Source organism: Pseudomonas sp. B20, from assembly GCF_020515755.1.
Classification (GTDB): domain Bacteria; phylum Pseudomonadota; class Gammaproteobacteria; order Pseudomonadales; family Pseudomonadaceae; genus Aquipseudomonas; species Aquipseudomonas syringae.
Map to the genome: position 1 here is coordinate 1 of NZ_JAHPJG010000019.1, position 57671 is coordinate 57671.

General features: G+C 57.6%; 49 protein-coding genes and 2 pseudogenes. 18 read left to right on the forward strand and 33 right to left on the reverse strand.

The window, feature by feature from the left end; all coding sequences use genetic code 11:
- From LIX91_RS18225 to tssI, 6 genes and pseudogenes are all read right to left on the reverse strand, one after another.
- A pseudogene (locus LIX91_RS18225) lies at positions 1 to 426 on the reverse strand (type IV secretion protein Rhs); the annotation flags it as partial.
- A gap of 199 nt (positions 427 to 625) precedes the next feature.
- Positions 626 to 976 carry a hypothetical protein gene (locus LIX91_RS18230; protein ID WP_096124908.1) on the reverse strand — a complete coding sequence of 117 codons (351 nt, stop codon included), beginning with the start codon at positions 974 to 976 and terminating at the stop codon, positions 626 to 628.
- Positions 977 to 987: 11 nt separating this feature from the next.
- A complete protein-coding gene (locus LIX91_RS18235) occupies positions 988 to 5193 on the reverse strand; it encodes an RHS repeat-associated core domain-containing protein (RefSeq protein ID WP_226488904.1) in 4206 nt (1401 codons plus the stop codon).
- Positions 5194 to 5197: 4 nt separating this feature from the next.
- Positions 5198 to 5662: a DcrB-related protein gene (locus LIX91_RS18240; protein ID WP_003424283.1), complete on the reverse strand. Its 465-nt coding sequence runs from the start codon at positions 5660 to 5662 to the stop codon at positions 5198 to 5200.
- 30 nt (positions 5663 to 5692) lie between these two features.
- Complete coding sequence (locus tag LIX91_RS18245) at positions 5693 to 6274, reverse strand: hypothetical protein (protein ID WP_226488905.1); 582 nt, start codon at positions 6272 to 6274, stop codon at positions 5693 to 5695.
- 1 nt (position 6275) lies between these two features.
- A complete protein-coding gene (gene tssI / locus LIX91_RS18250; RefSeq protein WP_003424275.1) occupies positions 6276 to 8135 on the reverse strand; it encodes a type VI secretion system tip protein VgrG in 1860 nt (619 codons plus the stop codon).
- A gap of 660 nt (positions 8136 to 8795) precedes the next feature.
- Between tssI and LIX91_RS18255 the strand changes: the two genes are divergently transcribed.
- From LIX91_RS18255 to LIX91_RS18310, 12 genes and pseudogenes are all read left to right on the forward strand, one after another.
- A complete protein-coding gene (locus tag LIX91_RS18255; RefSeq protein WP_226488906.1) occupies positions 8796 to 10256 on the forward strand; it encodes a DUF6861 domain-containing protein in 1461 nt (486 codons plus the stop codon).
- A gap of 2 nt (positions 10257 to 10258) precedes the next feature.
- Positions 10259 to 10564, forward strand: a complete 306-nt coding sequence (locus LIX91_RS18260; protein WP_074955802.1) for a hypothetical protein — start codon at positions 10259 to 10261, stop codon at positions 10562 to 10564.
- A 790-nt stretch (positions 10565 to 11354) separates the two neighbouring features.
- Positions 11355 to 11678: a hypothetical protein gene (locus LIX91_RS18265; RefSeq protein ID WP_226488907.1), complete on the forward strand. Its 324-nt coding sequence runs from the start codon at positions 11355 to 11357 to the stop codon at positions 11676 to 11678.
- A gap of 147 nt (positions 11679 to 11825) precedes the next feature.
- Positions 11826 to 12136 (forward strand): annotated as a pseudogene (locus LIX91_RS18270) (immunity protein Tsi6 family protein).
- 123 nt (positions 12137 to 12259) lie between these two features.
- Positions 12260 to 12565 carry a hypothetical protein gene (locus LIX91_RS18275; RefSeq protein ID WP_226488962.1) on the forward strand — a complete coding sequence of 102 codons (306 nt, stop codon included), beginning with the start codon at positions 12260 to 12262 and terminating at the stop codon, positions 12563 to 12565.
- Positions 12566 to 12724: 159 nt separating this feature from the next.
- Complete coding sequence (locus LIX91_RS18280) at positions 12725 to 13033, forward strand: hypothetical protein (protein WP_226488908.1); 309 nt, start codon at positions 12725 to 12727, stop codon at positions 13031 to 13033.
- Between the two features lie 354 nt (positions 13034 to 13387).
- Positions 13388 to 13717: an immunity protein Tsi6 family protein gene (locus tag LIX91_RS18285; protein WP_226488909.1), complete on the forward strand. Its 330-nt coding sequence runs from the start codon at positions 13388 to 13390 to the stop codon at positions 13715 to 13717.
- A gap of 20 nt (positions 13718 to 13737) precedes the next feature.
- Positions 13738 to 14262: a hypothetical protein gene (locus LIX91_RS18290; protein WP_226488910.1), complete on the forward strand. Its 525-nt coding sequence runs from the start codon at positions 13738 to 13740 to the stop codon at positions 14260 to 14262.
- 217 nt (positions 14263 to 14479) lie between these two features.
- Positions 14480 to 14779, forward strand: a complete 300-nt coding sequence (locus LIX91_RS18295; RefSeq protein ID WP_003424240.1) for a hypothetical protein — start codon at positions 14480 to 14482, stop codon at positions 14777 to 14779.
- A gap of 48 nt (positions 14780 to 14827) precedes the next feature.
- Entirely contained in the window at positions 14828 to 14983 is a 156-nt protein-coding gene (locus tag LIX91_RS18300) for a hypothetical protein (protein WP_003394217.1), read from the forward strand.
- Positions 14984 to 14988: 5 nt separating this feature from the next.
- Positions 14989 to 15543, forward strand: coding sequence for an HD domain-containing protein (locus tag LIX91_RS18305; protein WP_226488911.1), 555 nt, complete (start codon positions 14989 to 14991; stop codon positions 15541 to 15543).
- Positions 15544 to 15546: 3 nt separating this feature from the next.
- On the forward strand, positions 15547 to 15894 hold the full coding sequence (locus tag LIX91_RS18310; RefSeq protein ID WP_226488912.1) for a hypothetical protein: 348 nt from the start codon (positions 15547 to 15549) through the stop codon (positions 15892 to 15894).
- A 42-nt stretch (positions 15895 to 15936) separates the two neighbouring features.
- Here the strand turns inward: LIX91_RS18310 and LIX91_RS18315 are convergent, their stop codons facing one another.
- The 16 genes from LIX91_RS18315 to LIX91_RS18390 form a co-directional block, all read right to left on the reverse strand.
- The gene (locus LIX91_RS18315; RefSeq protein ID WP_226488913.1) at positions 15937 to 16362 is read right to left on the reverse strand and encodes a DUF2628 domain-containing protein; all 426 of its coding nucleotides are present in this window, start codon (positions 16360 to 16362) and stop codon (positions 15937 to 15939) included.
- 177 nt (positions 16363 to 16539) lie between these two features.
- On the reverse strand, positions 16540 to 17634 hold the full coding sequence (gene tssA / locus LIX91_RS18320) for a type VI secretion system protein TssA (RefSeq protein ID WP_226488914.1): 1095 nt from the start codon (positions 17632 to 17634) through the stop codon (positions 16540 to 16542).
- Between the two features lie 92 nt (positions 17635 to 17726).
- Positions 17727 to 18245, reverse strand: coding sequence for an Hcp family type VI secretion system effector (locus LIX91_RS18325; protein ID WP_003318810.1), 519 nt, complete (start codon positions 18243 to 18245; stop codon positions 17727 to 17729).
- A gap of 155 nt (positions 18246 to 18400) precedes the next feature.
- Complete coding sequence (tssM, locus tag LIX91_RS18330; protein WP_003318809.1) at positions 18401 to 20893, reverse strand: type VI secretion system membrane subunit TssM; 2493 nt, start codon at positions 20891 to 20893, stop codon at positions 18401 to 18403.
- Positions 20890 to 21813 carry a type VI secretion system-associated protein TagF gene (gene tagF, locus LIX91_RS18335; RefSeq protein ID WP_003318808.1) on the reverse strand — a complete coding sequence of 308 codons (924 nt, stop codon included), beginning with the start codon at positions 21811 to 21813 and terminating at the stop codon, positions 20890 to 20892. The genes tssM and tagF overlap by 4 nt, the downstream gene beginning before the upstream one ends.
- Positions 21814 to 21844: 31 nt before the next feature.
- On the reverse strand, positions 21845 to 25771 hold the full coding sequence (locus tag LIX91_RS18340; protein WP_003420344.1) for a type VI secretion protein IcmF/TssM N-terminal domain-containing protein: 3927 nt from the start codon (positions 25769 to 25771) through the stop codon (positions 21845 to 21847).
- A 30-nt stretch (positions 25772 to 25801) separates the two neighbouring features.
- A complete protein-coding gene (gene icmH, locus LIX91_RS18345; protein WP_003318805.1) occupies positions 25802 to 26515 on the reverse strand; it encodes a type IVB secretion system protein IcmH/DotU in 714 nt (237 codons plus the stop codon).
- Complete coding sequence (tssK, locus tag LIX91_RS18350) at positions 26512 to 27855, reverse strand: type VI secretion system baseplate subunit TssK (protein WP_003343637.1); 1344 nt, start codon at positions 27853 to 27855, stop codon at positions 26512 to 26514. Before tssK ends, icmH begins: the two co-directional genes overlap by 4 nt.
- Positions 27852 to 28607, reverse strand: coding sequence for a type VI secretion system lipoprotein TssJ (gene tssJ, locus LIX91_RS18355; protein WP_003420341.1), 756 nt, complete (start codon positions 28605 to 28607; stop codon positions 27852 to 27854). The genes tssK and tssJ overlap by 4 nt, the downstream gene beginning before the upstream one ends.
- Positions 28608 to 28632: 25 nt before the next feature.
- Positions 28633 to 31236 (reverse strand): type VI secretion system ATPase TssH, encoded by a 2604-nt coding sequence (gene tssH / locus LIX91_RS18360; RefSeq protein WP_024649543.1) that lies wholly within the window; start codon positions 31234 to 31236, stop codon positions 28633 to 28635.
- Entirely contained in the window at positions 31233 to 32303 is a 1071-nt protein-coding gene (gene tssG / locus LIX91_RS18365) for a type VI secretion system baseplate subunit TssG (protein WP_003318236.1), read from the reverse strand. The genes tssH and tssG overlap by 4 nt, the downstream gene beginning before the upstream one ends.
- A complete protein-coding gene (gene tssF, locus LIX91_RS18370; RefSeq protein WP_003343627.1) occupies positions 32267 to 34099 on the reverse strand; it encodes a type VI secretion system baseplate subunit TssF in 1833 nt (610 codons plus the stop codon). Before tssF ends, tssG begins: the two co-directional genes overlap by 37 nt.
- A complete protein-coding gene (gene tssE, locus LIX91_RS18375; RefSeq protein WP_003420335.1) occupies positions 34099 to 34581 on the reverse strand; it encodes a type VI secretion system baseplate subunit TssE in 483 nt (160 codons plus the stop codon). Before tssE ends, tssF begins: the two co-directional genes overlap by 1 nt.
- Before the next feature lie 25 nt (positions 34582 to 34606).
- Positions 34607 to 36109, reverse strand: coding sequence for a type VI secretion system contractile sheath large subunit (tssC, locus tag LIX91_RS18380; RefSeq protein WP_003343625.1), 1503 nt, complete (start codon positions 36107 to 36109; stop codon positions 34607 to 34609).
- A 14-nt stretch (positions 36110 to 36123) separates the two neighbouring features.
- A complete protein-coding gene (gene tssB, locus LIX91_RS18385; RefSeq protein WP_003343623.1) occupies positions 36124 to 36657 on the reverse strand; it encodes a type VI secretion system contractile sheath small subunit in 534 nt (177 codons plus the stop codon).
- 69 nt (positions 36658 to 36726) lie between these two features.
- Positions 36727 to 37476, reverse strand: a complete 750-nt coding sequence (locus LIX91_RS18390) for a hypothetical protein (RefSeq protein ID WP_002551426.1) — start codon at positions 37474 to 37476, stop codon at positions 36727 to 36729.
- A 698-nt stretch (positions 37477 to 38174) separates the two neighbouring features.
- On the opposite strand from LIX91_RS18390, the gene LIX91_RS18395 reads away from it, so the two are divergent.
- Together LIX91_RS18395 and LIX91_RS18400 are read left to right on the forward strand one after the other, a co-directional pair.
- Complete coding sequence (locus LIX91_RS18395) at positions 38175 to 40346, forward strand: M48 family metallopeptidase (RefSeq protein WP_226488915.1); 2172 nt, start codon at positions 38175 to 38177, stop codon at positions 40344 to 40346.
- 268 nt (positions 40347 to 40614) lie between these two features.
- Positions 40615 to 40773, forward strand: coding sequence for a hypothetical protein (locus LIX91_RS18400; protein WP_226488916.1), 159 nt, complete (start codon positions 40615 to 40617; stop codon positions 40771 to 40773).
- Between the two features lie 202 nt (positions 40774 to 40975).
- Here LIX91_RS18400 and LIX91_RS18405 read toward each other — a convergent pair whose 3' ends face one another.
- Positions 40976 to 41797, reverse strand: a complete 822-nt coding sequence (locus LIX91_RS18405) for a hypothetical protein (RefSeq protein WP_226488917.1) — start codon at positions 41795 to 41797, stop codon at positions 40976 to 40978.
- A 146-nt stretch (positions 41798 to 41943) separates the two neighbouring features.
- Here LIX91_RS18405 and LIX91_RS18410 point away from each other — a divergent pair, with 146 nt between their 5' ends.
- Entirely contained in the window at positions 41944 to 43878 is a 1935-nt protein-coding gene (locus tag LIX91_RS18410; protein WP_181016475.1) for an ATP-dependent DNA helicase RecQ, read from the forward strand.
- Between the two features lie 132 nt (positions 43879 to 44010).
- On the opposite strand, the gene LIX91_RS18415 is transcribed toward LIX91_RS18410, so the two are convergent.
- The 4 genes from LIX91_RS18415 to LIX91_RS18430 all read right to left on the reverse strand — a co-directional run bounded on the left by LIX91_RS18415 (position 44011) and on the right by LIX91_RS18430 (position 48815).
- Positions 44011 to 44451, reverse strand: coding sequence for a glycine zipper domain-containing protein (locus LIX91_RS18415; RefSeq protein ID WP_003318246.1), 441 nt, complete (start codon positions 44449 to 44451; stop codon positions 44011 to 44013).
- A 209-nt stretch (positions 44452 to 44660) separates the two neighbouring features.
- A complete protein-coding gene (locus LIX91_RS18420) occupies positions 44661 to 46997 on the reverse strand; it encodes an FdhF/YdeP family oxidoreductase (RefSeq protein ID WP_003413652.1) in 2337 nt (778 codons plus the stop codon).
- Positions 46994 to 47830 carry a formate dehydrogenase accessory sulfurtransferase FdhD gene (gene fdhD, locus LIX91_RS18425; RefSeq protein WP_226488918.1) on the reverse strand — a complete coding sequence of 279 codons (837 nt, stop codon included), beginning with the start codon at positions 47828 to 47830 and terminating at the stop codon, positions 46994 to 46996. The genes LIX91_RS18420 and fdhD overlap by 4 nt, the downstream gene beginning before the upstream one ends.
- Before the next feature lie 103 nt (positions 47831 to 47933).
- Complete coding sequence (locus LIX91_RS18430) at positions 47934 to 48815, reverse strand: LysR family transcriptional regulator (protein WP_003394270.1); 882 nt, start codon at positions 48813 to 48815, stop codon at positions 47934 to 47936.
- A gap of 151 nt (positions 48816 to 48966) precedes the next feature.
- Between LIX91_RS18430 and lysM the strand changes: the two genes are divergently transcribed.
- On the forward strand, positions 48967 to 49407 hold the full coding sequence (gene lysM, locus LIX91_RS18435) for a peptidoglycan-binding protein LysM (RefSeq protein WP_100073478.1): 441 nt from the start codon (positions 48967 to 48969) through the stop codon (positions 49405 to 49407).
- Between the two features lie 44 nt (positions 49408 to 49451).
- Here lysM and yrfG read toward each other — a convergent pair whose 3' ends face one another.
- The gene (gene yrfG / locus LIX91_RS18440) at positions 49452 to 50114 is read right to left on the reverse strand and encodes a GMP/IMP nucleotidase (RefSeq protein WP_003420314.1); all 663 of its coding nucleotides are present in this window, start codon (positions 50112 to 50114) and stop codon (positions 49452 to 49454) included.
- A 97-nt stretch (positions 50115 to 50211) separates the two neighbouring features.
- Between yrfG and nudE the strand changes: the two genes are divergently transcribed.
- Positions 50212 to 50778, forward strand: coding sequence for an ADP compounds hydrolase NudE (nudE, locus tag LIX91_RS18445; RefSeq protein ID WP_003372295.1), 567 nt, complete (start codon positions 50212 to 50214; stop codon positions 50776 to 50778).
- Positions 50775 to 51617: a 3'(2'),5'-bisphosphate nucleotidase CysQ gene (cysQ, locus tag LIX91_RS18450; RefSeq protein WP_103751315.1), complete on the forward strand. Its 843-nt coding sequence runs from the start codon at positions 50775 to 50777 to the stop codon at positions 51615 to 51617. The genes nudE and cysQ overlap by 4 nt, the downstream gene beginning before the upstream one ends.
- A gap of 297 nt (positions 51618 to 51914) precedes the next feature.
- Here the strand turns inward: cysQ and LIX91_RS18455 are convergent, their stop codons facing one another.
- The 5 genes from LIX91_RS18455 to rfbB all read right to left on the reverse strand — a co-directional run bounded on the left by LIX91_RS18455 (position 51915) and on the right by rfbB (position 57444).
- A complete protein-coding gene (locus LIX91_RS18455) occupies positions 51915 to 52388 on the reverse strand; it encodes a YiiD C-terminal domain-containing protein (protein WP_226488919.1) in 474 nt (157 codons plus the stop codon).
- Positions 52375 to 53760 (reverse strand): sigma-54-dependent transcriptional regulator, encoded by a 1386-nt coding sequence (locus LIX91_RS18460; RefSeq protein WP_003394281.1) that lies wholly within the window; start codon positions 53758 to 53760, stop codon positions 52375 to 52377. The genes LIX91_RS18455 and LIX91_RS18460 overlap by 14 nt, the downstream gene beginning before the upstream one ends.
- On the reverse strand, positions 53757 to 55565 hold the full coding sequence (locus tag LIX91_RS18465; protein ID WP_032609702.1) for an ATP-binding protein: 1809 nt from the start codon (positions 55563 to 55565) through the stop codon (positions 53757 to 53759). The genes LIX91_RS18460 and LIX91_RS18465 overlap by 4 nt, the downstream gene beginning before the upstream one ends.
- Positions 55566 to 55735: 170 nt before the next feature.
- Positions 55736 to 56281 carry a dTDP-4-dehydrorhamnose 3,5-epimerase gene (gene rfbC, locus LIX91_RS18470; protein WP_226488920.1) on the reverse strand — a complete coding sequence of 182 codons (546 nt, stop codon included), beginning with the start codon at positions 56279 to 56281 and terminating at the stop codon, positions 55736 to 55738.
- An 80-nt stretch (positions 56282 to 56361) separates the two neighbouring features.
- Complete coding sequence (gene rfbB, locus LIX91_RS18475) at positions 56362 to 57444, reverse strand: dTDP-glucose 4,6-dehydratase (RefSeq protein WP_226488921.1); 1083 nt, start codon at positions 57442 to 57444, stop codon at positions 56362 to 56364.
- Between the last annotated feature and the right edge of the window lie 227 nt (positions 57445 to 57671).

Genomic DNA, 57671 nt, shown 5'->3' on the forward strand with positions numbered 1-57671 from the left:
CAGCGTCGTCAGGTGGTGATACTGGTAGCGAATACTGCGGCCCAGCGGATCGGTCTCCTTGAGCAACCGGGCGAACTCGTCGTACTCGAACGCTAACTGGTTGCCATCGGGCAGGGTCAGCCCGGTCATGTTGCCGGTGTCGTCGATCTCGATAATGTAGTGATCGCCACTGTAGTCGCGGCTCGAGGTGACGCGATGATCCTTGTTGTAATGAATCTCCAGCTCGCGGCCCAGTACGTCGGTGACCCAGGTGGTGCGGGCTTCGCGGTCGTAGCGGAAGTGGAAATGCTCACCATCGCTGGTCTGGTGTTCGACGACACGCGGCTGGCCGTCGATGGTTTCCCAGCGGTACTCGCAGGTCAGGCCCAGTGCGTTGCTGTGGTGGGTCGTCACGTCGTCGGTTTAGGAGAGGCTGCGAATGGAGTCTACATTTTGATGATGCGATAGGAAGGAGGCTGAAGTGATCTCAACACTCTATCGTCCAACTTAATTTTTAAAGAACGCTAGCTAATACCTAAATACTGTAATTTAAAAGCTTATCGCCTAGCTAAAAGCTCTACGCAGACTTATTTTAGATAAGGGGCAGGTAGAGCTTTTATTGTTTCTGTCTCTTGCAGTCAACGAGCTACTCGTAAACCCCGGCATCTTGTGCTTTCTCAATGAAAATATCCATGAGATCACCTTGGATATTCTTACCCTCACAAGAAAGTTGGAAGTCTCCTTCTAGATTGTCGGGAAAATGTACGCCGTCCAAAGTGCCTAAAATTACAGATGCACTATCTGCAATTACTACCCTAAAAAAGTTTATAACATCGGACCTTTCAGTTTCACTCAAAGATGCTAGAGCATTTCTAGCCCTTGCATAGGGGTCTTTACCATTATCAATTGGTTTGTTTAAGGCTGTTTTGTATTGATCGAAATTCTTTTCAAAAAGCTCGTCACATATAGCGCAAATAAAATCATTATCTGAAGACATAAATACTCCGATTAGCGCATCTCAGGATACATGGATTTGTTTAGTTTTATGAGCTCTTGAAGCTTTGTATTAGGTATGTCTGGGTAAACTCGCCTAAGTTCTTTAATGTCACGCGCCACAACGTCCCTTGCGCTTGTGAATGGTAGCCCGGTATTAGGGTTTATCCGGCTACGAGAAACTATTCCGACACCTTCTTTTGATACAGTATGTCCGACACGAGGCACCAACATTGCTGGCGCAGTTGCAGGGTCGTAGCCTTCCACCAAATCCTTCATCAAGTTCTTCTGCCCCACATGATGAGAATGAAAGTCGAGACTTTTGCCTTTCACAGCGCTTTTATTTGCTTTATGCGAATTGACGGTCCATTTATCACACGCTAGCCCTAGAGCATCGATCCAAGATTGTGTATTAGGCGCATACTCATAAAGATTCTCCCCGCCCAACAACCCAATCGGATCCTGCGTAATAAACCGCCCAATCTCCGGGTCATAATACCTAAACGTGTTGTAATGCAGCCCCGTCTCGGCATCAAAATACTGCCCCTGAAACCTCAGGTTCTGTTCAACCTCGTTCACGACCAGCTTTTCCACTGCACCCCACGCCCGGTACTTGGCCTGCCAGACGATCTGCCCTTCGGCGTTGGTCATCTCCAGCGGTGTACCAATCTGGTCGGTATGAAAGTAGTAAACCTTGTTCTCTACCTCGCCTTCTTTTTCATCCACGCGTGCCAGCGGCGCATAGCTGCCGGGCTCGTAAAGATACAGGCTGTTCTGGCCGGGACTTTCTTCGCGCAGCATGCGCAGGCCTTGCCAGAGAAAGCGTTTGTGGTCGGTTTGGCCTTTGATCTCGGACTGTTTGGCAACTCTTCGGCCCAGACTGTCGTATTGATAGCTGCTGGTACTTTCCACCTGCGTGTCTTCCATGGTCTCGGTTTTGACCAGGCGGTTTTCGCAGTCGTAGGTGAAGGTCTGCCAGCGCACGATGCCGACAACTTTTTCAATCAGGTTGCCCCAGGCGTCGTATTTGTATTCGTGGTTCGCCCACTGTTTGAGGCGGTTGTCTTTGACGTGATCGAAGCGGCTGGTGTTGAAGTTGAGGCGGTTGGCCGCAGCGTCGTAGCGGAACTCTTCGCCATCGACCACTCGGCCGGTGTTGCGCGCCAGCAACTGGCCGTTGGCTTCGTATTCGTACTGGGTTTCGCCGCGCAGCTTGTCGAGGGTGCGGCTCAGTTCGCCGGCCGGGTCGTATTCGTAGCGGCGGTGAATCGGGTTGTAAGCGTGTTCGACGTAGCGCTCCGGCTTTATGAGCGGGTTCTGGATCTGCGATAGCTTTTCCGCGGGCAGGGTGGTCGCGTACTGCCACGCTTTGCGGCCCATGCTGTCGTAGCCGAAGCAACTGGTGAGCTTGCCTTGGGTGCGGTAGATCTCGCGATGGAGGTCGTCGCGTTCCATGTCGCTGATCAACTGGCCATCGAGGTTCAACTGGTGCAGGTGACCGCTGCCGTAGTACAGGTGATTCAGATGCTGGCCTGTCGGAAGGGTCAGCGTGGTCAGGTTGCTGAGTGGATCGTAGTCGTAGGCCAGTGCGCCTTGCGGCGTGGTCTCTGTGGTCAGTCGCCCCAGCAGGTCGTAAGCAAATTCCAGTTTCTCGGCGGTGACGCCCAGTTTTCTGCCGGTGTCCGTCGGCTTGCGTTCGATTGACAGCAGTCGGTCGCCGTCATCGTAGGCGTAGTCCTGGCGCGCATCGTCGTTTAGCTTGGCCAGCAGGCGACCAATCGGGTCGCGCTCCAGATGAGTGCTGCGCCGTGGCTGTTCGCCTTTCTCGCCGTAGCCGATTTCCTCGACCTGTGTCAGGTGTCCGCCGAGGTTGTAGCTAAAGCGGCGGGTGAGGTTGTCGATGCGCTTTTCTTCGATCAGACGGTCTGCGTTGTCGTACACGAAGTTGTAAGTGGCGTTGTTTTCGTTGACCAGTGCCGTTAGGCGAATGGCCTTGTCGTACTGGTAGGCAACGGCTTTGCCCTTGGCGTCCTCGCGTCGGGTTGGCAGGCCGCGGGCGTTGCGGGACAACCGCGTTATCTGGCCTTTGCCATCGGTGTGCGAAAGCACCTGGCCGAGCGCGTTATAGGTGAAGGACTCAACGCTGCCATCGGGATGGTTGATGCACAGCACTTCGCCGTCGGGTTTGCGTTCCAGCGTGGTGGTGTTGTTCAGGGCATCGGTGACGGCGGTCAGATGACCGCGATCGTCATAGCGGTAGTAAGTGTCTTTGCCTGAACAGTCCTGAAAGTGCACAACCTGAGCGAGGCTGTTCCACCACAGGTATTTGGATTTGTAGGTCGCATCAATGATGGTGTGTGGCAGGCCATCTTCACTGTTGAGGTATTCGGTCTTGTTCCCAAGTGCGTCGGTTTCGACCAGAAGATTGCCTCTGGAATCGTAACGGGCCTTCCACGTGCTGCCATCAGGGAAAGTCGTCTGGGTCACCAGCGTGGTCGCCAGATGATGCTTGTAGGTAATCGTGCGCCCTAGCGGGTCGGTTTCTTCAACCAGGCGCGAGAGGTGGTCGTATTTGAAGGCCAGCGTGTTGTCATCGGGCAATACCAGCCCCGTCATATTGCCGCTTTCGTCTATCTCGATGGTGTAGCGCTCTCCGCCGTAATCACGGCCGGACGTGACGCGCCGGTCTTCGTTGTAATGAATTTCCAGTTCACGCCCGAGCACATCGACGGCCCACGACGTACGCTGTTTAAAGTCATAACGGTAATCGAAATGTTCACCATCGCTGGTCCAGTGCTCGACCACGCGAGGCTGGTCATCAATGGTTTCCCAGCGGTAGTAACAGTTCAGGCCCAAGGCGTTGCTGTGGCGGGTCATCACGCCGTTGGTATAGGAAAAGCTGCGAGTGGAATCACCATTACGGTTATAAACGTCACAGAGCTGGCCGTTGTCGTCGTAGTGGTAACGAACGAGGGTTTCAACAGCTTCCTTATTGACGATCCGCTTCACCGACGTCAGCCGTCCCAGCGGGTGCTCGTACTGCAAATGCACATGTACGTTGCCGGGTGCGCTGATGTCGGTGAGAGTGCCTTCATCGGTACGGCTGAAATGCAGGTAATGGCCGAGCGCGTTTTCGATACGCTGCAGTGGAACGGGTTTGTTGTTATTCGGTACTTCGCCGAAGTAGAAGAATATGTTGTCTTGGGTCTGCAGCATGTAATGGCCGCCTTGCGTGCGGACCAGATGCATCTGCTCGTAAGGATTGTAAATGCTTTCGCCGGGCTCGACGTTGACGAAGGGTACGCTACGCCCCTGATTGTCGATGAGGTAAACGAAGCTGCCATTTCGGCGCAGATTCTGCTCCCACGGCAGAACCCAGCCCTTGCCCAGAACGCTGTCGACGTTGAGGTCGCTGGCGTAAAAGCGCGACCACTCGATAGGCATCAGTCCTGGCAGCGCAAAGTCTGTTTCGCCCTCTTCAAGCAGTAATTTGCGTCCGCTGGTGAGGTCAACGGGGTTGCCGCTTAAGCCGCCTATCACCCCGCTTATTGCAGGCCCCGCAACAAAACGTCCAAATAAATAGGACGCACCCACCGTGGCCGCGAATTTCAGGGCGCAAGGTGCGACAGCCTTCAGGCCGCCACTGAGTCCCTTGGCTAACATGGGCAGTCCACCGCGCCCCATCGAGGCAATGATGATCGCGATATCAATACCGACACGAAGCGATTCAGATATCTCTTCGTTTACTTTCAGATAGCGCTTTGTCCCGCCGCCAATAAAGACGTTATTGGAGCCTGTAGCGATTTTTGAGTCACAGGTAAGCTTGTCGCCCTTGCGGGCGGCCGGGTAGCCATTGATGAAAACGCTTGCAGAGCCATCTGCAATCTGAACCGGTGCGGGGTGATTTTCGCACTTGGCGATACTTTGTGTGGTGAGAGCAGCATTGCGGCCATTGATAAAAACGTTGGGCGAACACCCTGTTTGCGTAATGTCTCCTGCGGGAGAACTTCGTGCTGCGCCCCAGCTTTCACCCACAGCGGGGGCTGCGCCTGCGCCTACTGACAAAACTACACCCAGAAGAATAGCCCCCAGCCCGGCGGTGCAGACAATCAGAGCCGCGCCAGCAACGGCCATCGCGATGCCGATGACAGCCCCCGCCAGAAGCCCGACCAGTGCGCTATTGTGCTCAATTCCATCGTGCAAACGCGCTGCTTCGAACATGGTTTTATTCCTGTTCGGTGTTTATGGGCTCAGCGTTATCCGGGTGTGGCTGAAAACTGGCCAGCAATTGCAACCACTCCTCGTCCTGCGTGGAGCTAAAGTCAGTCTGACTGGTTGCCGAAAATACCAGAATACGACCCGGTACGACTTCAAAGGCCGCTTGGCGCTGGTAAATCGGTCTGCCCTCATGCATATAGTAGGCATCTACTTGCATGCCGGGAAGGGTGTGCCCAGTAGACAATAAGGCAGACTTCTTACCGAGCAGGGTATAGCCCCGAAGCTTATTGGCGATGAGCTTTATCTGCCGGCTTATGTAGGTGCTCATGTCTTCTGCGGGCAGCATGTCATCACGTGAAATCGTGATATTGAGGGGGGCTGGAATGCTATCGCCGAGGGTGAACATGTTTACCGTCCGGTCCTTGAACCCATCTGGCAATGCGATTGATCCTTCGTGAAGCTGATAGTCCATTGTGAATGTCCTGAGCGCGAAAATAAAAAATCAGTGAGCGACAATTGCTTCGAGCACTGCGTCGAAATCGATCAGCCAGTCTGCCAGCGCAGCGGTGTCAGGATCAATCATCGTGGAGATGCAAAGCCATTGCTTATCTCCATTTTCGGCAGTGGTGATCGCGTTGATAGCTCTGCCGTGAGTAAGCCCCTGCCTGGAGGTGAGTAGATAGTCGAGAGCCACAGCCGCATTGCCCGCCAGCAAGCAATCTCGCTGCCGCACAGTATCGATATCAGGGTGTCTCTCACGCAGGTTTGCCAAATAGAGGCCCGTATAGCGGTTCAGCGTAAGATCATCCCGCACTGGTCGCCGCGTGATGGTGAGCGTGATGGGGTGACCATCCTTTTCAAGGGTGATGCTGATCTCCTGAAAGTTCACCCGCTGCGGCATTACCAGTTTCAGCCCGGCAACCGTAATCTCATTGCGTGTCAATTCGAGCGGTAAAACCGGCACTGGCTCAGGCTCGGGAACGATCGGCGGAGCACTTGCTGCGTGTAATTCTTTTTCACGCGCCAAAGCCTCATCGGCTAGACGCTTTTCTGAAATACGGTCATAAAGGCTGGTTCTGACCATCTCAGGATTTCTCGATATTGATATCGACACGGTCACCTTCGACAAAGGTGTTTTTGCCGAGAACCTTTATTTCGTCGCCCTTGATTTCGATGCTGCTCGGCTTGAGGGTAATGCTGCTGGTACCTACAGTGAGGGTGATCTCCGTCATGGCCGTAATGTCGATAGACTGCTTGTCGACGGTAATCGTCAATGAGCCTTGCTCTACCTTGAGCAAAGCGTCGTTCTGAATAATTTCCGTATTCTTACCGCCGACAGTCACACTGCGGTTATTACCCACGTCATGCGTCTCATCCAGCTCGATCTCGGTGTCCATGTTGCGCTCGGCATGCATGATCACCTGTTCGGCACCGGCCTTGTCTTCAAAGCGGAAGAAGTTGGCCGTACCGCCATCCCCCTTGGCCGAACGCGTCAGGAAACCACTCTGGGTCTTGTTGGCAGGCAGCGACCACGGCGGCGTGTTCTGGCTGTTGTACAGACTGCCCATGACGAGCGGACGGTCAGGGTTGCCATCAAGGAAAACGACCACCACCTCGTCACCAACGCGCGGGATCTGGATGCTACCAAAACCGCCACTTGCGCCGGATTGAGCGACGCGGACCCAGCAGGAGCTTTTGTCGTTGTGCTCGCCTTTGCGGTCCCAGTGGAACTGAATCTTCACGCGACCCAGTTCGTCTGTGAAGATTTCTTCTCCGGGCGGGCCCACAACGATAGCGGTATGCGGACCGGAAATGACGGAGCGGTTGGTGGTGAGCTGTGGGCGGAAAACTATCTTCTTGCGTACGCAGGAGAAGGTGTTCCGGTAACTGGCTTGCTGGCCGTTCAGGTAATTGTTGTGGCCTTCGCTATCAATAAGAACGAGCAGAAATTGACGATCTTCAGGCGAGCCCTGATCGTGGTCGTAATGCTGCAGCAGTTCGAAGGTATAGCCAGGCTTCATGGCGCGACAATTACTGGCCCCTCGAAAGCTCTTGCCCCTCAACTCAAGCGCTTCAACGCGCAAGCGCAACAACGCCTCACCTTCATCATAAGTGCCATGGGTGTACTGGCCGGGGAAGTCGTACACCTCGAAGTTCTCAACGTCACCCTGCTGGTTCAGACTGTTCATGGTCACTGGCAGCCTGTTGTTAGGCTGACGATAGTCGAACGTCTGAACCGCCATTTTTCCTGATTGCAGCCTGCGGTCGCCGTTCCAATCGGTGATGGAGTCGGCTGTCTCGGTAACAGATGCCGAATGGAAGCGTATCTGAGGCTGTTCCGGCAACGGCACCAGCGTGGTGGAGTCGTCGCAGATGATCATGGTGTGGCCTTCGGCGGTATGCTCGAAGTAATAGAACATCCCTTCTTCTTCCAGCAGGCGCTGGACGAAGTTGAAGTCGGATTCGCGGTATTGGGTGATGTAGGTATAGCGCTTGAGAGGCTTGCTCAGGCGAAACTCATGCTTGGAGAACGCGGTACACATCGCGAACACTTGGGTAACGACTTCCTCAACCGTATTCCCCTGGAAGATACGCGTGTCGAAGCGGTTCTTCAGCATCGAGAACCAAGGGTTGAGCGTTGCCGTGTATTTGGCCATGCCGCCGTCGCTGCCGCCGCTAGCAAAGCGCGTGAGATAGCCAGCGATGTAGCGTGGCGAGCCATCGGCTAGCTCGATCTCGATGACCACATGTTGGCCCATCATCGACTTCAGCTCGACCCCGGAGTCCTGGCACACCAATAGCAGATCAAATTGGTACGCACGCGAAAGACCTTCAGTCCCTCGGAAGGACTCCAGCAGCAGTTCCTGCTCAGGATTGGCGAGGTTCTTGAATTTGAAAAGGCGCCGGTTCTGCGGCGAAAGCATCGCGGCAAGGTCCATCAACATGTATATCTCCTTGAGGGCAGGGAGGCCAGCACCGCCGGGTTTAGCGGCTAACGATTACGAACTGACAAGTCACGGCTTAGGTCTGGTGCTTAAGTATCAATCATTTAGGGCATTGGATTGACATTAACCACGGATGTGGATCGCGCCCTAAACCTCCGAAAATCTCGTAGGACCAGGGCTACAGACGCATTCCACATCTCGCAAATACTGCAGCGTGCGACCATAAATTAGTGTGAAAGTGCCACTAGCTCAGTAAAAATACCCTACATCTCTCACAAAACCGTTACAGTTCTTATCTTAAAGTATGAAAGGAAACACCGTGGTGCTGCGCCGTGTCAACCACAACCATGCGGCTCAGGCGTTGGCTATGGTTCTGATGAAGACACGCTATCTATGGGTGTTTTGATTGCCCCGAGCCCAGATACTTGTTAATGGGTAAATACTCAGTATTCACAATGGTTTAAGTGAAGACTCGACTGATTGATGGCTTAACGGCATCATTGCAGTCTGTTTCGCAGATGAGAAAAATAAGCTCGTCTTGAAATTCAGCTCAAACATTCAGGTCTGACAGGCGACATACGCACTGCTCAGCCCAAGCTGATTCGTGGTCACGCAAGGCACCGGTGCTAGCTTCCTTCAACCCAGGACTGTGACGTGTAAATGGACCTATTAGCCAATGTTCCTAGCTGGGATGACATCGAGCGAAACCTCGATGATAAATTCAATACGCTAAACCAAGGCTACAGCGATGGGCTGCAGAGCGCTCATGACAGCTGGAATGGCTTCACTCGGCGCGTCAGTACCGCCGCGACTCAAGCATTCGGCTACATGGGCAGCAATCGCATCGATTCGGTGAAAGCAGCCATGAGGCTCTCCCGCGATATTGTCGAGTCAGACCTCAAGCGCAAGTGGGCGTCTATCGAGATCGAACAGATCCTCCCGGTACTGCTGCAACTGGTCAAAGAAGTGGCGATGATTCTGGGCGGCAGCGTTGCGGTCGGCACCATTGCTGGCGGCGTTGCCGGGTCGTTTTTCTTTGGTGTAGGCGCCGTGCCGGTAGCAGCAGCGGGGGCGGGTATCGGGCTACAGGTTGGCAATCTGATCCTGTTGACGCTTGGCCTTGCATCTATCGCTGAGTATTTCTACCAAGGCCTACCCGCTTGCCTTGCAACCCTGCAGGAAGGCTTTGCTACCGCCTGGCATGCTGACGAAGGCCTGAAACCCGAGGGCCTCGACCCTACCGGGGGTTCGGCATACGTAATGCAGGAGCGCATTGATCGTGCCGCTCAGCAACTGGCCAAAGGTCAGGAGCAACTCGTACTGCTGCTCTTCACCGCCATCGTGACGTACTGGACACGTGGGCAGGTCAAGGCAGGCCTTATGGGCAGTATGGATAGCATCGCAGCGCGCAGTACCAAGCTTCAGGCGGAGATTTCAAACAAGCAGTTCGCGAATTGGTTGGCGCGTAATGAGCGCAGGCTATTGGCCGAGCCTGAGTTGCGGGTAGATGAGCCGGCGCCGTTGTCTAAGGCTGAATCCGAGACAATGCGTGAGTATTACGCTAAGCAAGATCCAGAGTTTGTATCGGTAGAACAGCAGATTAAAGAATTTAGTACATTTGAAACACACGGTGTTCAAACAAGTGAGATAGATGCGTATCTCGGTACGGCAGAAGGAAGGGCTTATTATGATGCTCTTGCACGGTCAGCCCCTGATGCTTCTGAAGAGCTTCTATACGCCAGAGCAGCAGGACAGCTTGCTTCCGGAAAAACTCTTCCTTCTGTGAAGTTCATAGAGGAGCCATTGGTAAAAATAGTTGCCGAAGGCGGGGATTCTCCAAAATACTCGCCTTATTTTACAACACGTAAGGAGTTAATGAAGGCATCAGCCTCCGATAAGACGTTGGCTGATTATTTTGGGCTTCCCTTGGGGAGTGAAGGTGTTACATATGGCATATACGAAATAAAACCGCTAAATATTACTAAGGTTTACGTCAGTGAGGTCGCTCCTACAAGCGAGTTAGGAGGTCTAGTTAAACGCTCTGCCGGAGCAATACAATATGTGGTGCCTGATCGTGGGGGCTGGGCTCCAGCCGTAAGAATTGGGACAATAGGAAACTAGAAATGAATATAGATAAAATCGAATTTTCAGCGAAAGTTTTAGAGGGAAAATTAAAGGAATATGCTTTAAAGGATGATGAGGCTTCGCGTCTCTATGATGATTTAAGACCATTGCTGGAACTGGCAAAATCAAGGCGCATTATATCGCCCATACAATGGGGTAAAATTCCGGGGCGTTATCGTTTTACTGAAAACGGACTTCAGGAGTACAGAGAATTGGAAGAGGCATATGCTGTATTTTCAATTGAGATTACGGGTGGGGAACCTCCACTTCTAAAGATACTTCGTGCAGAGAGAAATCAAAAATAGTAATTGAACAAAGTGGCAGTGAAATTAAATGCGTGCTGTACATTGGTGGCGATATACCAAGTTGATCGGCATGAGCTGTTTAATAGGTTCGAGGCCGCCGGAGCATTTATAGGTTAAGATGTTCTCTAAGCCAGAGGGGGTAAGTAATAATCCGGCTGTTTCTTAGAAGAAATCTGAAGAAGACTGTCCAATTTGGCGGAGTATCTAATCCCAACCGCCGAGGCGCCTGATGACGCAGATGACTTCCGCCGATGCCGTGCACACAGTAAAGATTCCTGCCGGAGCTGTTGTATAAGGGGGGGCATTAGAAAATCAAGGTGGATTTTACATGGATGGCGCAGATATAAAGCAGATTTTGGTCAAGATCCTTGGATGAGTCCGGGTGTTGAAGTGATCGGGCTTTCCGTATCTATTAAGTGAAGAGGAAGATGAAAGAATCCTATCTGATATCATTACTTACAGAGTTAAAATAGATTTATCATTTTGAGGGGTGTTTGAATTTCAACTCTGGAATAGATGCTGTACTGCATAAGCTTTCTGCTGGCCCTGAAATGATTAATGATGATGAGTGGGTGCAGGTCGCCTCTATATAAACGGTGGCGGGTAGCAAGTCTGGTTTTTCAAATGTACATGTAGATCGTGGCGATGCTGGAAAAATAGCAGAGCTTAATGTTAGGCTTCATGAGATTAGTAAAATATTATGGGGCGTGTTTGGAAAAGTCAGGTAGCTCACAGCTAATGATCTGCGCCCAAGATAACCTGCACCAGAGGCAATTAGGAGTGACATAATATGGATGTTAAAGCTTTAAGAGTGGCAGCGATAATGCTTCGCGACAAGCTTGAGTTTTATAAACAACGCGACCCTGATGTTTCAATGTTATTGTTGACCCTTGATATGCTACTCTGCAGAGCAGAGCAAGGCGAAATAACAGAAATGGTTGAGCCACGAGATATACCAGGATACAAGCTTTTTACCGAAACGAACTTGCAAGCTTATGGGGATTTGGAAAAGGCCTACGCTGATTTTTGTCTTGAACTTTCAGAGGTGCGCGAAACAGATGCGTATAAGATGTTGGCAGCCAAGATGGCTAAGCGTCGAAAGTCTCTTCAGTAGAGGGTAGTGCAGCGTACCGTCCTTTCGAGGCTGAAACGGTAAAGCGAAGACGTTTCTTCTCCTTTCGATAATCCCTAGTCAAACGCATGGAAAGCAAATGACTTTCAGTCCAAAAAAAGCGCTTAAATTAATGGGCGCGGGCGGGTTATGAAGTTTAATACTGCTATAGAGTTTATAGATTATGCTATCGATCTGACTAGAGAACGGATAAAACGCAATCCTTCATTTCCTGTTTATGCCACAGTTATAAACCAGTTTTATATGTAAAGGCTGTTTTTTATGGTATTGAGAAAGATAGATCTAGACTTCATAAGCTTTCCATTGGAGCTCTTGCGGCGAAAGAGTTTGAAGATGCTGATTGCGAGTTGGTGCGAGCATTAATGGATGTTTATTACATAGCTAATCAATCAGCGAATGGACTGAAATTTAAGCTTCCCGAAGGGTTGTGGCGTCCTTGAGAGATAAATTTTATTACGCTTGCCAAGAGCGAAAAAATTTGCAATTTTCGCTCTTGAGGCCGGTCGCAGATGTCTGCTTTCCTTCGTCCCTTCGTCTATCCAGCTGCTGCCAAAGTCATTACTATGAATGCTGAATATCTTAAGAAAAAAACGCAAAAGCTGCGTGACGTGATCGAAGATTTGAGAAAGTCAGATCCCGCTGTTGAAAAGCTTCGAGCTGAGATCGAACCACTGATGAAGCTGGCCGAATCTGGCATGATAACAGTTAAGTTGCAGTGGCGAGACATTCCGGGGCGTTACCTATTTACCGAAGAAGGCTTGCAACAATATCCTCATCTTGAGCATGCTTTCGCAGAGTTCAGGATTGAGCTGACTGGTGGAGAGACTCCTTTGTTACGCAAGTTGAAAAGGGAAATGGGCGAGGAGTGAAGGTGAGTGTCACGGGCATTTAGATTTTGCTTTGTGTGGCGTACGTGCCTTGCTATCTTGATGCTGCATGACCTGCTTTCTGGGATATATATTATATGCACTGGTGAGAATTAGCTAATGCCCAGGATAACATGCGCTATAGCAAATAGGAGTAATATTATGGATGTTGAAGCTTTGAGAATGGCAGCCACAACGCTTCGTGACAAACTTGAATTTTATAAACATCGCGATCCTGATGCTTCAATATTGCTATTGGATCTTGAGGATTTGCTTTCCCGAGCAGAGCGAGGCCAAATCACTGAAATGGTTGAGCCGCGAGATATTCCAGGTTACAAGCTTTTCACTGAGACAAGTTTACAGTCATATAAAAATTTGGAGGCTGCTTACACAGATTTCTATATAGAACTCATAGAAGCACGAGAAACGGAAGCTTACGAAATGTTGGCGGCCAAGATGGCTAAGGACTGAAAGTTCCATGATTAGGTAATTGTACAGCGTGGTTTCTAAGTGGTTACACAGTGAGGCGAAGATGTTTTTATGCTTTCCGATAAACCTTGAATTCTTCTGGTTTTAGATAAAAGGGAAAATGAAAAGCAGAGAGGCAGTCGAGGAATGCTAGATAAATGATGGTTCGTATAGGTCTCTGATGATGTTAAAAGCAGGCATAGAGTTTTCAATATGAAAACTCCAGTGGATACTGAGGTGTACATAGGTAAAATGGGCTCTCGGAGTGGTTCTCATGGGTGTGTCACGTTGTTGTCAAGCCAGGGACTATTAGAGATTTGGTTTCGGATCAATAAACTTCATTTAATGGGGTGCGCTATGATATTTAATACTGCGCTTGAGTATGTAAATCACGCTCTTCTACTTGCTAAGGATCGGTGCGCTCGTAATCCCCAGTTTCCAATTTATACATCGGTAATTAATCAACTCATCTATGTTAAGGCGGTTTTTGAGGGGGTTGAGAAAGACAAGTCGAGGCTTCATGATTTGTCACTTGGCGCTCTAGGAGCTAAGGAGTTTGAAGATACGGACTACGAGCTGGCTCGAGCCATTATGGATGTGAGCTATATAGCGTCTCAATCAGCTAATGGGCTAAAAGTAAAGTTGCCCACAGGCATCTTATACCAAGATCCATTCGTTAAGCGATGATTCAGATGGGGGGAGGCTCTATGTCACCTGCACTGTTCAGGTTTGGAGCGGCGGTATTCGTTTTCTTCATGACATTGGTCGGTGTTTTTTCAGTTTACTGGATGTGGGAACATGTACTCCCTCTCTACGGGCGTATATATAGAAATGCACCAGTGGTAGAAACTCCTTACCTTGCGTTCTGCCTACTCATGGTTCCGCCCGCCGTGCTGCTAATCATAATTGGAGGCTCTATAGCCGTATGGACAGGGAAAAAATTTGATCCTCCAAATAATTCTTTCCTGGACGCTTTCCAAAGTTTGATGCTCAAGATTTCTGTCAAGACAATAATTTATGGTGTGCCCTCCATAGCTGTATTGACTACTATTGTATTGCTTGCTAGAGACTATACGCCGTGTCCAAAATTGCTTGTTTCTGGTTCGGTATGGCAATTATTTTGGGTGAACGATGAGCGAGTTTGTTTTAAGCCGACGCGTTACATTAACGATGGCTGGCCCTGCAAGATGGTGGGCGACCAAGAATATTGTATGCAGGTAGACGGGAAGTGAACTTTAAATTGCAGCGGCCTTACATTTATTTTTCTTTGACAGCTAATGCTTTGATTTTTGGGCATAGTCTATCAAGTGGTGACGTCCATAATGATTTTATCTTTATAGTTAATTATTCGTAAGAATGGCAGAAAATGAAGCTTGTTGTAGGCGCTTTTTGCACAAATTGATAGGCTTTATCTATGAGGTTGAATGATTAAGGCTCTAAAGCAGTCATATGAAATTTAACGACACTTTTTTCAATCGCGACCTCATGCTCTCCTTGGGCACCGAGGAAACCTCCGGCCGTTTTTATTTATCGTTCCCGGTGAGCAATGGCTTGATCGATTATGAGGAGTATTACGAGATCGACAAAGCCAGCTTTGATCTTTTCCACACAGATCTCATTGCTGCAGATGCTTTCGCCACGACATGCCGCAGGAGAGAGCGGGATGATTTTTTGATCCAGAAGCCAGGAGCAAAGCGGGGAACGGCTATTTGGCCGTTAACAAGCGGTATAGACTCGGGCACCAGGTAGCAGCTTTCATACTGCTCTGCACCCTGAAAGATTATCCTGGAAGGACCCATGATCGACTTGAGAAGCCCCAACGACATGCTCGACCACTATGTTGAGCGCTACGATCACCTGCTGCCCGCACCTTCCGCGCAGCTACTTCAACGCATGGATTACATGAGGATCAGCTCACAGCTCCTGACTTATATCGCGTCTCAAGGAATCTGACCCAAATGCCCAAATCATGCCCGCAACAGCTCTACAACAAAGCCTGGCTATTCGCATCCCATGCCCACGTCGGCCAAAAAATGAAAGGCTCGGACCTTCCTTACACCACCCACGTGGCGATGGTCGCCAACGAGTTGATCTTCGCCCATCGCGAAGAATCCGTGGGCGCGCTTGAAATCGCCTTGCCCACAGCGTTGCTGCACGACGTGCTGGAGGATACGCCGGTGACTCAGGATGAGTTGGCGGAAGCATTTGGTGTCGAGGTCGCCTCAGCGGTAGCGTGCCTGAGCAAGAACCTGATCGTGCCGTTTTCCGAAGCGCTTTATTTCGCCGGGATCGCCAGTCATTCCAAAGAAGCTGCGTCGGTCAAGTTGTGTGATCGCATCACTAATCTCCAGTCAGCGCCGGCCACCTGGAAGAAGGCAAAGCGAGCGTCTTATCTGTTTGAGTCGGCGCAGATCCTGGCTGCCTTGGGGCATACGAATGGGTATCTGCGGCAGCGGCTCATCGATACGATGACGCGTTATGAGGCGCTTTATGTTGATGGCTTTGAAGGCTGAGTCATGAGCTCTCATCATTGTCGGATCGAGAACGGGAATCTCTGGATAGAAAGTCAGCGAGTCTGCCTTCCTTACCCGGCGGACACGTTTCTGCTGTTTCAGGGGATGGTGCTAATCAGGCTTGAATCCCCGCCGGGCGAGGGCTTCAACCGGAACATCTTTGCTGTCTCGATGGCTGGCGAAGTGCTCTGGCAGATCGAGGAAAGCCCTCACGGTGCGCAGGCGGACAAGCCGTTTACGAGTCTTCACTGCGATGACAACGCTCAGGTCATCGCAGGTTGCTGGAATGGTGTGACCTACTCGGTGAATGTGGAGAACGGGAAGATTCAAGTTATCCAGTTCAACAAATAGCCGCGCTTCCGGCGTTACCCTTCAGCTGACGCGCTTCGCGCCTCACCAACGCAACCCCTCAAACGGATTCCAGCCCTGCTCGCCTTTCACTTCCTTCAGGTAATACGCGTAATTGGTCAACTGGCCATACAGCGAATTAAACGCAAACCCCAGCGCAGAACTCGCCTCCTTGGCGTAGCGGAACTCAAACATGTCCATCACGATGTTCAGCGCGACAGAAACCACTATCATGATCGCGATAATGCACAGGTTCTTCTTCCATAGCCCCAGAATGAACAGGTAAACCGGCCCAAAAAAGAACGCGAAGAAGTTGAAGTTGATTTTCACTTTTTTCAGAAAGGGCAGTTGCTTGAGCGCAGGTCTGAACCCCGGTGCGCTTGGGCCGCCGTGCGCTTCAAAAAAGGCGAAGCGTTCTTTCAATTTGTCGCTGTAATGGCCTGATGCGTTTACCGGGTCTGACGTGTTCATTCTCTAATCCCTGATGTATGTGAATCACGTGAATGGTCGTTCCCTGTTGCTGCGCTGGGTACGACACAAAATACGGGTAAATCATGGGCACGTCAGTCGTACAGACAGACTCGCCTCGTGGTGCATTTCCCGACGGTCTGTACGCACGTTCATACAGACCGATCCTACGAACTGCCCTTACTGCTTAGGCTCTTTCGTACCCAGCACATCGCGAATGCTGTCCACGACGTTGCTGTCCTTGATGACGTCGTTCAGCCAGCCTTCCAGCGGCATGTTGCCCCACTTGATGGCGCGCTCAATGAGGTACGGGACGGGGCTTTGCGGCTCGGTGTTTTTGAAGAACTGCGCGATGCCGGCGAGCATGGTGAAGGCTTCGTCGCGTGTGGTCGGGGTGGTGCGCAGTGGTGCGGACGCGCTGTCCTGGCTGGCCTGGGTCATTACGGCACCTGCGGGTTGGTCGACGACGGTTTTGGGGGCGGCCTGAGCGGTGGCGGGGGCGGGGCTCAGTTCGATGCCGCGGTCCTTGAGCAGCTTTTCGGTCAGTTGCCCGGCGCGTTGCAGGATGTCGCTGAGGGTGACTAGGCTCGGCGCGTCGCGGCCGAACAGGGTATCGGCAGTGGCCTGGAGTTGCTGGCAGGAGTACAGGCTGGCGGCGATTTCGCTGGCCTTGAGGCGCAGATGATCCGAGTCGGTGAGGACCACCGAGCGCTGGAAGATTTCGGCGTTGATCTTGCCTTCTTCAACAGCGGACTGCATGGCCTTGGGGTTTTGCAGCGCGAGGTTTTCAACATGGCGCGACTCGTCGTAGCGCAACAGGCCAAAGTTCTGCCCCTGCGTGATCGGCAGCCCGCCGACGACTTCGGTCAGCGTGGTTTTCAGCCAGGCCAGGCGGGCGGCACGTTCTTCTACGCCATCCTCCAGAGACGGGTACAGATCGTCCCAGAAAGTTTGCAGGATCCGTTCGGCCACGGTCAGGCCGAAGGTGATGCCGACAAAGTGGTATTTGTGCGCCAGGGCTTCGCTGAGCCAGGCGACGAGCATCAGGTCCTTGCTTTGTTCGGCAAGGCCCTGTGCGGCCAACGTGATGGTCTGTTCCCAGTCCGAGGACTTGAGATCGGTTTGCCAGTCACCTTGGGTGAGGTAGTCGGGGTCTGCTCGACGAGCTTCCTTGACCTGATCGAACAGGGTGGAAAAGCTCAGGTCCTCGCCACTTCCCCCGTTGATGGGTGCCGTCAGATCGGCAAGCGAAAGGTCGTTGAGAAATTCAGACATAGTCAACTCTGATCAGAGGATAAAAGAACACCGTGCCTGGGCAGACACGGTGTTGAAGACGGGCCGCTTGCGCGACCCGATGTGTCACGGACTTATGCGAATACTTTGTTCGCAGTGCGGTCCCAGCCGCCAGTGACGTTACCGCCACCCTGGCCATCGGAACGGCTCTGCTGGGTGTAGGTGGTCTTGATGCGAGCGAAGTTGAAGCTGATTTCTTCAATCGGCAGATCGCTGACTGCGTTGTCTTCGCCTTTCTGGCTACCGCCAGCAACCGCCTTCACGGAAGACACAACCACTTCTTCCAGGTTGATGGTCAGGTAGGTCAGCTTGTCGCCGCCTGCACGGTTGACGTTCAGCTGGATCTTGGCGATGTGAGTGCCCTTGCAGCACGCTTCGAACAGCTTGGCGGATGCCTTGTCCACAGACTTGCGGATGCTGAAGTCGCTCAGTGCAACGCGCTCGGACGAAGCACCGCCCGAAGAGCTTGCGGTCGCCGAGGTGGCCTGGGTAGCGCCAAACTCGTAGCCCAACACTTCGATCCAGTCCTTGTGCTTGTCGTCCAGAACTTCGCCTGGGATGCCATCGATTTGGATGTATGCGTCAAATGCCATTTTCTGCTTCTCCTTCTTCATTTAAAGCCGTGGCGTCTGCGGACAGAACACGGCCCTTTTGATTAACCTTCCTGAAACGATCAAGAAAGGTTCTCTTGCCACGGCCAAGGTTTCATAGGGACAACCCGGGCTTCGGTTTGCTTGCCAACGCGCGATCAATTGAGCGCGCGTACTTCGATCTCCACGCGTCGATTCGGCTCAAGGCACTGAATCAACTGCGCTCTGGGTTGCTGCATGTCGCATTTGACCAGAGGCTTCTCGCTGCCTTCACCGACCGCGTCCACCAGCTCGGCGGGCACGCCCTTGCCGACCAGGTAGGTCTTGATGGTCTGCGCGCGCTGTTTGGACACCTGCATGTTGCTTTGCGGGTCGCCCAACTGGTCGGCGTGACCTGCAATCACGATCTTGCCGATGTTCGGTGTATTCAACAGCTTGCCGGCGATCGCGCTCAGCTGATTTTGACCTTCGGTTTTAAGGCTCTGGAAATCGGCACGACCAAAGGCAAACAGCGTGTCCGATTCCAGCGTGATCGTTTCGATAGCCTTCAACGACTGCGTCAACAGGCTGTTGATGTAATTACGCGAACTGGATGTCAGAAATGCGTTGTCGAGAATACGCGGCACGTCCAGTTCGTGAATCTGATCGCTGTAGAAGTTGATCTGTCGGCTGGCGTACTCGTAATCCTGATTGGAGCCTGCCTCGGCATTCGCGGTGATGGTCTTGCCGGTCTGACGCGCAATGGCCGGATACCAGTAATCAGGCATCTTCGCTTTCAGGAACGCCGGGTCAGCCTTTTCACGCTGGGCGCGCGACAACATCACGTAAGTGTCCAGCGTGGCCTTGCCGAAGGCCGCGATGGATTGTGCGCGGTTATCTGGCGGCAGCGCCTTGGGCTCGACACTGTCCACACCGGTGACCGGCATCAGGTCCTTGGCATTACGCTGGTAGACCTTGATCGTGGTCAGCAGGTAAAGCGAGCGCGTCAGGTTGTCTGCGGTCGGTTTGAGCATCACCGTTTCCAGACGGTTGAAGTAACGCGTGCGCAGCAGCGGCTCGACGTCATAGCCCCGGTAAAGACCCAGGCGCAAGCGCAGTGGTACGCCCTCGTCGTGATGACGGTCGTAGTAAAGCGAGGTCCAGAAGCGCATGCGATCCAGCGTTTGCCACTCGGTGTACTGCCCGGTGGCCTTGCTGTCCTCGGCTGCGGCCTGAGCGAGTTCGCTGGAGATGGACTGGATGTTGTCCTTGTTGTTCCAGTACGACCAGCCCCACAGACTGCACAGCAGCAACGCCACAAGGCTTGCGCCACCGATCCAGGCGGCCTTGCGGCGACGCTCGCGGTGGTTGGTGGTGTACAGCGCCACCAGATGCTGATCGGGGATGATCACCTTGCGGAACAGGCTGTTGATGAACAGCGGGTGCGGCTGGACATTGCCATCGACAGCTTCCTGCTCGCTTTCCAGCTGGAATCGTTCGGTGACCTGGCGGGTGTGTCCGCCCATCTCGGGCTGATCGGCGTCCAGTGCGCTGGTGAAGTAGAAACCGCGCAGCATCTCGGCGCTTTGATACGGGTTGGCGCGCAGCAGAGCATCGACGAACAGGAGCAGGCGCGGTTTCAAGGCTTCCAGCTCCAGCGGGAAGCGATACACCGCAGTGTCCTGACGAGTGACCTGGATGTCCTGAAGCACCAATTGCTGGTTGGCGATCTGTTTCCAGTAATTGATCAGTTCTTCCATCGCCACACCGAAGCGCTGGCCCCAGTCGGCTTGCTCGAAGCCTTTGTGCGGGAAGGTCTTGCCCATCACTTCGCCACGCGCCACATCGTCGAGCTGGCGATAGAACGGCACGAAGCCCGGGACCAGGTCGCACTTGGTGAACACCAGATACACCGGCAGACGCACTTCCAGCAGCGCGTGGGTTTCCTGGATGCGTTCGCGCAGGCGCTTGGCGATGCGCTCCTGATCCTCCACCGAGGATTGCAGGATGTCATGAATGCTGACGGTGACAATCAGGCCGTTGAGCGGTCTGCGCTGGCGGTGCTGACGCAGCAATTGCAGAAAAGCGCGCCATTTGCCGGCTTCTTCCTGATCGTTCATGTAGCGACCGGCCGTGTCCAGCAGCACGGCTTCCGAACTGAAGAACCAGTCACAATTGCGCGTGCCACCCAACCCGGCCACGCGTGCGCCTTCGCGCTCTGCGTAGGGGAAGTTGAGGCCCGACTGATAGAGCATGGTGCTTTTGCCCGCTGCGGGCTGACCGACCACCAGATACCAGGGCAGAGCATAGAGCGCGTCCTTGGAGTTGCTGCCGTTCGGCTTGTTGCTCTGCAGGCGCTCAAGGCTTTGCAGCAGGCGCTCGCGCAGCAGGCTGACTTCTTCACGGTCTGCCGGGCTGGCGTTGAGCACCGCCTGATCGGCGTCGTCACGCAGCAGGCCTTCCAGGTTCTGGTGCTGTGATACGCCTCGGTACAGCAACAGCACATAGGCTGCCGACAACAGCAGAAACAGGCCGATCCCCGTCAGCAGGCTGTTCATCGAGCTGAAGCCCAGGGCACGGCCGATGCTCCAGACGATGAAGATCGCCAGGAAAAAGCAGACCCCTAGAACGTAGGGCTGGTAGCGCAAAAAGTAGTATTTGATCTTGTTCATACGGGCTTCAAATCCAGCACATCGACAAAGCGGTCGATAACGTCATAAAGAGGGCGGTCAATGTCTGGAAACACATGGCCTCGGTGGTGTTCGTCGAACGCGTCGAAGGGTGCCAGTACGTCATAACTCTCCGAATGCTCACTCACGCCCGTCACCACCCGATATACGCCGGAGGTGTTGCGGGATGCAAAGCAGAACAGCCGGGGGCGCATGAAATCATCCGCCAGAATGCTGATCTGCGGCACCGCCCGGTTAGGCTCGATGCGTGTCAGCCAGTTGACCCACAGATCGGCTGTCGGGTTCTTCAAGCCTCGTTCTGCCGGCAGTGGCAGCGAAATACCAACGGGTGCCTTGGACGACGGGCGGCTCAGCGCCTGCAGCCGGGTGAGCACGGCGTTGCTGATGAACTCCGGGTAGGAGCTTTCCAGCGAGGTCGCGATGTCACGCAGGGTGAAGTTCACCAGAAACTTCTCATGCACACGCCTGAACAGCTCGAAGTCCTGCCCTTGCAGCGGTCGCAAGGCCCTGATGCGTTCGAACAGCACCGCCGTACTTTCGCCTTGCGCGGCCATGTGCAGCAGCGGTTTGATCTGCCCGGCGAACAGTTCGCTCAGGGTGAACGGGTTCACAAACAGCCCGGCGTCACTGGACTTCACCGTTTGAAAGATGAAGAACGGATAACGCCGAGCGCTTGAGTCCCGGGAGCTGATCAAACCGCCCACCAGCCAGTTGCCGCTGCGTGCCCGGTAGCTGAAAAAGCACACGGGCAATCGGTCGAATAGCGTGCGCCAGTCTTCGCGGTGCTGCATGTCGGCGAGTGCGCCCTGCAGCCATGCATCGAACTCGCAGACATCGTCGCTGGCACCATGCAGGCTGACGAAATCTGCGCTCGCGGGCACTTTTCCGAAGCAGCCAATCATCGACCGCCCTCCAGATCCAGCATGTGCATCCTCACTTGCTCCGCCCATCGGTTGCGTTAAGCGCGCTCAGCGCCTTGACGTTGGCCAGGTCGGTCAGCTTCACGCCGCCATAGTTGCGTACCACCAGACTGACCGGCCCTTTGGCCGTGTTCCAGCTGAATCGCTGCTGGATGCCGTCGAGGTCAGCGACGCGTGCGCTGTCGTTCATGCGCAGCAGGCCCCAGCGGCCGGTGTAGTCGAACACGGTAATGCGTTCGCCGGACAGGGTGACCACATCCAGGCGTGCGCCTGGCGCTGTGGTAGTGCCAGGCCACGAGAAGCGGCTCCAGCTGGTCTTGCCGTTGCGGTAGTGCTGCTCCTGGCCATCCAGCGTGAAGATGATATCGGTGAAGTAGGCCGACGGCTCAAGCATGATCTCGAAGCCGTTGTCGCGGTCCGAGAGGCTGGCGATGACTTCGCCCAGCGAACTGGCCTTGTCGATGTTGCTGACCATTTTCGGGTTGACCAGCGGTGCCGCCTTGGCCCCGCTGCCCATGCCGAGCCCTTCGCCATCGGACAGATTGCCGATTTCATTGCGTTTGAAGTTGGGCAGCAGGCCCGACTCCGGGTCGACGAAGCGCTGCAGGTCTTTCACCGAGGCCTCGTTGCGGCTGTCTGCAGCAATCGGGTACCGGTGAGCCATGACCTGCTCCCAGGGCTTGGCGACCTGTTTGGCCCAGGCTTTGGCGATCTGCTCGCCAGCCGGATCACGCAGCGTTTCCCAGGCGAACTGAATCGGCAGGCTGAACAGGCTTTGCAGTGAAGTGGAAAGCCCGCCCTGGCTGGTATCGACCGTGGTTTCAACGTAGTTACGCACGTTGGTGACTTCGCTCGGCTGCCCTTCGAGGGTTTCGCTGATCAACTGCTTGCTGCTCTTGCCGACATCCTGCGAGCGCTGGATGTTGTTCATCCGCACTTTGAGCTTGCGCAGCGCTGCCAGGTAGCGATCCATGATGGTGCTGTCGGCGCCTTCGGCGTTCTGTGTGGCGAAAACCCGCGATACAGGTTCGAAACGCTTGGCCAGACTGCCGTCATCCACCGCAGGCAGCGGCGAGACCAGTACGCTGGCCGCCGCTTCCTTGTTGTCGAAGATGCCGGTGACCTTGCCCCAGAAGCCATCGTCGCGCTTGACCCCGGTCTGTTGCGCCTCGCGAACTGCAGGGACGTCCCATTGCGTGTTGTCGTTGACTGAGGCCAACAGCAGCTTGACCGGCGAATTGCGCACGTCACTGAGCAATGACAACTGCTGTGTGGCGTTGGCCATGTCGCTGAAGCGACGCACGCCCACGCTGTCGATCATGGTGTACCAGACCTTCGTGTAGTCACGCTTGTAACGGGACATGAACTCTCGGACGAAGTTGGCTTTCTGCACCACGCTGTCGCCGCCTTCACCATCGAGCACCCAGTCCGATTCGTTACGCAGATTGCCGGACACCAGCTTGATCAGCTCGGGCTTCACGAACTCTTCCCAGCCCTGACGGGTGAAAATCGCAGGCACGGCTTCCGAACCGTACAGCAACTGACGACCCGGCATCGGCACCAGATCATTCAGGCCGATAGCCGGGAACTGACGGCTGGACTCCAGTTGCAGACGCAGGTATTCACGGTCCACCAGCGAGCTGGAGATCATGAAAAACTTCAGGCTCTTGCGGGTCTCGTCGATCAACTGCTCATTGCGTGGCATGGCCGGCGCGTCGCCGTTCTTCAGCAACTGTACGTAAACCGGCGAGTTATCCTCGATGACGTCGTCGCTGATCGGATTGGCCTCGCTGGAAATATCCGCCCAGGCCACCGGCAACGCCGCGTTGACGAACTCGGTTTCCGGGTGCGTGGTCGGCTGAGTCAGAATCAGATAAAGCTTGAGAGCGTTGTATGACTCGATGATGGATGCCACCTGCCGCTCATCGAGTCGTCCGAGCATCTCTTCCGACAGCGACAAACCGCCCGTGGTGGCCGACAGCTCGGCCGCATCGTTTGCGGTGGCCGGGTTACGCAGTGCGGCGATGGCCTCGCTGCGTGTCTGGCTGGCCGTGTTTCTCGCGGCGCCGGTCAGGCGATTGGTAACGTCGCCGGTGCTGCGCGGAATGCTGCTCAGGCTGGTCGGACGGCCTGCCGCGACGTTGCGAGCGCCACGGTCCAGCAGTTTCCGGCCTTGCGCACGCGCCTTGCCGGTTTTGCTGTCGGAACCTGCGGGGGCGGCCCCGAAGCCATACTGCGGGTCCATGGTTTTGGCGAACTCGTTGAATTCACGCATCTGCAATTGCAGTTTCAGCGTGATCGGCTCCAGCGCCTGGGTACGCAGTTGCTGCAAGTAGGCGGTCTGGGTAGCGAAGTAGATATCGTCACCACGGTACAGGCCGCCGCTGAGTTGCAGCGGTACGCCCTTGGTGCGGTATTTCTCGATGGTTGCCAGCTGATTGCGCAGCAGCTCCAGGCCCTGGCCCGAAGCAAGGCGTTGTGCCCGGTCCGGGGACTGCTCCAGTTCGTGCAACTGCTGGCTGATGTTGGCCAGCCACTCGCGGTTTTTCTGGAACGACAGGGCCTGCCAGCCGATGAAGGCCAGCCCGGCGAACAGCGCCGCAGCGATGACGATCGGGCCAATCGAGCGGTCGCGGCCATGCCGTGACTGGTACAGGGTCAGGTCACGGTCAGGGAAAATGACGCGGCGGAAGGTATCGGTGATGAAGTAACTGCGATCACTGATTTTCCGGTGTTCTTCTTCCTCTTCCTCCACTGCACCGTATGGCTTCGCCGGCCGCAGGACGAATGACTCTGACAGCTCGTCTTCATACACCGGTGTCAGTTGCTTGTCGGTTTGCAGGGCGCTGGTGAAATACAGGCCGCGCAGCAGCAACTGAGTACCGTTGACGTTACTGCGCGCGAAATGCTGCAGAAACTGCTCGAGTATCGTCGACAGCTCGGCAAAGTAGTTGGGGAAGTTCAGCAGGGCGCTGTTGGCATCGGCACCCAGCGCAATGATCTGTGCATCGACGTGGCGGCTGACATGCGCCTGCAGGTTCGCCAGCTTGCGATCGAGCACCGTGCGCAGGCTTTCGGTGTTGATCTCGTTCAGACCGAACGTCATGCCCAGCGGCTGCTGGCGCTCGTTCAGGTCCATGCCGTCGAAGGCCTGGTTGAAGCCGGGCAGTTGGTCGGTCTTGGTCAGCATCAGGTAGATCGGTGGATTGGCGTCCAGGCAATCGGTGTATTCCTCGATGCGCGTGACCAGGCGCGCACCCATTTCGTTACGTTCGGCGGAAGAGGCGGCCAACAGCTCCGGCAGGCTGACCACCAGCACCAGACCATTCACGGCGGCCTTGCTGCGCTGCTTTTTGAGCATGCGCAGGAACGCCGCGAATTCGCTGGCGGACTGATCATCGCGAAGGTAGCGGCCAGCGGTGTCGATCATCACGGCTTCAGGGCTGAAGTACCAGTCGCAGTGCTGGGTGCCGCTTTCCGTGTCATTGGCGCTGCTGGCAATGCTGGCCGACAGGCCGGAGCGGGTCAGCAGCGAGGTCTTGCCCGCTGCGGACATGCCGATGACCAGATACCAGGGCAGATCGTAGAGCGCCGAGGAGCCGCCACCGCCTGCCGAGCGATCGGTGCGCAGCATGGCAATGGCATGCTTGAGGCGGTCGCGCAGCACTTGCTGATCACGGAACTCGCCGGTGGACTTCAGCGAGCGGTCAACTTCGATCTGAACCAGATTCTCGAGGTTGTGTTCGGTGCGAATCCGGCGGTATTGGCGCAGTACGATCAGCAGCAGGTAGAAGGCGCTGATGATCGCCATCGCTTCGAGCGTGTAGCCTTGCAGCCAACTGATCCTTGGGGCGAAAAACCAGCAGACAGCCAGGCTGATCAGCCACAGTATCGGGACCAGGAACCAGAAACTTTTTAACAGGCGCAGTAATGTCTTCATGTCTTCCTGACTCGGTTACCTGATCGGGACTCAAGCATTGAACAGTTGGCTGATTTGTTCGGCCAACGCGGCCACGTCTTTGCCCAGCAACCAGTCAAGCGTCAGATAGACACCCAGGCATACGAGGGCGATGAGCACCAGGTAAAGCCATACCGGAACTTCATGGCGAAGCATTTGCGACACCTGGTCAGGCAATGCCCAGTCAGGGGACAGCGCCTTTGGCGTCTTGCGGTAGCGTGCGATGTCCTGGCCCAGCGTGTTGGCCAGGTAGCGCAACTGGTCCTTCTGACCCAGCCCGAATTTGCCTTCGAAACCCAGTGCCAGGCACAGGTGATACACCTCAAGCACATCCAGATTCTTTTTCACGTCGGCGCGCAGCAGTTCGATTTTCTCGAAGAAGCCTTCGCCCGCCAGGTGAACCCCGAAATAACGGAACTGCAACGGCTCCATTTCGAAGTGGCGACGCATGTCGTTGTCGCCCGAACGCAGCACGCTCTCATCAAGGAATGCGCACAGTGCGTACTGGGCGTCCTTGACCTGTTCAACGCTGTAGTTGGCGCTGCGCGCCTGACGCTCCAGGTTGGCGAAAAAGGTATCGACGCTGGATTCGAAGGCAGTGACCGAGATCGCTTGGCGGCCGCGACGGACAATCAGCGCCATGGTGATGAAGTCACGTACCAGGTCTTTGAGCGTAGGTTTTTCGGTTGCGGCCGTAGCGGCACCTTGCATCACGGCTTCAGTCATTTAAGCACCGCCAACAGTTCGAGCTTGAGATTGGTAAACGCGCTGGGCGCGTAGAAGGAAATGGCCTGGGCTTCCATCATGCGTTCATACACCCGGCCATGCGGCTCGATGGAGAAGTAGTGGTTGTCCAGGCGCACCGGAATGGCGTTTGGCAGGCGCGTCGAGTGGTTCAGCGTGACGCCCGGCATGGCGCTGTTGACGACCACTTCGATGTCTTCCGGCGAACCGACCTTGAACGCACGCGGTACCAGTTCCAGCAGGCTGGAGCCGGGCATGTCGGCATGCACCGAGATGTAAAAGTCGGCTTCGGTAAGACGCGGGTCCAGCAACTGGCCCTGCCAGTAGGAAGGCCGGACCTGACTCAGGTTGATGACGATGCACTGGTTCGGAATCACGTTTTCAAGCAGCAGACGAACCAGTTCGTCGAGCTTGACCAACGAGGCCGCCGGGTCCTGATGATCGTAATCGGGGATGTCGGTGAGCTGAGTGTCCAGCGAGAAGGTCAGCAAACCACCCGCCAGCTCCGCCAGAAACAGATACAGGCGCTCCGGGTGCAGGCGTGGATGCGCCAGCAGGTGAGCCAGTTGCGGGTAGGCGCGGTTGACGGTATTCAGCAGCCAGAACAAGGTGACGTCGCTGGAGCCGAACTCGGCGATCTGGTCAGCACGCTCGCGGCGGCGGCCTGAAAGCGCCTTGCTCTTGGCTTGCAGCACGCTGATCAAACGTCTGCCGAGACCGACCAGCGTCTCGTGGGTGCCCACGTGCAGCGTCGGGTGCACAAAATGCGCATCCAGGTTGAAGCCGCCAATGCTGTTGCGTGCCAGTCGGGCAATCGGGCAGTAGCTGTAGCCATCCAGACTGTCGCCATCGACCAGCATCACCACGTTCAGGCGCAGGCTGGTGATTTCGTTTTCCAGATCGCCTTCGTTGAGGTCCGGCAGGGTGTCGAACTGTTTGCGAAAACGTCGCGCGCTCTTCTGTTCCTGGCCGTCTTCAACGTAATTCAGGCCAAAGGGCTCAGGCAGTTTGAGCGCCGCGTAGACCTTGATTTCTCCGCCTTTGAGCAGGTTTTTCAGGTCGCGGGCGGCGGGCAGCGGGTCGTGCTGCGGCGCGTCGTAAAGGCTGCCGTCCGGGAACACCAGCTTCAGACGCTTCAGTTGCAGGGAGCCTGTCGCCAGCGCCTCGACGTCGACTTCCAGCGTTTGCACGCCCCAGTGAAAGGGCGTGGAGCGCAGCGTCGACTCAGCAAGCTGATGTTGATGAAACTCATCCTGATATTGGAAATGTTGCGGCAAAAGGAACATGCCTTCCGACCACATCACGCGGCTTTGTTTACTCATTTGGCGCCTTCCAACAGAGAATTGAATTGTGAGTCGGCTGCCTTTTTGGCAGCACTGCCGGCCGAGTCCTGAACCTGCTGGACAGCTGCGTCCTGCGCGCGCTCGGTCATACTTTTGCCGGCGGGTTGTTCGGGAATCGAATTGGATTTGTTGAACTGCTCTTCAGTCTTGAGTTTGTTCAGCACGTCCACACCACGCACCGCGAGGATGTAGTTGTTATCCACCAGCACGCGCACGCCGTCGGACGAGAACCAGATACCGTCTTTGCGCAGCGTGTTGGCGTCGAACGCGACCTTCCAGCGGCTGTCGACGTCGGTGCGGAAGAACGCCGCGATGCCCACATACGAGGCATTCGGGTTCAGCGGCCATTGATCGGTCTGGCCCATGCCAGGCAACAGAATCAGCTCTCGGCTTTCGACCAGCGTGTTGCCCAGAGCCTTTTGCGGATCATCCCAGAGGGTGTCGGCGTTGATCGACTCGAAGCGCTCCAGAGAGGACAGCTGATAAACGCGCACCACCACCGATAGCGGTTTGCCGTACTCATCAGGGTTGAGCTGGTTGCCGCCGTCAGTCGTCAGGATGACCTTTTCGTTGTCACCGAACATCATGTCGCCAGCCCAGGTGTCATCCATGCGCTTGGCGACACGGTCTGTCACGCCGCACGCGGACAGAGCCATCATCATTGCCAGAACAGCCAGGCACCTTGCCAAGGCTGGCTTCGAGGAACAATTGCCTTGAAGTCTTTTATTCATTACGTCTTACCTATGGGGTGATCGATCAGGTCAGGGTGTAAGCGAAGTCGCCATCGCTGCCCAGGTCGATGGTCAGGCTCTGAATCGGCTTGTCCTGCGCCATCCGCTCCAGCACCCGCTGAGCGAGCTCCGGCATGAGGGTCTTGGACAGGATGTTGTCGATATTGCGCGCGCCGCTGTCGACTTCCGTGCAGCGCGACGCGATAGCCTTGATCAGCGCCTCGTCGTAACGCAGCACCGCCTGATGATTGCGCTCGAAACGCTTGCGAATGCGCTCCAGCTTCAGGCCGACGATGCGTTCCAGAATCGCGTCCTGCACCGGGTAATACGGCACGATGGTCAGGCGCCCCAGGAAGGCCGGTTTGAACACCTGATTCAGCTCGTCGCGCAGGCCTTCCACGATGTCATCGGGAGTCGGCTTCTGCTCGGTGTTCAGGCACCACTGCATGATGCGATCAGTACCGGTGTTGGACGTGAGGATGATCACGGTATTGCGGAAGTTGATCTCGCGACCTTCGCCATCGTCCAGCACGCCTTTGTCGAAGACCTGGAAAAACAGCTCGAGCACATCCGGGTGGGCTTTCTCCACCTCGTCGAGCAGCACCACGCTGTAAGGCTTGCGGCGTACGGCTTCGGTGAGCACGCCACCTTCGCCGTAACCGACGTAGCCAGGCGGTGAGCCTTTCAGGCTGGAGACGGTGTGGGCTTCCTGGTATTCGGACATGTTGATGGTGATGACGTTGCGTTCGCCGCCATACAGCGTGTCAGCCAGGGCCAGTGCCGTTTCGGTCTTGCCGACGCCGCTCGGGCCCAGCAGCAGGAACACACCGATCGGCTTGTTCGGGTCTTCCATACGGGCACGGGAAATCTTGATGCGCTTGCCGATTTCTTCGAGTGCATGGTCCTGACCCAGTACGCGTTCGCCCAGCAGCGCGGGCAGGCTCTGCACGGTGTCGATTTCGTCGCGCAGCATCTTGCCCAGCGGAATGCCGGTCCAGCCGGAAATCACTTCGCCAATCGTGCCGCCATCGACCAGTGCGTGGACCAGCGGTTGCTCGCCCTGCACGCTGGCCAGTTCGGCGCGTACGGCGGCAATCTGCCCGGCATCAGGCTCGCCGCTTTGCGGAACGCTGAGTGCGCCAAGCTTCTCGACCAGTTCCAGCTCGCGTTTCCACTGTTGTTCCAGCGACTCGCGGGTCTCCTGTTCGGCTTTCAGCTCTTCATGCAGCGCTGTCAGACGGCGAGCGTGGTCGCTGCCCTTGGCGGTTTCCTGCTCCAGTACGGCGATTTCTGCGTTCAGGTTGTCGATGTGACGCTTGCAGTCCTCCAGCGCTCCCGGCTGTGCCGATTGGCCCAAGGCAACACGTGCGCAAGCGGTGTCGAGCACACTGACCGCCTTGTCCGGCAACTGGCGGCCAGTGATATAGCGGTTGGACAGGCGCACGGCCTGTACCAGCGCTTCGTCCATCACGGTGACCTTGTGGTGTTCCTGCATCTTTGCCAGCAACCCGCGAAGCATGTGGATGGCCTTGTCTTCGTCAGGCTCTTCGACTTTCACGACCTGGAAGCGTCGAGCCAGGGCGGCATCTTTCTCGAAATACTTTTTGTACTCGGCCCAGGTGGTGGCGGCGATGGTGCGCAGCTCACCGCGTGCCAAGGCAGGCTTGAGCAGGTTGGCGGCATCGTTCTGCCCGGCTTGCCCGCCCGAACCGATCAGCGTGTGGGCTTCATCGATAAACAGAATGATCGGGTGCAGACTGCGCTTGGTTTCTTCGATGACCGACTTGAGGCGGTTTTCGAACTCGCCCTTGACCCCGGCACCGGCCTGCAACAGGCCCAGATCCAGCGTGTGAATGGCGACGCCCTTGAGCACCGACGGTACGTCGCCCTGCACGATGCGCAGCGCCAGGCCTTCCACAACGGCTGTTTTACCGACGCCGGCTTCACCGGTCAGGATCGGGTTGTTCTGGCGGCGGCGGGTCAGGATGTCGACCATCTGCCGCACTTCGAATTCGCGTCCCAGCACCGGGTCAATGCGACCATCGCGAGCGCTCTGGGTCAGGTTGACGGTGTACTGGTCCAGGGCTGGCGTCTTGCCATTGCCTTTGGTGGTGGCGCCCGTGCTGGCGTCGGCGTTCGCCAGTGGCTTGCTCAGCTTGGTCTCGGGGCTGCCCTCGACCAGCGCACTCATGTTCAGGCGCAGGTCGTCAGCGTTGATCTTTTCCAGCTCCGGCGCCGAGCCGATGACCACGCGACGCAGTGCATCGTCATCCAGCAAGGCCTGAATAAGATGGCCGGTGCGGATCTGTGACTGACCGAACTCGATCGATGCCAGCACCCAGGCCTGTTCTATCATGCGCGTGATGTGTGGCGAGAGCGCAGGCGTCCGCGTGTTGCCTTTCTTGAACGTCCCCAGCGCAGTGACCAACTGTGCCTGCAGGCGATCAGGCACCACATCGTAGTGGCGCAGGATCACCGGCAGATCGTTGTCGTTGTTATCGAGCAATTGCAGCAGCAAGTGCTCGACTTCAACATCGTAATGGTTCTCCGACAGGCACAGCGCAGCAGCGCTTTCAGTGGCAGTGCGGCTCGTTTCGTTCAGCTTGGCGAACAGGGACTTCAGGTTCACAGGGAGACCCCATCAAAAGGAATATGGAAAACGGCGCAACGGGAAGGCTCCACGTCGACACCGGGGCGTTTGAGCCAGCCAAGCCAGCCCAGCGATACATTGCCTTGGCGACCCAGGCGGGCCACGGGTACAGCTTCGCGCTTGAGCTTCGGCGCAATCTGGAAGTCCAGTTCGGCACCGATGTAAAAACGCACCAGTTCAACAAGCTTCTGGTAATCCTCGGTGCCCGGCTGAAAGCGCTGGTATTCAGCCAGTTCCAGAGGGCCCATTTCGATACGTACACACGACTGATAATCCCAGACGCGATTGCCGGCCACGGCGCTTTGCCCCAGCACGGCATTCTTGCGGCCCAACTGCGTGCACTGGCTGCTGTCGAGCTTCAGCCAGCGTCCGGCGAACTGCTGGATCTTGAACGGCAGCGAGAAGTAAAAACTCAGCATGACCTCAAGGTTCAAGGCGTTGCGCGGCTTTTGGGCGAACATCCCCGAGAAGTAGCTGAACAGTTCGCGGCGCAGCGGAGACTCGCCCTTGTCGAACTTCTGCTTCAGGCCTTCGGGACCGAACCCCACCAGGTTGAGCAAATAACGGTCGAAGTTCGAGGTGCCGTTGCGCTCGTACTCGATGTAAAACTTGTACTTCTGCCACGCCTCGTAAAACAGCGTGGTCATGCGATGCGAAAAAATATCCAGAAACGCATGTGCAGCGTCGTCTCGATACTGAATATGTCGGTCGATCAATAGCTCGGTGTACGGGCGCGGCAGCACGCCCGAAGGACCGACCAGGCCCATGAACGTGACCTGCACTTCGGACAGCGGCAAACCTGCCGCCGAGAGCTTGCCTTCGCGTTCGAACTGCAGGTCGCTGACTTCACTGGCCGGGAAGTTCAGCGACAGCTGCGAACGAAAGCGCAGAGGGTCTTCGTGCGGCCTGGTTTCCAGGTCCATACGCCCGTTCCTGCTGTAGTGCAGGCGAAGCAAACGCACCAACTGGAAAAATTCGAATCGGTGCGGCTCAGCCCTTGCCTGGTCGATCAGACCAGGGGTTGATCGCCTGTTCGCGGGGGCCATTGGACCACTCTCTTTTCGCGCTGCAAGGTGCGAAGGGTTAATTGGGTAAAGCTGTTCATCGAGCAGTACTGACCAAAGAAGTGATCAAGCACCATGCCGAACAGGAACACGCCACTGCCGGTGTACTGGCTTTCATCGAACTTCAGCGTAATGCCGACGCCGCGCACGAAGTTCGGCCGCGGATGGCCGATGCGTGCCACGACCGGCTCGCTGCTCACCGAAACGATCCCGTTGATCTGTTTGCGGATCGCCGACACGTTGCGGTAGTTGTAAAGCGACAGCAGTTCCAGCAGCACCTCGCGTCCCTTGGAAACCAGCGACATGTGGTTGAGTGACAGGTGCGAAATAAGCCGCCAGATCACGCCGTTGCCCAGCGGCACGCGCACCGTCGCCGTCGGCTTGCGCAGGCAGCGGATGTCCTTGATCACCGAGTTCGACGGAATATTGAAATCGCCGCGCTCGCCGCCAAAAGGCAGCATCAATGGCAGGTCGCGATTGCTGCACGTCAAACGGATACTGAGCGTGTCGTTGTTGGAATCGATCAGTTCCAGATCCCGATCCACGACCCGGATGAACATGTTCGAGCCATCGCTTTGCCGGCTCTGCGTAGGGCGGCGCCGGGCGATCCAGAAACTCTGCCCCGGGCCTTGATCGCCGCGTGGTTCGAAGAACGGATGGCAGGTGCCGACCTGGTCATTGCCATTGATCTTCTTCACCCGCCGCACGCGATCGATCGAAACCACTTCGGCGGAGCTTTGCAGGCGCACATCCGGCGTGACAGCGTATTCATGCTGGACGTGGGTCAGCTTGATCGGTTCGGCCTGCTGGCGGAACAGGTTGATGATCGGCGTGCAGTTGAGCTTGAAATTGTTGCGGCTGACGTTCTGCGTCAGGCGTGCCAGACGGTCTGTCAGGTCGTAGTCGGAAAAGTAGAAATTGATCTCCACTTTGCCGATCTCTTTGCCCGCCAGAATGCGCGCAAAGCCCGACAGGTCGAAGAACATGAACTTGTCCGGGAAGGTGAAGTACTCGTGCAGCAACCGATAACCCAGAAACGAACGCTCCGAGTAATCCACCAGCCCTTCATCCAGACCGTAACCGACAGATTTCAAGGCACCGGCTGGCAGCACCACTTCGCGAGTGCGACCTTCGTCTTCGAAGGACAGCGTGGCTTTGGCCAGGTTGTTGAACAGCAGCTCATACAGTTGATGCATGAGCGTGCTTTCGCCATCGAGGAAGAAGCGCAGGCTGTCCATCTCCATCTTGCCGAACAACACGTCGGAGGTGGCCGTCAGACCAATGCGCAGACGCGCAATCAGGTCTGCGCTGTGGCCGTTGAACGCCGAGCGTTCCATTTCGATGAACGATGCGCTCTGCACGGCAATCGGCCATAACTCGACCGGGTAGCACGTCCGGAACTTGCACACGATGCCATCCACCGGATTGGCGTGCAGTTCGGTGTGTCGCGCCACACGATAGGACTCGGTGACCTTTTCCTGCTTGCCCATGTTGAACTCGACGATGGACATCGACGGGGTAGGGCGCAGGTAATGCGGGTACAGCACCTCGAGGAACGACTCGACGATTTCCGGAAACTCATCATCGAGCTTCTTGTGCACGCGCGCCGACAGGAACGAGAACGCCTCGATCAGGCGCTCGGTGTGCGGGTCCTCGCAGTTGTCGCCCTCAATCAGCAGTCGCGAAGCGATCTTCGGATATTGAGCGGCAAATTCCTGGCCCAGAAAGCGCAGGTGCGAGAGTTCCTTCTCGTAATAGGGCAGCAGATCGTCGAGCATCAGTTGAGGTTCTGCACTTTGTATTCCTGAGTGTTGACCTGCAGCACGGCGTCAAAAGAAACCTGACGCGAAATGTCCTGCAGACGCAGTACTGCGTCCACACGAAAAGTCAGCATGCGTTGGCCGGTCTGTTGTGCAAGCAACTGGACTTTCACGCTGCGAAAGCGTCGGTCGCCCACCGAGATGGCCTTTTCCAGCTGACGCTGGATCAAAAGACGGTCCTGTGGGTCAAGCACGCTTCTACTGGTGAAGTCGGGCATACCGTAGTCGAGGATGGTGCCGCTCAGATTGGCGAAACCTTCCAGCTCGTTAGCGACCAGAGACTGGCGAGTGTTCACCAGAATCTCCAGGTCACGAACGATGCTGGCCTTGTAATCGGCCAGCGAGCTCAATCGTTGCGATGACGATTCCACGGACTGATGCGGACGATCGTCGAGCAATCGATCCAGCAATGAAGGCAACAGCTTGTGTTGACTACTCATGTTGCCTCCCTGGCTAACTGTTGGATCAGCCGCGAGTCGATTGCGGCAATTCGGCGACCAGACGCAGCGATGCCGTCAGTTCATCCAGTTGGTAATGCGGACGCAGGTAAGTCACGGCCTTGTAGACGCCAGGCTTGCCAGGGACTTCGAACACTTCGGCACGCGCTTCGCGCAGCGGGAACTTGGCCTTGGCTTCCTGGCTGGCGGTGTCATCCAGCAACACGTAGCTGGACAGCCACTTGTTGAGGAACAGCTCGACATCCTTACGCGATGCAAAACTGCCGATCTTGTCGCGCATGATCGCTTTCATGTAGTGAGCGATACGCGAGGTCGCGAAGATGTATTGCAGTTGCGCCGACAGACGCGCGTTGGCGTTGGCAATGTCGGTGTTGTACTGCTTCTGCTTCTGGGTCGACTGGGTGCCGAAAAACGCGGCGTAGTCGGTGCCTTTGCAGTGCACCAGCGGAATGAAACCGAGGTCCGACAGCTCTTTTTCGCGACGGTCGGTGATGGCGATTTCAGTCGGGCATTTGAGCGCGATTTCACCGTCATCGGTCTTGAAGGTGTGGGTTGGCAGGCCTTCTACCAGACCACCGCCTTCCACACCACGGATCGCCACGCACCAGCCGTAGCGGGAGAACGCATCGGTCACGCGGGTGCCCAGCGCGTAGGCAGCGTTCATCCACAGGTATTTGTTGTGGTCACGGCCATCGACGCTTTCGACGAAGTTGAATTCTTCGACGGGTGTGGTATCCGGGCCATACGGCAGGCGACCCAGCACGTGCGGCAGGGTCAGGCCGACATAGCGGGAGTCTTCAGAGGCGCGGAAAGACTTCCATTTGGCGTATTCGACGGTGTCGAAGATCTTCGCCAGGTCGCGAGGGCCGGCCATGTCGGTGAACGAGTCCCAGCCGAACAGCTCAGCCGATGCCGCCGAAATGAACGGCGCGTGGGCGGCGGCTGCCACGTGGGAGATCTCTTCCAGCAGGTACATGTCTTCCGGGCTGCGGTTGAACTCGTAGTCACCCAGCAGCATGCCGAACGGCGCGCCACCGAAGGTGCCGTACTCTTCTTCGTAGATCTTCTTGAACAGTGCGCTCTGGTCGAATTCGGACGACGCCTTGAGGTCACGCACGAGGTCTTTTTTCGACGCGTTGAGCAGGTGAATCTTCAGCGTGGTGCTGGTCTCGGTCTGGTCAACCTGATATTTCAGGCCGCGCCAGGACGCTTCCAGTTGCTGGAATTCACGGGCATGCATGATTTCGTTCATTTGCTCGGAGAGCATCGAATCGATCTCGGCGATGCGCGCGTCGAGCACGGCAATCAGGTCCTTGCTCGGCGTCATTTCGCCTTCAAGTACCTGGGCCACCAGTTCGCCGATCAGATCGCGGGTACGGGTGCGCTCGGTTTCGGAGCGTGCAACGCGGCTTTCGGAAATGATGCTGTCGAGCAAGGAGGATTGCGGGGCGAAGTTTTCAACTTCAACCAGAGCGCTGTCCTGCTGAGTCACGGGTTGCTTATCGGTCATCGTCAGGCTCCTCCTTACTCTTTGTTGTCGGTGGCGGGAACGGCGGCTTCACGGCCGAATTCCTTGCCCAGGGTTTTCAGCTTTTCAGTGTTCTGCAACACGTCCATCAGCAGTTCTTCAAGCTTGTCGTTGCCACCCATCTTGTTACGCAGGTCAGCCAGCTTGTTGCGCACTTCCAGCAGCTTGCGCAGCGGTTCGACCTGACGCACCACGTTCTGCGGCTCGAAGTCTTCCAGCGCATTGAAGTTCAGCTCGACACCGAGCTGGGTGCCGTCTTTTGCCAGGGTGTTGTCGACGCGATACGCCAGGCGCGGCTTGATGCCTTTCAGGACGCCATTGAAATTGTCGCGGTCGATGAAGATGAACTTGCGATCCTTGAGCTTGGGCAGCGGCTCCAGCGGGTTGCCGGAGAAATCTCCCAGAACGCCTACAACGAATGGCAGCTCTTTCTTTTCCTGAGCATCGCCGATGTCCACGTCGTAAGTGATATGGACCCGAGGCGCGCGAACGCGGTCAAGTTTGTGCTGGGTACTTTCCTTCTTCGCCATCGTCATCTCCTGTGCGAGCAACTCGCTGCAAGTCGTTTGCGTACCGGGCCTGTGGCAGGCCGGGCGCGATTAGAGTCCTTCAATCGTCAGCAGCAGACGCTGACGGATTTCATCGTTCATTTCCAGAATGTTTTCGTGTCCGACCAATTCTTCGAAACTGGTATTGCCTGCGATCTGCGTGCTGTTGCGAATCACCGATTCATCCGGCAATTCTGAGCGCACTGGCGAGCTGATCACACAGAACGGCAGGTCGCCGAAGTCTTTCAATCGCTCGAAACTGACCGGGAAGCGCAGCCCTTCGAACAGGCGGCTCATGCCCGGCGACTTGCTCAGGCAGTAGAACAGCACCAGATAATGCACTACATAACGATACAGCTCGGCGCTGCTGCGATTCGGGTCTTTGATGACCTTGCGAAACTGCGCCAGATCGAACGAGTTGAAGCCCACCACCCAACGCACCGGACTGGTGATGCGAATGGTCTGCCCGCTTTGTGACAACACCATGTCGTATTCGAGCGGAAACAGCTCGGGCGTCGTGCTGATCAGGTTCAGGGGCACTTCCAGTTCATTGACCAGCTTGAACGGCTCTGCCGAAGCAATGCGGTCATAGAGCTCCTTGAGCTCTTTGAAATGGTGCTGAGTCTCGCGGCCGCTGCTGCGCTGCGCGCCCTGCAGGTATTCACCGAAGAATGTCTGCGGGCGTATCAACAGCGCGAGGGTCGACAGATAGTCGGACGCCTGCACCTTGAGCGCGTCGGAGATAGCGCGCGTCTGCTTGCGCAGCTTGATCAATGCTTCTATATCGAACGTCTGAGTCATCGGTACATCGTCCTTGAACCCTTCACGACCGTTTCCCGGATCAGGCCGGGGACGGGGAAAAGTTGCGAATTTCTCGACTGCACACCTGCTCATGAAGTGGTTTTGCCATGTGTGTCACTGCGAGACACACCGCCACAATGAGGGAGGAGTTCGTGCTGGCATATAGATGTCGTCTAGCCAGCAGTGTGGTCTATGGCACTATTTTTAGTAGGAAAGTTCCTACAGACGGTAGATATTTTCTCGGTTTCGTTACAGTAAGCAATGATGACTATGAGCCATCACTGTGTTTGATTGCCCCCATAATATAGCTGTAAGTGCTGATTTTAAAGGGCTTTAGCGGGTTATTTGGATCCGATCACAGGGGTAAATTAAGCTTAGAAAGATGAACTTATTTGCCGGTTTTCAAGTTTCTGAAGAGGGTAAATGTACAGACTCGCCTTATCAGGCGATTTTTCCTGGATGAGGAGTGATGGCACTGCAAGCGCTCAGGCGCACGGATCCAGGTAGGTCGACGCAGGTCAGCCGTGCAGCTTTGTTACATCAGTTTGCAAATCAGGGTATAACGCCGCCAGCGTCCTCACGCTTGTACTCGAGCAACAGCAGGGCGCATGCACGCAGACGCCAAAGGCGTTTTACCTGACGGACCTTGTGCGCGCTAAGGACAGCCGGCGGCGACGCACCTCTATGAGCCTTGCCTCATGAAAATCTACAAGCTCATTGCTGTACTCATCCTGCTCCCTCTGGGCCTGAACCTCATCGGTGTCTGGCAGTTGCAGCGCAGTGTCGAAAACACTGAGCGCCTGACCGAGATCCAGGCCGACCTTGCGCACGCACGTCCCTATTTCGAAAGGCTCGCCAGGTCGCCCGACGCCCTCACGCGAACGATGGATATGGACGGAGAAAACATCACGCTCAAGGAGGCTCTGTCGCGTCTCCATGAGGCAGAGCAGGGCCTCGACTTCGTAGTGGTGCTGGGCAGTGTCACCACTTGGCTGGCACGCGCCGTGATCGCGCTGTGCCTGCTGGCGGCTCTGGTCGGCGGCATCGGGCTGGCAGGGCTCAACTGGGCCGGCGCACGCGCACGTCAATCCCGCGAGCGATTGCTGCACACCTTCAGCCGGGTCAGGCGGATTCTGCCCTTCGTTCTGGTGGGGCACATCGTCGCCATGGGCGCGGCGGTATCGGCAATCCTCTGTTTCGAAGCCCTGGGCCTGTGGCATGTGGGGCGCATGTCCGCGGGCGAACTCAAGTTGATCATCGTCGTGCTGATGCTGGTCGCTGCGTGCCTGTATTCGATCTGGCGGATGGGCAAGCAACTGGGCGTCATGCTGCACATGTTCGAGCCCACCGCGATGGAGGTTCTGGGGCAGCAGGTCACGCCTGAAGAGGCACCGGTGCTCTGGGCCTATGTGCGCGATCTGGCCGAACGGCTCGGCGCGCTGTCGCCTGATCACATCGTGCTGGGCATTACCGAAGGCTTCTATGTCACCTCGAGCGACGTTTCCCTTCTGCCGTCCGACGCTGTGCTCAAGGGGCGAACTCTGCATGTGCCCATCCTGTACCTGGGGCTGATCGATGCCGCAGAAACCAGTGCGGTGATTGGTCACGAACTGGCGCATTTCGCCGGTGAGGACACCGAGTACAGCCTGCGCTTTCTGCCGATCTACGACGGCATCGGTCGCAGCCTTGGGGTAATCGCTGAAAACATGATGGTCAGCGGGTGGCTGCAGCGCACCATTCTGCGTCCGGCGTTCATGCTGGGCGTGTATTTCATGGAAAGCTTCGATCACGCGGTCAATCACTGGAGCCGCGTGCGCGAGCTGGCCGCCGACGCCGCGGGGGCGAGCCTGGCTGGCAACGCGTCGGCTGCCTCGGCGTTGGTGCGCATCTCGGCCATTGATCCGCTTTTGCAGGAGCGGATCTACACGCACATCACGCGGGCCACCAACCCAAGGCGCGGAGAGGTGTTCACCAAGGATCTGCCGAACAGCGTGCTGCACGAACTGGCCGGCAAGACATTCACGCTGCCTGACGAAGAAATGGCCGTCCAGCTGCCGCACCCCTCGGATACGCACCCTTCAAACGGCGAACGTATCGCCGCGCTGCAGGTTGCTGCCGACGAGGCGATCCGCAGCGGCACCCGGCCGGTAGTGGTGGCCCAGGCCCGCGCGGCGATGGACCATTACTTCAGCAATCCCCAGGCACTGCGCATTCGTCTGACCGAGGACTTCATCAAGCATCACGTCGCAAATGATGCTGAGGTGGTGACCGAACTGCGTGCCCGCGCGAAAACGGTAAGCGGTGATGTCGTTCTGCATGAGGGCGCTCGCCTGCGGGGGCTGTTGCTAACGCTATTCCTCACCCCTCTGCTTGGGCTGGGTATTTATCTGATAGCCGAAGCGCTGTCATTTCCCCAAGGGCTGGCCGAGAAGCGCAACTCTATGCTGATAGCGGGCGGCATCTTGACGGCGTTCATGCTGATGCTGCTGCCATTTGCGCTGCGCATGTGTCTGCGTGCTGGCAAGACCGCTCTGCTGCTCACGCCCGATCACTTTGTCTTCGCAAACCTGAAGTCCCCCGTCCCGATCCAGCACATCGCTGATTTTGAGCTGAATGTAGCCTATGGCACGTTTCTGACCCTGCATCTGCAAGACGATGCGCCTTTACCCGAGCGAGTCTCACGCTCGTTCTGTGCACCGAACGCAAAAGTGTTCAGGAAAAAACGACGGGTACTCCTGGCGCTGGCGCGGTTCAGCCGGGACGGCAAAAAGCTCAAGCCAGACGAGCTTGGTGAGTTGATTGCGGATTACGTCAATGCGGGTAATGCACGACACTTGCTGCAAGAGCGCTTCGAGCAGGGCAAGCGTTAAGCGGATGGCTGTGAGCGGGGCAGCGTAAGGCGCCCGACTTTCCTGCAGACAACAAAAAACCCGCCGAAGCGGGTTTTTCCAAGACCATCCCGACTTCCTGTCGGACGCCTCCGAGGCGATGGTCGATCATCCTTGATCCGGGTGAACTCCTGTTCACCCCTTGATGGATCCAATACTATGGAGCGCGAGCCGGGTCGGAAATAGCCAAATTCCTCCAGCGCGTGTAAGCCTTTCGCTATACCTCGCGGGCTCAGCTTCGAACGGCCCTTTGAAGAGCGGGAAATCTGGCGTCAGGAAAAATCTTGAAGCGGTATGGCTGCTGACGGCAAAAATCGCAGGCAATAAAAAACCCGCCGAAGCGGGTTTGTACCAAGACCATTCCAACTCCCTGTCGGCTGCCTTCCCGGCGATGGTCGATCGTCCCTGATCCTGGCGAACTCCTTGTTCGCCAGTTGTTGGATCCAATACTACGGCTCTGACGGCAGGTGCAAAATAGCCATTCGCTTCATTGCGTGTAAGCCTTTGGCTATACATGTGTCCGTTTTTGCGGATTCTCAGGTGCACGGCCATGCATCGGGAACGTAGAAAAACCGGTGAAACTGCTGTGCCAGAGCGGCGCAGGCTTGTTTTCAAGGTGAGAAATTCGCGGTCACTTCACAATAGCGCTGTTGGGCGTTTTTACTGTCCTCGTCGCGGTTTCTGGCCGCACGTTTGGTCCACTCTCGGCACTCTTCTCTGAAATTGACCGCTGCCGCCTTGCGACACTCGCGCCGTTCGAATGAACGAATAGCGAAGTTTTCGCAGACGCTGTCGCCATCGATCGTGTTGCCGTAGACCCGCCACTGCGCGCGGTAGCGGTTTCTGCCGTCCGCTTCGCGGATGGAGGCCGTCGCTACGCTGTAAGGCCTGGAAGAACGCGCAGAGTTGCGTGAAGCATTGGCCTTGAAATCGGCCATGTAGTCGGCAGACACCATGCCTGTTGCCGGTTCTGCCTGAGCGGGGCGTGGGGCCTGGCCGAATCGACAGTTCGCCACCGCCTCATCGATGACGTTGCCGTTTTTCATGCAGTCATCCAAGGGCTGCACAGGGGCGGGCGGCGCTACAGTGGCCGCGATCGGCACAAGCTCTGCGGTTTTTCGAATGTGTGCGGGCGCAGGATCGGCGGCGGCTGCGGGCTGCGCCTCGGCCTCGACTGTCCGGGTTTCAGGTGCGGATTGCACAACAGGCGGTACTGCCAGCGCTTTGGGGCCTCTCGCGTGTGAGGTGATCAGTCCGGCCACGCAGGCTGCAGCAATAAGGCACGCCAGCCACAGGCCATAAGGGCGTGAGCGGCGAGGCGCATCGACGCGCTTGCGGCGTGGATGCGAGCCCAGCACCACATCGACCTGACCGGGCACGAGGCGCTGAATGCGGATGATCCCGTCGTCCTCGGGTTGCTGTAGGGAATCCATTCCTGCTCCTGATCAAGCGATGTTCGGTGGTGATATTACAATGATATCGGCCGGTGGGTAGAGTTTCTGCAACGCTTTGGTGCTATGTGCATCCGGCCTGGCGCGTTAAGGTTGAGGCCGTTTTTTGACTGATGGATGGACCGCGAATGCACCAGCGTCTCGAACAGGTATTCGGCTACACACAGTTCCGGTCGGGGCAGGAGGCTGCCATCAGTGCGGTACTGGCCGGACGCTCGGCTGCGGCGATCTTTCCGACTGGCTCGGGCAAGTCGCTATGTTACCAATTGCCTGCCTTGATGTTGCCGCATTTGACGCTGGTGGTGTCGCCGTTGCTGGCGCTGATTCAGGATCAGCTTGCCTTCCTGCACCGCCATGGCATTTCGGCGGCGAGCATTGATTCGGCGCAGAGCCGCGACGAGATCGCTGACGTGATGGCGCGCGCACGCTCCGGCGAGTTGAAGATTCTGATGATCTCGGTCGAGCGCCTGAAGAACGAGCGCTTCCGCAATTTCATCGCTCAAGTACCGATTTCCCTGCTGGTGGTCGACGAAGCGCACTGCATTTCGGAATGGGGCCATAACTTCCGCCCCGACTACCTGAAATTGCCGGACTACCAGCGCGAATTCAATATTCCCCAGACATTGCTGCTGACCGCCACGGCGACCCCGCAAGTCATCATCGACATGCAGGACAAATTCGCCATTGCCCCCGAGGATGTCATCACCACCGGTTTCTACCGCGCCAACCTGCACCTGTGGGTCAAGCCGGTCAGCGGACGAGACAAACGACGCCTGCTGGTGGAGTGGCTCAATGAACGTCGCGGGCAACCGACCATCGTTTACGTGACCCTGCAAAAGACCGCCGAACATATCGCCGCGCACCTGGAACAGAATGGCCTGCCCGCCAGCGCCTACCATGCCGGGCTGCCCAACGATCAGCGCGAGTCGATCCAGAAGCAGTTCATGGGCGGCCATTTGAACTGCATCGTGGCAACCATCGCGTTCGGGATGGGCATCGACAAAAGCGACATTCGCAACGTGGTGCATTTCGACCTGCCCAAATCCATCGAGAACTACAGTCAGGAAATCGGTCGGGCAGGGCGTGATGGTGCTGCTTCGGATTGTCTGGTGCTGGCCAACCGCGACAGCCTCAACGTGCTGGAGAACTTCGTGTACGGCGATACGCCGGAGCGCGAGGGGATTGCCCGTGTGCTGGAAGACCTGCTCGGGGCGCGTCATGACGGGCAGTGGGAATTTCTGCTGGGGCCACTCGCCGACCTCAGCAACATTCGTCAATTGCCGTTGAAGACCCTGCTGGTGCAACTGGAACTGCGCGGGATCATTGCGCCGCGTTACGCGTATTTTGCCGAGTACCGCTTCAAGTTTCTGCTTCAGCCGCAAGACCTGATGGCGCGTTTCGAAGGGGAGCGACGCGAGTTCGTTCAGGCCCTGATTGACACCTCAAACCGGGCACGCACCTGGGCCACCGTCGATTTCGAGGCGATGTACCAGCAATACGGCGCCGAGCGCGGGCGGGTGGTCAAGGCTCTGGATTACTTTCAGGAAAAAGGCTGGATCGAGCTTGAAAGCAAACAGATGACCGAGGTCTATAGCCTGTTGCGCAGCGACTTTGATGCACAGGCCTTGAGCATCGAATTGCACGATTATTTCGCTCATCACGAAGCCACTGAAGTTGCGCGCATTCACACCATGCTGGACGTGTTCGCCAGTGACCAGTGCCTGACCCATCGGCTGGCGCGGTACTTCGGTGATCACAATGCGCCTGAGCGCTGTGGGCATTGCTCGGTCTGCCTTGGCGAAGTCGCCCACTTGCCCGAACCACCCGCGCTGGAGCCATTGGCGAATCGGGACTTTCAGCAACTGTGCAGCGAGTTTATCCACAAGCACCAGGACTACACCGGCCAGCGGCCCAGCGCTGACTGCCTGACGCGTTTTCTGTGCGGCATCAGCGTGCCGCTGTTCACCAAGCTCAAAGCCCGTGCCACCACCGGGTTTGCGGTGCTGGAGGATTATCCGTACGCACAGGTCAGGACGTGGGTGCAGGCTATGGCTGGTAACTGACTACGCGCACAAAGTGATCTGACCAGGGTGGCGATGCTCTGCATCCAGTCCAGAGCCTGCGTTGCGACAGACAAATGAAAACCGGCCGCTCAAGAGCGGCCGGTTTTTGTGCTTCAGCAACTGACGGTGGTATCAGTCACGATGACGGCGATGGCCGTGGTGCTTCGGGCGATGGCCATGGTCACGGCCACCACGATAACGACGATCGTCGCTGCGGCTTTCGTTGCCCATGTAGTTGCCGAGTGCAGCACCGCCGCCGCCACCTACCGCCGAGCCTACCAGGCTGCCGGTGTTGCCACCGACGCTGCGACCCAGCACGTTACCGCCCGCTGCGCCCAGACCGCCGCCAATGGCTGCTTCTGTGCGGTTGCGACGATCTGCGCCTACAGCGCCACCGGCTGCGCCGCCGACACCCGCGCCAATTGCTGAACCAGTGCTGCCGCCGACCTGCTGGCCGACGACCGAACCGAGTACCCCACCCAATGCTCCGCCTACGCCTGACTCGAGGTTGCCTGCAGACGCTGCACCGCCGATCAAGGTAAGAGACAACAACAGTATCGAGGAATACTTCATGTATGGAATCTCATAGGGATGACGCCGCGATCTTGGTGTCAAGTGAAGAATGTAGCAATGCAATTCCGACGAGTAACACGATTGCCACACAAACTGCTAAGTTATTGTTTTGGCTAAGGAACTTAAGTCGAAAAAGAGAGTCTGAGGTTACTTGCAAAAGGCCCGCTTCCAGTGAAGCGGGCCTTTTTTGTGGGCGTCTTTCAGGGACGTCAGAGGATGCGTGCCGACTCTGCCGAGCGCTCGAGGCGGATGGCAACGAACTTCGATGTCGGCGTGCTGCTGCCATCACCCACGCTTTCCAGCGGCACCAGCGGGTTGACCTCTGGGTAGTAGGCGGCAGCCTGACCGGCCGGGATATCGAACGGCAGCAACGTGAAGCCTTTGACGCGGCGCTCGCGGTTATCACTCCAGATCGAAATCAGGTCTGCCTTCTGCCCCGGCTGGAAGCCCAGACGGATGATGTCGGCTTCGTTGACGAACAACACGTCACGCTGACCTTTAACGCCGCGATAACGGTCGTCCAGGCCATAGATGGTGGTGTTGTACTGATCGTGCGAGCGCATCGATTGCATGATCAGGTCCGGGATCTGCCCCGTCGAGCTGACGTGTTCATTGATCAGAGTCAACGGCAGCGCATTGGACTTGAAGTTGGCGCGGGTCGACGCAGTGTTCCAGCGGCGTGCGCCAGCAGCGTTACCCAGGTAGAAGCCGCCCGGGTGCTTGACGCGCTCGTTGAAATCCTTGAAGCCGGGGATGGTGTCGGCGATCAGGTCACGAATACGGTTGTAGTCCTCGACCAGCCACAACCAGTCCACAGGCGCCTTGCCCAGCGTTGCGTTGGCGATACCGGCGATGATCGCAGGCTCGGAACGCATTTGCTTCGACGACGGCTTCAACTGACCGTTGGAAGCGTGAACCATGCTGAACGAATCTTCCACGGTGACAGCTTGTGGGCCGTTGGCCTGGATATCGATGTCGGTACGGCCGAAGCACGGCAGGATCAGAGCGTCCTTGCCGTGGAACAGGTGGCTGCGGTTCAGCTTGGTGCTGATCTGTACGGTCAGGTCACAATTGCTGAGGGCTTCGGCAGTGCGATGGCTGTCCGGGGTGGCCTGAGCGAAGTTGCCGCCCAGCGCGATGAACACCTTGGCGCGACCTTCGGCCATGGCGTGAATGGCTTCGACGACGTTGTGGCCGTTTTCGCGGGGCACTTTGAACTGGAAGCGTTTTTCCAGGGCATCGAGCAGGAACACCGGTGGGCGCTCGTTGATGCCCATGGTGCGGTCACCCTGCACGTTACTGTGACCGCGCACCGGGCACAGACCGGCACCCGGACGACCGATGTTGCCGCGCAGCAGCATCAGGTTGGCGATTTCCTGGATGGTCGGCACCGAGTGGCGGTGCTGGGTAATCCCCATCGCCCAGCACATGATCACGTTCTTGCCTTTGGCGTACATGCGTGCCGATTGTTCGATGTCGCTCAGCGGCAGGCCGGACTGCTCGACGATGGCGTCCCAAGACGTGTCATCGATGGCGGCCAGGTATTCGAGTACGCCTTCGGTGTGTTCGTTGAGGAACGCGTGATCGAACACCGACGGTGCGTTGTTGGCCTGCGCCTCGCGCTCCCATTGCAGCAGAAACTTGGCCATGCCGCGCAACAGCGCCATGTCGCCACCCAGGGCAGGGCGGAAGTAAGCGGTGTTGGTCGGGCGGTCGCCGTTGGTGAGCATCTCGACCGGGTGTTGCGGATGCTGGAAACGCTCCAGGCCGCGCTCTTTGAGCGGGTTCACGCACACTACCTGGGCGCCGCGCTGGACCGCTTCACGCAAGGGCTCGAGCATGCGCGGGTGGTTGGTGCCGGGGTTCTGACCGAGGACGAAGATGGCATCGGCGTGTTCGAAATCCTCGAAGGTCACGGTGCCCTTGCCGACGCCGACGCTTTGCGACAGTGCTACGCCGCTGGCCTCGTGGCACATGTTCGAGCAGTCCGGGAAGTTGTTGGTGCCGTAGGCGCGCACGAACAGCTGATACAGGTACGCCGCTTCGTTGCTGGCGCGACCCGAGGTGTAGAACTCGGCCATGTTCGGGCTGGGCAGGTTCTTCAGGTGCTTGGCGATCAGCGCAAACGCGTTGTCCCAGCTGATCGGCTTGTAACGGTCGGTTTCCGCGTCATAAGTCATCGGCTCGGTCAGGCGACCCTGATACTCGAGCCAGTAATCACTCTGCTCCATCAACGAGCTGACGCTGTAGCGGGCGAAGAAGGCCGGGTCGACACGGCGCTTGGTCGCTTCCCAGTTCACCGCCTTGGCGCCGTTCTCGCAGAACTTGACCATGCCGCTTTCCGGCGAATCACCCCAGGCGCAGCCCGGGCAATCGAAACCACCGTTCTGGTTGGTCTTGAGCATCATGCGCAGGTTCTTCAGCGCGTTGTCACTGCCCAGCCAGTGCTGCGTCACGCTGATCAGTGCGCCCCATCCGCCTGCCGCACCTTTGTACGGCTTGTAGCGAGGGGTTGGTGTCTTGTCGGCTTGATGATGAGTGCTCACGCTTGAATCTCCATCGCAGGGCTATAGACCCGCGGCGCACTGTGCTGCGGCAGGTGAATTAAATTGAGGTTATGACGGCGGGCCCATTGCAGGGCCAGGCCGGTGGGCGACGACAGGCTGACCAGGGTCTGGATGCCGGCGCGCAATACTTTCTGAATCAGTTCCAGGCTGCAGCGGCTGGTCACGATGGCGACGCCGCCGGCCAGGGGGATGTCCTGGCGGATCAAGGCGCCGATCAGTTTGTCCAGCGCGTTGTGGCGGCCGATGTCTTCACGGCCCAGCAGCAACTGGCCGTTGCCGTCCATGAACACCGCCGCGTGCACCGCGCCGCAATGGCGGCCAAGCGGCTGGAACTCGCCGATGCGCTGACGCAGGCCTTCCAGCCACTCGATCGGTGGCAGGGGCGCGCCGGGTAGCGCCTTCAGGTCAGGCAATGCCTGCTCGATGGCTTCAACGCCACACAGTCCGCAGCCGCTGGTGCCTGCCAGTTGCCGACGCTGCTGTTTGAGTTCCCAGAACGCGCGGCTGGCGATCTCGACCTCGGCCTGCATCGCCGAGCCGCAACCGCTGAGTTTGAAGTCGTAGATTTCGTCATGCGAGGCAATGATGCCGCTGCCCAGGCTGAAGCCGACGATAAAGTCTTCCAGATCGGTAGGGCTGACCAGCATGACCGCCTGGCTGATGCCGTTGTAGGCAATCGCCAGCGCCACTTCTTCGGCAAGTTCGTTACGTGCAGAGTCCGTGCCCTCGAGATTCGAGTAGCTGTAGGACTGGCTTGCTTCGGGGGCTGGCGTAGCAAAGGACGCCGAGCTGACCTTGCGCGTAACGGGCATGGGCTGAAATACCGGCAGAATGACATCTGCAAGACTAGGCCCGTTCTGGTAAATCGTCTAATCGCTAGTGCTGATGCCCCGATAGATGACGTCGATCAACGCTCTAGCGCGGTATTTCTGCTACCAGTGCAAAGCAGGCTTCAGCCAGTGCCGAGCGCGGCGCACTGCGGCGCATGATCAACCCCAGCCGGGCCAAAGTCCGGGAATCGGCAATCGGATGCAGGCGCAAATGTTCGGTGAGCGTTTCCAGTCCGCCATCCAGCGGCATGATCGCGCAGCAAAAACCGCCATGTACGGCTTGCAGCAACTGATGAACGGCATCGGTTTGTATCAGCGGGTTGGGTTGCAGGCCGCGGCTATGGAAGTTGTGATCGATCGACTGGCGAAAGTGCATGCCGCTGGTCAGCATGCCCAATGGAAGCTCGACCAGATCGGCCCAGCTCAAGGGATCGTCGCCAAACGAAAAGTGCCGACGGTCGTACAGCAGGCCCATGCGCGTGTCGTCCAGGGGCAGCGAATCGAAACGCTCGTTGTCCAGCCGCTCCAGGTACGAGACGCCCAGGTCGATACGATTGCTCGCCAGTTGTTCCAGCACTTGCTCGGAGCTGAGTGACGACAACTCGAAGCGCAGATTGGGGTGCAACTGGTGCAGTCGGTGCAGCAATGGCAGCGGATCGAAGCTCGACAGCGGCACCACGCCCAGGCGCAGCGTCCCGACCAGATGACCGCGGCAGGCGGCCGCTTCAGCCTGCAGGCCGTCGTAGGCAGCCAGTACCGTGCGTGCCCAGGCCAATACGCGTTCGCCTGGCGCGGTAAAACCTTCGAAGCGCTGGCCGCGATTGACCAGTGGCAAGCCAAGCTCTTCTTCCAGATTGCGCAGGCGCATCGACAGCGTCGGCTGGGTGATGTTGCAGCGCGCAGCCGCCTGGCCGAAGTGCCTCGTCTCGTCGAGTGCGATCAGAAATTTAAGTTGCTTGATGTCCATGTTCACTCCGATGAGCCGTCCAGACAGCCGATTCTACGCGCTCAGGCTGAACGATGGTCGAGCTACGTTGGTCGGAAGCCTGTAGCCCTTGATTTACAAGGGCTACACTCATCACGCTATTCCTCAAACCTACTTACGGAGAACCAGAAAAATGAGTCTGATCAGTTTCATCAAGGAAGCAGGCGAGAAAATTCTGGATGCACTTCTGCCAGGTAAAGCCAACGCCGATGAGTTGCTGAGAAAGCATATCTCCGAAGTCGGTCTGGGCAACCCCAATGTGCAGACCGAAGTCAACGGCAGCACTGTCACCGTGAAAGGCCAGGTCGCCAATCAGGAGGAGAGGGAAAAGATTGTCGTGACGCTGGGTAATATTCATGGCGTGGATAAAGTCGACGACCAGATGACTGTTGCGGGCGGCGAGACTTCTGAATCCGAATACGTCGAAGTGATGCCGGGCGACACCCTCAGCGCTATTTCCAAGCGCGTGTATCACGATGCCAACCAGTACCAGAAAATCTTTGAAGCCAACAAGCCGATGCTCAAGAGCGCGGACAAGATCTATCCAGGTCAGAAGCTGCGCATTCCGAAGTGATCTGAGGACGCTGCCCGCCTTTTCAGGCGGGCACACGGCGTTGCTTACAATCCCTTGCTCAGCTCCCGATAATCGTCCACTGCGGCGAACTCTTCGGTGTCTTTCGGGCCTTTCTGGCTGTTGGGCTGGCTGACTGCCAGCAAATGAGCTACACCGAAGTGTCGAGCGCTGCGCAGGATCGGCAGGGTGTCGTCGATAAACAGACTGCGTGCCGGGTCGAACGTTGTTTCGGCCTTCAAGGCGTCCCAGAAATGCTGGCTTTCCTTGGGAAAGCCGTAATCGTGAGAGCTGATCAGGCGTTCGAAATAAGGCGCCAGCTCGATTCGCTCCATCTTCAGCGACAACGAATCACGGTGCGCATTGGTGATCATGATCACCCGCTTGCCGGCCTTTTGCAGGGCCGCCAGAAACGTCTCGGCGTCCGGGCGCAGCGCAATCATGTGAGCGATTTCGCGTTTCAGGTCGCGGACCGACAGGTTAAGCTCGGCGCTCCAGAAATCCAGGCAGTACCAGTTGAGCGTGCCCGCGTTGTTTTCGAACAGCGGTTTCAATTCCAGCCAGGCCATGGCGAAACTGACGCCGTGCAGTTCGGCGTAGCGCTGCGGCAGGTGCTGCATCCAGAAGTGTTCGTCGTAATGCAGGTCGAGCAACGTGCCGTCCATATCCAGCAGGACGGTATCGATTTCGCTCCAGGGCATGGAAAGCATTCTGGCCTCGTCAAGGGGTTGATAGCGGGTAAGCATATCCGACACAGACATCGGGAAAAGCTCGGTATAGTACCTCGTTCATGTAAAGGAGCCTGTCATGCGTCAGAAACCTACCGTACTTGCCCGCGCAATCGTCGCCAGTAGTCGTCTGTTCCGCGTTGAAGAGCTGCAATTGCGCTTTGCCAATGGCGTCGAGCGGACCTATGAGCGTCTGGCCAGCAAAGGCACGGGCCCTGGGGCGGTGATGATCGTGGCCATGCTCGATGCCGATCACGCTGTGCTGATCGAAGAATATTGCGGCGGCACCGATGCCTACGAGCTGTCCCTGCCCAAGGGCCTGATCGAGCCGGGCGAAGACGTGCTGGCGGCCGCCAACCGTGAACTCAAGGAAGAGGCTGGCTTCGGTGCGCGGGAGCTGGAATTGTTGACCGAGCTGTCGCTGTCCCCCGGCTACATGAGCCAGAAAATTCAGGTGGTGCTGGCCACCGACCTGTACGAAGAGCGGTTGGAAGGCGACGAGCCCGAGCCGATCCGGGTCGACCGGATCAACCTGCGCGAGCTGTCGAGCCTTGCCCAGAATGCCCAGTTCAGCGAAGGCCGGGCGCTGGCCGCGCTGTACCTCACACGTGACCTGCTGACCCAGCGTGGATTGTTTCAGCCATGACCGACTCGTTGCACAACCTGCCACATCCGCTGCTCGCCCCGGTGATTGAACTGACGCGACTGGCGGGCGAAGTGATCCTGCCGTTCTGGCGCGCCAACGTCACCGTGACCACCAAGACTGACGACTCGCCGGTGACCGCCGCTGATCTGGCCGCCCATCAGGTGTTGGTCGAGGGTTTGCAGGCGCTTGATCCGGACATTCATGTGCTCTCCGAAGAGGACGCGGACATCCCCTTCAGCGAGCGGGCAAGCTGGGAGCGCTGGTGGCTGGTCGATCCGCTGGACGGCACCAAGGAGTTCATCTCCGGCAGTGAAGAGTTCACCGTCAATGTCGCGCTGATCGAACGTGGCCGCGTGGTATTCGGCGTGGTCTCGATGCCCACCAATAACCGCTGCTACTTCGGCGGCGCCGGGCTGGGTGCCTGGCGCAGTGATAGCGTCGACCACATCCAGCCGATCGCAGTGCGCAACCAGCTTGGCGAAGGGCAGACCTTTACCGTGGTCGCCAGCCGCCGCCACTCCAGCCCGGAGCAGGAGCATTTGCTCGCTGGCCTGTCGAGCGGGCTGGGTCATTTGCAACTGACCAACATCGGCAGCTCACTGAAATTCTGCCTGCTGGCCGAGGGCGCCGCCGACTGCTACCCACGCCTGGCCCCGACCTCGCAATGGGACACCGCTGCGGCGCAGGGCGTGCTTGAAGGTGCAGGAGGCGAAGTGTTGCAACTGGACGGCCAGCCGTTCAGCTACCCGGCCCGCGAATCGCTGCTCAACCCGTTCTTCCTGGCCCTGCCAGCCAACGCCGAATGGCGCGACAAACTGCTGGTGCTGGCGCAGTCCTGAGGCCGGCTTCAAGGCCTCTGCCCGGCTCGCTCCCACAGGTCTGCGTCCAGTTCATCCACTACGCGCAGCCTCACTGGCGCAACACGAACTGCCCGACAAAGCGCACGGCGTGTTCTTCGCTTGATACAGGTATGCAGGGTCAGGCGCGTTCTTGTGGGAGCGAGCTTGCTCGCGAATACGATTGATCAGGCGATGAATTTTTGCCGATTGCGCCGGCCTCTTCGCGAGCAAGCTCGCTCCCACAGGTCTGCATATGGCGCTGAGACAGTTTCACCAGTGCATCAACTGCACGCAGCCTCACTGGCGCAACACGAACTGCCCGACAAAGCGCACGGCGTGTTCTTCGCTGTCCTGCTCGCTGATGCAGGTGTGCAGGGTCAGGCGGGCGCGGCCTCGGCGTTGGTAGGTGGCGATGAATTTTTCCCACTGCGCCAGATCGGGCGCGTCGCAGCGGGCGATGGCGTCGCTGCGTACTGGCAGTGGATAACTGATCTGTCCGTCCTGAATCACGATATGCCCATCGGTGATCCCGGCCTCGCGCAGTCGCAGGTGCAGCCAGCCCCAGCCCGCCAGTACTGCGCCGCAATACAGGCTGCCGCCGAACAGCGTGCTCTTGTGGTTGACGTTGGGTGCCAGCGGCAGGTGCAGGCGCAGGGTCTGGTTGTGCCAGTCAATCACGCGCATGCCCATCTCGCGGGTCAGCGGGATGTCGTGGTGCAGCACCTGCTCCAGTGCGTGGGCGGCGTCATGTTCAGGCTCAATCGTTGTCATCGGAAGCTCCGCTGCTGTCGCCAAACGTCAGGCCGTGCTTGCGCAGTTTGTCGTGCAGGGTCTTGCGCGGCACACCCAGCGCTTCCGCCAGACTGCGCACCGAGCTGTGCGGGCGCGCCAGTTCGGCGGCGATCAACGCGCGCTCGAAGCTTTCCACCTGATCGCTCAGCCCGCCGCCCGGCGGTGGCGCCTGCTCTGCATCAGCGCCTTCCAGCTCCAGTTCCAGACCCAATGCAAAGCGCTCGGCGGCGTTTTGCAGTTCCCGGACATTGCCCGGCCAGTTATGCCGCAACAGCAGCGCGCGCTGGCCCGGCTTGAGTTCGTGCTTGGGGATGCCGTGGCGCATGCTCGCGGCATCGGCGTAATGTTCGAACAGCATCAGCGCATCTTCACCCCGTTCGCGCAACGGCGGGATGCGCAGCGAGGCCACGTTCAGTCGGTAATACAAGTCTGCCCGGAAGCGACCCTGATCGGCCGCGTGCCGCAGGTCTTCCTTGGTCGCGGCGATGATGCGGATGTCCAGCGGGATCTGCTGGTTGCTGCCCATTCGCTCGACCACGCGTTCCTGCAGCAGGCGCAGCAGTTTGACCTGCACGTCCAGGCTCATGCTTTCGATTTCATCGAGGAACAGCGTACCGCCGTTGGCAAATTCGAACTTGCCGATACGCCGCTTCTGCGCGCCGGTAAAGGCCCCTGGCTCGTGACCGAACAGCTCGCTTTCCACCACCGATTCAGCCAGCGCGCCGGCGTTGATCGCCACGAACGGGCCGCTGCGGCGGTTGGACAGATCGTGCAGCGCGCGGGCGACCACTTCTTTGCCTGCGCCGGTTTCGCCGAGGATCAGCACGTCGGCTCGCGTCCCGGCCAATGCGCCGATCTGTTCGCGCAGACGCAGGATCGGCGGCGACTGCCCGATCAGGCGTGTGCTCAGTTGTTGGCGATCACTCAGGGCCAGGCGCAGGCTGCGGTTATCCAGCACCAGACGGCGCAACGCCAGGGCACGGCGCACGCTGTCGAGCATGGCGTCGCTGGCGAAGGGCTTTTCCAGAAAGTCGTAGGCCCCGGCGCGCATGGCCTTTACCGCCAGCGGTACATCGCCATGCCCGGTGATCAGCAGAACCGGCAGGTCGGGGTCTTGCGCGTGAAGCTGGTCGAGCAGTTCCAGGCCATCCATGCCCTGCATGCGAATATCGCTGACCACCACGCCCGGCCAGTCGCGGCCGATGCGCTCGGCCAGCCCGGTCGCTTCGGGCAGCGACAGAACGTTCAGGCCAGCCAGGTCCAGCGTCTGGCGCAGTGCCTGACGCAGGTGCGAATCGTCGTCGATCAGCACCACCTGAATCTGGCTGTCGATGGCTGTGTCCGAACTCATGCAGAAAGGTCCTCTGGCGGTTGAAGATTGGCTCCGGAAGCACCGGCCCGCAGGCGCAGGGTCAGCAGCGCACCGCCGCTGGGATGGTTGGCGAACAGCAACTCGCCGCCCAGCGCGCGCATCAGCGTATCGCAGATGGCCAGACCGAGGCCAAGGCCCTGGGTGCGGGTCTTAGTCGTAAAGAAGGGCTCGCGGGCCCGCGCCAGTGCTTCCTGAGAAAAGCCGGGGCCGTTGTCACGAATGTACAGGTTAACGCCCTCGGCGGTCTGCTCGACACTTATCCACAGCCGGCGCGGCGGGCCTTTCTCGGTGAGGGCGTCCAGCGCGTTGGCGAGCAGATTGCCGAGCACCTGACGCAGACGGGTTTCACCGGCCTGCACCCAGATCGTGGCGTCCGGCAGGTCACGGATCAGTTCGACTTCCATGGCGCGCCGCCGCTTGGCCAGCAGCGCCAGCGCATCTTCCAGCGCCGGTTGCAGTGCCACGCTTTCAGGGGCGTGGCGGTCGCGACGGGCGAAGGCGCGCAAGTGCGCGATGATCGAGGCCATGCGCCCGGTCAGTTCGCTGATCAGCTTGAGGTTGCCGCGTGCGTCCTCGGTGCGTTGATGATCGAGCAGCACTTCAGCGTTTTCGGCGTAACTGCGGATGGCGGCCAACGGCTGATTCAGCTCATGGCTGATACTCGCCGACATGGTGCCCAGCGCCGTCAGTTTGCTGGTCTGCACCAGTTCATCCTGAGCCTGCACCAGCTCCTGTTGCGCCTGTTCGCGCTCCAGCACTTCCTGACGCAGACGGCTGTTGAGCCCCTCCAGATCGCTGGTCCGCTCGATAACCCGCATCTCCAGCTCGCGGCGCGCCTTGGCCTCGAACGCGATGCGATCCAGATAATGACGACGACGCTGCATCATCAGGCCCAGCAACAACATCAGCACCAGCAGCGCTGCGCCGCCAATCGCCACCACTGTGCGCACCTGACGGTCGACAAGGGCGCGAGGCGCGAGGATGTTGACGTTCCAGCCGGTTTCTTCGATGGCCTGGGTCTGAGTCAGCCAGGCGTGTTCATCGATCCTCAACGGGCGCGGATCGCGGGTCGGGTAGGACTGGATCGCGACGATGGCTTTTTTCTCGTCATCGGTCAGGTCGCGGGTCGCCCGAAAGCGCCATTCGGGGTTGGAAGTCAGGATCACCACGCCGTTCTGGTCGGTCAGCAGCAGTTGTTCGGGCGTCTTGCCCCACAGGGTTTCGGTGTGGTCCAGATCGACCTTGACCACCAGCACGCCGATGATCCGCTCACCGTCACGCACCGGGCCGGCGAAAAAGTAGCCACGTTTGGCAGAGGTCGTGCCGAGGCCGAAGAACCGCCCGGTTCTGCCCGCCCGTGCATCAATGAAGTAGGGCCTGAACGAGAAGTTGCGGCCAATGAAGCTGTCCTTCTGCTCCGAGTTCGAGGCCGCCAGGGTCAGGCCATTTGCGTCCATCAGGTACATCACATCGGCACCGGTCTGGCGCGTGATTTCGCTGAGCAGACGGTTGGCGTTTGCCAGGGTGGGTGTGTCGCCCGGCGCCGCCAGTGCGGCGCGCAAGGCCGGCAGGTCGCCGAGGATCTGCGGCAGGGTTTCGTAACGGTGCAGGGTGCCAAGCAGGTTGGCGACGTACAGGTCCAGGGTCTGGCGGTTCTGGTTGGCCAGCACGTTGCGGTAATAACGTTCGGCCAGATGCTCCAGCGGCCACAGCAACGGCGCCAGGCAGAGTGCCAGAAGGGCGAGGCTGCGCCAGCGAGGGCGGCGCGGCAGTGCGGGAGTCATGGTCATCGATTGGCCGTCGCCGAAGGGTTGACGATGCCTGCTGGCGATCACGCCGTGGCAGGCAACAGAAACACCCGGTCGATCCTGACGTGGGCATCAGGCGCGTATTATGCCCGCCGCCGGCTTGTCAGGCACCCGGACATTACGCCGGGCGGCCTTGGGTCGCGGGCTCAGGGAAACAGATCGGCTTCTTTCAGGCGCTTGCCTTGCTGATCCTTGGCCGACAGGTTGGGCTGGCCGTCGAACTGCCAGTCGATGGCCAGATCCGCATCGTCCCAGGCGATGCAGCGCTCGGCAGACGGTGTGTAGTAGTCGGTGGTCTTGTACAGGAACTCGGCGTGTTCGCTGAGTACCACGAAGCCATGGGCAAAGCCTTCCGGAACCCACAGCTGACGGGCGTTTTCAGCGGACAGCTCGACGCCGACCCACTGGCCGAAGTTCGGCGAGCTGCGGCGAATGTCCACGGCCACATCCAGCACCTTGCCGACCGTGACGCGCACCAGTTTGCCCTGGGCATTTTCGATCTGATAGTGCAGCCCGCGCAGGACGCCGCGCTGCGAGCGGGATTGGTTGTCCTGCACGAACTCGCGAGTCAGGCCAGTGGCAGCCTGAAAAGCCTTGGCGTTGAAACTTTCATAGAAAAAGCCTCGTTCATCACCGAATACCTTGGGTTCGAGAATCAGGACTTCCGGCAATTTTGTTGCGACTACGTTCACGTGGCTTCCCCTGCAATGTTGAATAAGTCGTGGCGACTCGACAGTCTGCCCTGAGGTGCGCCTGCCGAGAAGGGTGCTGATCAGGCAATCAGGTCTTTAGGCTCGCTAAAGCCCAATCGCTCGCCCTGATAACTGCCGTCCTGAACCCTGCGGCACCAGTCCAGGTTATCCAGGTACCACTGCACAGTCTTGCGCAGCCCGGACTCGAAGGTTTCTTCGGGCGTCCAGTCGAGCTCCTTGTCGATCTTGCTGGCGTCGATGGCGTAACGCTGATCGTGGCCCGGACGGTCGACCACGTAGGTGATCAGGTCGCTGTACTGTGCGACGCCTGCCGGGTGCTGCGGGGCGAGCTCATCGAGCAGCGCGCAGATACCGCGCACAACGTCGATGTTTTTCTGCTCGTTGTGGCCACCGATGTTGTAGGTCTCGCCGACCTCACCTTCGGTCACCACCTTGAGCAGGGCCCGCGCGTGGTCCTCGACGTACAGCCAGTCGCGCACTTGCAGGCCATTGCCATACACCGGCAGAGGCTTGCCCGCCAGGGCGTTGAGAATCACCAGCGGGATGAGCTTTTCCGGGAAGTGAAACGGCCCGTAGTTGTTGGAGCAGTTGGTCACTACCACCGGCAGGCCATAGGTGCGGTGCCAGGCGCGCACCAGATGGTCGGACGCAGCCTTGCTCGCCGAGTAGGGTGAGCTGGGCGCATACGGCGTGGTTTCGGTGAACAGATCATCGACACCGTGCAAATCGCCATACACTTCATCAGTGGAAATATGGTGAAAACGGAACGCCTGGCGCTGCGCTTCCGGCAGTTTCAGCCACCAGGCGCGTGTGGCTTCCAGCAGGTTGTACGTGCCGACGATGTTGGTCTGGATGAACTCGGCCGGGCCATCAATGGAGCGGTCGACGTGAGATTCAGCCGCCAGGTGCATGATCGCCTGCGGCGCAAAGCGCTCAAGCACCGCACTGACGCGGGCCTGATCGCAGATATCCGCCTGCACGAACTCATAGCGCGTGTCGGTCGCAATCGACTGCAGCGATTCAAGGTTGCCCGCGTAGGTCAATTTGTCGAAGTTCAGCACTTCGTGTTCGGTGTTGTTTATCAGGTGGCGGATCAGTGCAGAGCCAATGAAACCTGCGCCTCCGGTAACGAGTATTCGCATGAACTGACCTTCTTGTGTGTTCTGGAGTAATGCAGCATAGCGCTTGAGGGCGTATGGCATGATCGGACCATTAAACCCGAGCGGCAGGTCGAATAAAACTCCGGGTAGTTTACGCGCCGGGGTGCAGGTGCGGATTGGTCGCGCAGCACAATCCCCCTATAGTCAATGCCCCTGTAGTTGCGCGACTGCCCATCACGCCTTGCTCGACGAGCCTGGGCCTGACAACA

What these genes read in the sequence shown, in the direction of transcription:
- LIX91_RS18310 (WP_226488912.1), top strand. Translation starts at nt 15,547, where the DNA reads ATGAGCTCTCATCATTGTCGGATCGAGAACGGGAATCTCTGGATAGAA.
- LIX91_RS18235 (WP_226488904.1), bottom strand. Translation starts at nt 5,193, where the DNA reads ATGTTCGAAGCAGCGCGTTTGCACGATGGAATTGAGCACAATAGCGCA.
- tssJ (WP_003420341.1), bottom strand. Translation starts at nt 28,607, where the DNA reads ATGAATAAAAGACTTCAAGGCAATTGTTCCTCGAAGCCAGCCTTGGCA.
- LIX91_RS18260 (WP_074955802.1), top strand. Translation starts at nt 10,259, where the DNA reads ATGAATATAGATAAAATCGAATTTTCAGCGAAAGTTTTAGAGGGAAAA.
- LIX91_RS18255 (WP_226488906.1), top strand. Translation starts at nt 8,796, where the DNA reads ATGGACCTATTAGCCAATGTTCCTAGCTGGGATGACATCGAGCGAAAC.
- tagF (WP_003318808.1), bottom strand. Translation starts at nt 21,813, where the DNA reads ATGATTGGCTGCTTCGGAAAAGTGCCCGCGAGCGCAGATTTCGTCAGC.
- tssM (WP_003318809.1), bottom strand. Translation starts at nt 20,893, where the DNA reads ATGAACAAGATCAAATACTACTTTTTGCGCTACCAGCCCTACGTTCTA.
- LIX91_RS18230 (WP_096124908.1), bottom strand. Translation starts at nt 976, where the DNA reads ATGTCTTCAGATAATGATTTTATTTGCGCTATATGTGACGAGCTTTTT.
- tssI (WP_003424275.1), bottom strand. Translation starts at nt 8,135, where the DNA reads ATGTTGATGGACCTTGCCGCGATGCTTTCGCCGCAGAACCGGCGCCTT.
- LIX91_RS18285 (WP_226488909.1), top strand. Translation starts at nt 13,388, where the DNA reads ATGATATTTAATACTGCGCTTGAGTATGTAAATCACGCTCTTCTACTT.
- tssE (WP_003420335.1), bottom strand. Translation starts at nt 34,581, where the DNA reads ATGAGTAGTCAACACAAGCTGTTGCCTTCATTGCTGGATCGATTGCTC.
- icmH (WP_003318805.1), bottom strand. Translation starts at nt 26,515, where the DNA reads ATGACTGAAGCCGTGATGCAAGGTGCCGCTACGGCCGCAACCGAAAAA.
- LIX91_RS18245 (WP_226488905.1), bottom strand. Translation starts at nt 6,274, where the DNA reads ATGGTCAGAACCAGCCTTTATGACCGTATTTCAGAAAAGCGTCTAGCC.
- LIX91_RS18295 (WP_003424240.1), top strand. Translation starts at nt 14,480, where the DNA reads ATGAAATTTAACGACACTTTTTTCAATCGCGACCTCATGCTCTCCTTG.
- tssG (WP_003318236.1), bottom strand. Translation starts at nt 32,303, where the DNA reads ATGGCCCCCGCGAACAGGCGATCAACCCCTGGTCTGATCGACCAGGCA.
- LIX91_RS18275 (WP_226488962.1), top strand. Translation starts at nt 12,260, where the DNA reads ATGAATGCTGAATATCTTAAGAAAAAAACGCAAAAGCTGCGTGACGTG.
- tssF (WP_003343627.1), bottom strand. Translation starts at nt 34,099, where the DNA reads ATGCTCGACGATCTGCTGCCCTATTACGAGAAGGAACTCTCGCACCTG.
- LIX91_RS18390 (WP_002551426.1), bottom strand. Translation starts at nt 37,476, where the DNA reads ATGACTCAGACGTTCGATATAGAAGCATTGATCAAGCTGCGCAAGCAG.
- LIX91_RS18395 (WP_226488915.1), top strand. Translation starts at nt 38,175, where the DNA reads ATGAAAATCTACAAGCTCATTGCTGTACTCATCCTGCTCCCTCTGGGC.
- LIX91_RS18340 (WP_003420344.1), bottom strand. Translation starts at nt 25,771, where the DNA reads ATGAAGACATTACTGCGCCTGTTAAAAAGTTTCTGGTTCCTGGTCCCG.
- tssK (WP_003343637.1), bottom strand. Translation starts at nt 27,855, where the DNA reads ATGAGTAAACAAAGCCGCGTGATGTGGTCGGAAGGCATGTTCCTTTTG.
- LIX91_RS18460 (WP_003394281.1), bottom strand. Translation starts at nt 53,760, where the DNA reads ATGAGTTCGGACACAGCCATCGACAGCCAGATTCAGGTGGTGCTGATC.
- nudE (WP_003372295.1), top strand. Translation starts at nt 50,212, where the DNA reads ATGCGTCAGAAACCTACCGTACTTGCCCGCGCAATCGTCGCCAGTAGT.
- tssA (WP_226488914.1), bottom strand. Translation starts at nt 17,634, where the DNA reads ATGTCTGAATTTCTCAACGACCTTTCGCTTGCCGATCTGACGGCACCC.
- LIX91_RS18315 (WP_226488913.1), bottom strand. Translation starts at nt 16,362, where the DNA reads ATGAACACGTCAGACCCGGTAAACGCATCAGGCCATTACAGCGACAAA.
- LIX91_RS18405 (WP_226488917.1), bottom strand. Translation starts at nt 41,797, where the DNA reads ATGGATTCCCTACAGCAACCCGAGGACGACGGGATCATCCGCATTCAG.
- tssB (WP_003343623.1), bottom strand. Translation starts at nt 36,657, where the DNA reads ATGGCGAAGAAGGAAAGTACCCAGCACAAACTTGACCGCGTTCGCGCG.
- LIX91_RS18290 (WP_226488910.1), top strand. Translation starts at nt 13,738, where the DNA reads ATGTCACCTGCACTGTTCAGGTTTGGAGCGGCGGTATTCGTTTTCTTC.
- lysM (WP_100073478.1), top strand. Translation starts at nt 48,967, where the DNA reads ATGAGTCTGATCAGTTTCATCAAGGAAGCAGGCGAGAAAATTCTGGAT.
- LIX91_RS18305 (WP_226488911.1), top strand. Translation starts at nt 14,989, where the DNA reads ATGCCCAAATCATGCCCGCAACAGCTCTACAACAAAGCCTGGCTATTC.
- LIX91_RS18430 (WP_003394270.1), bottom strand. Translation starts at nt 48,815, where the DNA reads ATGGACATCAAGCAACTTAAATTTCTGATCGCACTCGACGAGACGAGG.
- cysQ (WP_103751315.1), top strand. Translation starts at nt 50,775, where the DNA reads ATGACCGACTCGTTGCACAACCTGCCACATCCGCTGCTCGCCCCGGTG.
- LIX91_RS18265 (WP_226488907.1), top strand. Translation starts at nt 11,355, where the DNA reads ATGGATGTTAAAGCTTTAAGAGTGGCAGCGATAATGCTTCGCGACAAG.
- LIX91_RS18465 (WP_032609702.1), bottom strand. Translation starts at nt 55,565, where the DNA reads ATGACTCCCGCACTGCCGCGCCGCCCTCGCTGGCGCAGCCTCGCCCTT.
- LIX91_RS18280 (WP_226488908.1), top strand. Translation starts at nt 12,725, where the DNA reads ATGGATGTTGAAGCTTTGAGAATGGCAGCCACAACGCTTCGTGACAAA.
- rfbB (WP_226488921.1), bottom strand. Translation starts at nt 57,444, where the DNA reads ATGCGAATACTCGTTACCGGAGGCGCAGGTTTCATTGGCTCTGCACTG.
- LIX91_RS18455 (WP_226488919.1), bottom strand. Translation starts at nt 52,388, where the DNA reads ATGACAACGATTGAGCCTGAACATGACGCCGCCCACGCACTGGAGCAG.
- LIX91_RS18415 (WP_003318246.1), bottom strand. Translation starts at nt 44,451, where the DNA reads ATGAAGTATTCCTCGATACTGTTGTTGTCTCTTACCTTGATCGGCGGT.
- tssC (WP_003343625.1), bottom strand. Translation starts at nt 36,109, where the DNA reads ATGACCGATAAGCAACCCGTGACTCAGCAGGACAGCGCTCTGGTTGAA.
- fdhD (WP_226488918.1), bottom strand. Translation starts at nt 47,830, where the DNA reads ATGCCCGTTACGCGCAAGGTCAGCTCGGCGTCCTTTGCTACGCCAGCC.
- yrfG (WP_003420314.1), bottom strand. Translation starts at nt 50,114, where the DNA reads ATGCTTTCCATGCCCTGGAGCGAAATCGATACCGTCCTGCTGGATATG.
- LIX91_RS18410 (WP_181016475.1), top strand. Translation starts at nt 41,944, where the DNA reads ATGCACCAGCGTCTCGAACAGGTATTCGGCTACACACAGTTCCGGTCG.
- LIX91_RS18240 (WP_003424283.1), bottom strand. Translation starts at nt 5,662, where the DNA reads ATGGACTATCAGCTTCACGAAGGATCAATCGCATTGCCAGATGGGTTC.
- LIX91_RS18325 (WP_003318810.1), bottom strand. Translation starts at nt 18,245, where the DNA reads ATGGCATTTGACGCATACATCCAAATCGATGGCATCCCAGGCGAAGTT.
- LIX91_RS18300 (WP_003394217.1), top strand. Translation starts at nt 14,828, where the DNA reads ATGATCGACTTGAGAAGCCCCAACGACATGCTCGACCACTATGTTGAG.